A 57,671-nucleotide genomic window follows, 5' to 3' on the forward strand; every position below is an offset into this window, starting at 1 on the left:
TGGCCGAAAACTGCTCGAACACGCGGGCAGGTCTTAGTTCTACGTTGCTCATTTTTATATCTTTTTATTTTGTTTTTATTTTGTTCTTTTGCCGATTTATATTACCTTTGCCCATATTTTAGTGGCCAATGGCGCACTGCAAAAGTAATAAAAATGATGAAGACATTCGTATTGAGCGTGTTAATAATTGCTATATCGATGGCATTATTAGGCATAAAGATGCTCTTCCGCAAGAACGGAAGGTTCTCTTCGCAGCACATTCACGACAATGCGGCACTGAGAAAGCAGGGCATCCACTGTGTGATCGACCAAGACAAAGCGGCACGCAAGGCCGGGAAAGCCTATTAAACGACGATTAAAATCAAAAAGACAATAAAGAAAATGAACAGGAAAAACATTCTCAAAACAATGGCCGTGGCTGCAATCGCCACCGTTTCCATGACCGGTTGTAACCAATCTGCCCCGAAAGTTGACGCAAAATCAGATGCCGCACAGACCAATCCTACGGGCTTAAAGATAGCATATGTCGAGGTAGATAGCATCATGAGCCGGTATCAGTTCTGCAAGGATTACTCCCTGATACTGCAAAAGAAGGGACAGAACATACAGAACACGCTCGCTGCCAAGCAGCAACAGTTGCAGGCTGCGGCTGCAAACTTCCAGCAAAAGGTGCAACAAAACGCCTATACACGCGAGCAGGCAGAGGCCATCAACGCCAATCTTCAAAAGCAAAACACCGACCTTCAGGCCCTCAACCAGCGGCTGACGAATGAGTTCCAGACTGAAACAGAGAAATACAATAATGCACTTCGCGACAGTATTCAGCACTATTTGAAGCTCTATAACAAGGACAAGAACTACAGTCTTATCCTCAGTAAGGCCGGTGACAACCTGCTTTATGCCGACAAGGCCTACGACATCACGAACGAAGTCATTGCCGGTTTGAACAAAGCCTACAAGCCTTCGGCAAAAATGGCAGCCGCAGTGCCGGCAAAGAAGTAGGCTCTTCCCTCCCTACCCCTCCCAAAAAGAGAGAGGAAGCAATCAAGATAGAAATGTAGGGACGCACGGTTCGTGCGTCCGTTCTGCGCGGAACAATCAACTTGTTCACTCATTTACCCGTCAACTGTCAACTGAAACAGGGGCGGACGCACGGGCCGTGCGTCCCTACATGCATTCGAGCAGCCCACCCTATCAACCATTTTATATATCAATATATCCATGATGGGTATGTAGGGACGCACGGCTCGTGCGTCCGTTCTGCGCGAAACAATCAACTTATTTACCCATTTTCGCGTCAACTGTCAACTGAAATAGGAGCGGACGCACAGACCGTGCGTCCCTACATGCATTCAACTGTTTTCTCATATCAATCCTATTGGTTTTCAATATCAGCCACTTTGGGCGACAAAATGAGCCATATTGCGCGGCAATATGGGTGATATTACCGCGTAATATGGCTGATATTGGAACGCCGTTGCAAGCAGTTGGCGTTCAAAGCGTTACAAGGTTATCCGACAATCGAACGGAGAACGCTGGGAGATACCTTGGAAACTGAAAGAAAAATCGTGGAAACCAAACGGAAAACCGTGGGAACCCAGAGAGAGAGAAACTCAGAGTTGACGGGTGAATTCCTCAGGAAGCAAGGGCATAGCACCGTTCTGTGTGCAGACGTAGGCACTGACTTCTACGGCCAGTTTGTGGGCTGCTTTGATGGATTTCCCTGCAAGAATGGCTGCACAGAACGCCCCCGTGAAGCTGTCACCTGCCCCAACCGTGTCGGCAACCTCAACCTTCGGCGTCTCTTGGAACGACTTCGTTGCAGGCGCAAAAACATAACTTCCGTTGACACCACACGTGAGAACGAGCATCTTTAGATTGTATTTTCCAAGGATAAGCCAGCACTTATTCTCCATATCCAGCCCCGGATAGCCGAACAAACGACCGATGGTGACGAGCTCTTCGTCGTTGATTTTGAGAATGTCGGCAGCCGCAAGCGATTCTTGGATAATCTCTTTGGTGTAGAAAGTCTGGCGCAGATTGATGTCGAAAATCTTGAGACAGTCTTTCGGGGTGGCTACGAGGAATTGGTGAATGGTCTCCCTTGAGACGCTGTTGCGCTGCGCGAGCGAACCGAAACAAACGGCGCGGGCGTTCTTTGCCACCTCCTCAATCTCGTCGTTGAATGGAATATTGTCCCAAGCTACGTTCTCCTTGATGTCGTAAGTGGGCACTCCTTCGTCGTCGAGCGACACTTGTACCGTGCCCGTTGGATAGTCGACGATGGGCATAATGTAGCGAAGTCCTTCCTGATCAAGCTCCTTTCGTGTCTGATCGCCAAGGATATCGTTGCCCAAAGCACTGATGGCCATGGCGTCAAATCCGAACTGATGGGTGTGAAAAGCAAAGTTGGCAGGTGCCCCGCCCAGCTTTGTTCCTTCGGGTAAGCAGTCCCATAATGCTTCGCCGAGGCCTACAATAAATCTTTTTTGCATAGAGAAAATAATAAAAAACGAGGCCCCACGGCACCCACTTTTAGCCTCCCAAGGGGAGAGAACGCTTGCTTGCGTGGGCTTGTCGCGTTCGTTTCAGGGTGTCAGGGGCGTCAGGTTGTGTTGTTATTGAATGCGTTTAGTTATGTTATTGATTGGATATTGCCAAGGAATGCTCCCTCACGAAGGGAGGAACGGGGCGGGAGTTCAAGCCAGTTTTCTTATATATGTAAACAAATAAGCCACACCTACTGCCATGACAAGGATAGCTCCGGCCTGCCGATGCAGTGCGTCACTGACGTAACCCATCAGCAATGGGAAGACCGTTCCGCCGAAAAGACCCATGATCATCAGCCCGCTGACCTCGTTCTTTTTAGTGGGAACGCATTGCAAAGCCTGTGCAAACACAATGGAAAAAACATTGGAATTACCATACCCAACGAGTGCTATTGCCGTGTAAAGCACAAGCTTTGACGTGCCGAAATAGAGACCAATCATGCTCAATGCCATCATCGTGACGCTGATGATGAAGAACGTTTGTGTCTTCATCACGCGCAGGAAGAAACTTCCCGTGAGGCATCCTATTGTGCGGAACAGGAAATAAAGGCTCGTAGCAACGGCTGCTTCGTTGAGCGTCATGCCCAAACGTTCCTGACAAATCTTCGGTGCCGTGGTGTTCATTCCCACGTCAATGCCCACATGACACATGATACCAATAAAGCTCAACAGCACGATGGGAATGCCCAAAAGCTTGAAACAAGCGATATATTCGTCTGCGATATTGTTGGTGGGGAGTTCATTTTCAACGATAACGGCTTCCTCTTCAATCGGCGTTGTCCATAATAATAAGGTGGCAATGATGCCGATAATCATGTAAATAGGAAAGAGAACGCGCCACCCTAAGCCGAAACTTGGAATGCTGGCCGAGGCACCCCAGATGGCAAGATAGGGCACCATGAACGACGCAATGGCCTTGATGAACTGGCCAAAGGTAAGCGTGCTGGCAAGATTTCCGCCTTTGATGACGGTAGAAACCAGTGGGTTGAGCGAGGTTTGCATCAGTGCATTGCCGATGCCCAACAGGGAAAAGGCGAGCAACATCAGCAAGTAACTTTCGCCAAAGAGGGGCAGCAACAGGGAAAGGACCGTGATGATGATAGACAGCAACACGGTTTTCTTGCGCCCGATTTTATTCATCAGCATGCCCGTGGGCACGGAAAAGATGAGAAACCAAAAGAATACTAAAGACGGAAACAGATTGGATTGCGTATCGTTCAGATGCAAATCGGCCTTTACATAATTGGATGCCGTGCCCACAAGGTCAACAAAACCCATTGTGAAAAAGCAGAGCATCACGGGGATAATGGCAAGTTTGTTGGTTTTATTCATGTCGTTGATAGGAGTTTGTCGTTCGGTTTATGTTGCAAATATAGGCATTTCATTCAGAAAAGCCATAAAAAAATCGTTCAATTTGCGCCAAAGATGTTACATCGTAACCATTTTATGCGAAGCCGAACGATTGAAGCTGTTGGTTATTTCAATTCATATAGCGTTGTTTTGGCAGCCCCGTTGACCGTTAACCTACCGTAAGGTTCGGTTGGGAAAACAAGGTTGGTCATGGCCATTTTGCCTGCGGCATCGAAGGCTTCTATGCTGCATTTGTCAATGAAAATACGGAATTGGCGAATCGTTCCGTGCGTCGGAGCGATGGTCTTTGCCTTGAACATGTCGCTGAACCCGGTGTTTCCGCTTTGCGTTCTGTCCATGGAGAAGGTGCAATCCTTGGGATTATAGGTCATCACCACCTGCTCGTCACGGGCGTTGCTAAGCGTAATCACCGTTGGTTTCGACTGTGATTTGATGTCAACCACAAGTTCGCAAGCGGCCAAAAGCCTGTTTGTTTTATCACCACGCAGGGCAAGCAACTCCTTTGAAGGCACCACACTGACGTAGGTTTCGCCTGCATCGGTGAAGAGCCCCAAGTCACGTGGCACGGAATTGGCACTGCGATACTGCATCGTCGGCACCTGATTGGCATATTGCCAGTTGCTCATCCACGCAATAGCCACACGACGGTTGTCGGGTGCATTGTCGAAGGTGACGGTGGCATAGTGGTCTTTTCCATAGTCCATCCACTTGGTAACGTCGGGCTTACTCTCGCAAGTGAACTTGTGACCATCGAAAGATCCCACGAAATATTGGGTGGCACTGCCCCCAAAAGGTCCTCCGGGATTGATGTTACATATCAGCAACCACTTCGCTTCCCCGGTTCCGTTGACAGGCAATTTCATGAGGTCGGGGCACTCCCAAACGCCGTCGTGGTTACCATATCCCAGCCCGAATGTACTCTCAAATGTCCAGTTTTTGAGGTCTTTCGAGCTGTAAATGTTCATCTCCTGCCCTGCGGCAAGGATGAGATTCCACGCATGTATGTCTTCATTCCAGAAGATGTGAGGGTCGCGAAAGTCGGGGACTTCGGCCGTAATTACAGGGTTATTGGCATACTTAGTGAACGTTTTTCCGTCGTCGGTACTATAGGCAAGGCTCTGTGTCTGGCTCTTTCCGGCCGACGTGTACATGGCAACAACGGTGCCTTTCCCAAGGCCCGAAGTGTTGTTTTTGTCCACGATTGCGGAGCCACTGAATATAGTTCCCAACGCATCGGGGCTGATAGCGTTACCTTGATGCACCCAATGTACAAGGTCTTTTGACGTGGAATGGCCCCAAGTCATATTCTCCCATTGCGAGCCATATGGGTTATATTGGAAGTAAAGATGCCACACTCCGTCTTTATAAAACAGCCCATTGGGGTCGTTCATCCACCCCCATTGGGGGGTATGATGATAGACGGGGCGATACTTCTCGCGGTTGGTGGTGTCGAAACTGTCGCTGGTCTTGAGTTCTTTCCAGACCACAAAGTCCTTGATAGAACCGGTGGAACGGCGGTTATTGGGAAAGGTAATGTCGAGCAACACTTGCTTTCCTTGATAACTGTCGAGGGCTACCGGCACGAAATAGTCGATGTGGTCAACGGCTATTTTGGCGTTGAAAGTCTTTACAATCTGATTATCAACGATGACCTTCAGAGCGGCATAGTCTTCCTTTTCCTCTATCGGAATGAGCAGATAGCGCTGATGTGGTGTGATACGGGCCAGCGAATGGTTGTCACTCAACTGGTTTATTTCAGTGACTTTTGACTGTGCATGAGTTTGTAGCAGCATGAAAGAACAGGCTAAAATCAAAAAACTCTTCTTATAGTTCATCATATTTTTTCTTTTATTCATATTGACTGACCTTCACGTCACTCACTGAAATATTGCCTCCATAGCTGTTGATGCTCCAGCAATTCTTCTGTATTCCATAGATACGGTTGGTGTAATTGCAAATATCATTGACGTAGACCACGCATATACTGTTATCAGTATAGACAGTCACATGGTAGGTGTTGTCGGTTGGGCGGTTGAATACATAGCCATCAATTCCTGCGATAAAGCCCTGTCCCGACTTGCCTTCCTCTTCGAAATTTAGCTTGCGTTGGCTGTCGTTTTCGGGGTTCACGATGACCGAATAGTATTTATCAGAGTCGCTGCCACGTACAACAGAGAAACCAAACTTATCTGTGTTGCTGCTGGTTTTGACGGTGAATGAAATCTTGTTATGGTTGCCTAAGCGGTTGAAAAGCAGGTGGGCATCACCGTTCAGCGTGTAGGTTCCATTGCTTTCGGTCACCCCCTGCTGGCTTTTCTCCATGAGTTTCACCTGCTGTTCCTTGCTATATTTGTCGCTGATAGCTTTTACTTCACCCAAAGTCAGCGTTCCGTCAGCATGCTGGATGAGGCGATGTGCCACAAGGTTTCCAGCCCATTCAGGTTCGTTTGGCGCTGCACCAACGTTCGTGTTGTTCTGTCCAGGGCGCGTAGGACACCAGCCCCAGATATATCGATTGGTGCCATCTGTGGCGGTTTTTCCTGCATAGAAGCCGCGACTGTCAAGGAAACCTTCATGGCTGTCGGGCCATTTGCCGGCATCATTTGCTGTGCAGGCTTTCAGCTCATTGAGTGTCTTTCCTTTGAAATACTGTACACGACGCAGTGCAGAATGCTTCTCGCTGTAAACAAGATACCACCACTCGCCCATCTTGAACACGTCAGGACACTCGTAGAAACGGTCCCACATGTCGGTCATGAAAACGCCTGCATGTGTCCAGTTTTCAAGGTCAGAAGAGGTAAATTCGGCCAGAACGCCCTTGCTTCCTTTGAGGGTTGAAACGAGCATATGATAGCGGTTATCATCGCCTTTGAATACAAAGGGATCACGGAAGTCGTTCTTACTGTAGCCATAGTCTTCGCCTTTGAGTCGGAAAGTTCTATTCTTTGTCCAGCTTTTGAAGTCAGCTGATGTGGCAACCATTACCTCTTCACCGTTTTCCTTGGATGTAGGTTGGTATTTATGTCCTGTGTAGAACGTGTAATAGCGCTTGTCTTTTTCAGAATAAATGGTAGAACCTGTGCCCAAGGCAGCATCTTGTTCGGCCAATCCTCCACATGGAATTAATTCGCCTAATGAGCGATAATTTGCTGCATCGGCAGTACTTACCGCCCATATTGGGTGGTAAGTACCGGCAGGATTTGGGCGATAGTCTTGTAAATAGAGTATCTTGAAATCCTTTGATACGGGGTCAAAAAACGGCATTGGGTCGCCCACATAGCCACTGTAAGGCTTATAGTAAGTGTCCTGTTTCTGTTCGTCTGTCGACTTGAAATAGATGGTATTGTCCCAATCTTTCTCGGTAACGGGGTTGTCTTCGCTGCTGCAACCTGCCAATGGTAGCACCATGAGCGCTGCCAATATGATATATTGTATTTTCTTATTCATAAGATTATATTTACTTGTTCATCAGATAATCAAATGCATTGCGAGTCATTTTGGCAATGTTTTTGTGATAGTTCTCAGCCACTTCAGCGATGCTGTACCAGTCGTAACAGCCTGAACCGATACATAGTATCTTGCCCTTTGTGCCGCTTGTAGGGAATTCCCATGCCACGATAGCACCGTCGCCACCATACGCAAGGTCTTTTCCTCCGGTCTTACTACGCCATGCTGTGTAGTCATCATAACCGCCCCAATCGTTTCCAATGTGCCATTGTGCGGTAGAGTTAGTAATGCGATAGCCTACATCACAGGTGTAGACATTTGCCGGTTCACCGCTCTTCATGATGAGATTTTGGAACAAAGGATGATCCGTGTGGCCTGTAATCATGAAACTCCATGGCCCATTTACGGTCTCAGCATCAGCCTCGTTCTGTCCCCAACAGTTGTTAGGACAGGCATTGTTGGCAACGGCTCCAATCTCTGCAGGCATATTGGTTGCATAGCGTGTAAAGAGGAATGAGCCACCATTATTATAATAGTCTTTCAGCTTCAAGGCTGCATTGAGGGCTTCGGGAGCTGAAGCTTCAAATGCATTTTTGCCGTCAACGCCACCGTCTTTGTGGTAATGCCACCATATAACTTTACATTCGCTGAGGTCTACAGTGCCGTTCTTGATATCGGCAAAAGAGGCATAAAGCGAGTTGGAAACGTTCTCCAGCATCCACTTGCAGGCCGTTTGTTCCTCCATATTCAACTGATCCATCGAGGCAGCCAAGCCTACAAAGACAGCCGAAGGTTTGCCGATTGCAGTCACGGTAACGGTGTATTGACTCTCTGCTGTATTGTTCTTGACTTTGAAGACAACAGGATTAATGAAGTTTGTCGGCACGCCACTCATTGGTTCGAGGGTTGCATCATCGCTGTATTCAATAGTAGGCGTGAGGGCTGTAAGGTCAAGTTCCTTTGGAACATATACCGAAATGGTTTTGTATTCCTCATCAATGATCCCCGTATAAATGTCGTTTATTTTGAAACTCTTTATCTTGGCTTCATCACGTTTCACGCTAATCGTCCAGTCAAGCAGTACATCTCCGTTGGTCACACGAATGACTTGCGGTGTAGACATATTGAGTTTATCGCCCACTTTGATGTTGCTTTCGGCACCGTCGCTGATAGTAAGTGTGGTCACAGCCATATTTTCAACGGTATAAGTCTCTGGAACGCGTACTGTAACCGTACGGTTTGCCGAGTCAATAGTGCCCTCGTATTGGTCGAGTTTCAGGCTCTTCAGTGCACAATTCCCATTGAGTTGCAAGTCAGAAACGTTGCTGTCGCTGCATGATGTGAATGTAATCACGCCCAACAATACTATAAATAATGTTGAAATCAGTCTTTTCATAATTACCATGCTCCTATGTTTTGTGTATAATGACCGTTCGATGCAGCAATCTGTGCGTATGGAATCGGCAGGTATTCATTCTTGTCCTTAGTGAACTTAGCACCTTTATATATAGCGCAGTCGTTGGCTTCTTCTGCATAATATTTATTGATAACGCTCTCTGCTTCGCCCCAACGAACAAGGTCAAAGAAGCGCTCACTCTCCATACCAAGCTCTACCCTACGTTCCATTTTAACGATTTTCAAAGCTTGATTTTGGTCATAGCTGCCAGTATAAGTCCCGACATTCATCTTTACACCGTATTTACTTTCATAATCACCGATAACACTCATGCTCTGTTTTGCACGTGCACGAAGTCGGTTAACGAGTGAAATGGCTTCATTGATTCGGCCGTCATTCAACTGAACTAAAGCTTCGGCACGTTCCAATAGCACATCGGCATAGCGGAAAACGATGCGATTCATTGGTGTGCCCCACCATGAACCTTTGATGAGATAGCCACAGTCTGGGTCTACATTCTGCTTCAATGTGACATAATAGCCATAGAGACCATTCGATCTACTCCATGTAGCGCTCTCGTCCATGATATACTTTTTGTTGAATTCATAAGGCAAACCAGGAATTCCAACGGTGAGAAACAGGCGCGGATCAGCATAATCCTTGGTCTTGTCATAATTGTCTTTGTTGAAGTTGTCAAGTTCAGGAAGACCGTTGTTGTCGGTCTTAAAGGCATTGACAAGGTTCTGACTGGGTTTGTAGAAGTCGCAACCTCCATCGGTAACTCCAGGAATATTCGGCACAATCAGACCGTAGCTCCAGTTCAGATTACCGTATTTTGTACCGTCGTTCATGGAATACTGCATGGCCCAGATACTCTCTTTGCCATTCTCATACTGTGGTTCTGGACGGAAGTTGTCGTGGAAATCAGCTGCGAGTCCATAACCTCCGGCCGTATAAATACTTTCATCTGTGTATTCGATAACCTTCTTCAAGTCGTCTTTCGAGATGCTCGTTACCTGGTTACTTTCAGCATTATCCTGATGATAAGCCTTGTAAAGATAGACCTTTGCAAGGAAAGCTGCAGCGGCAGCCTTGCTGGGTCGGCCCACTTCTGTTTGCTTCACAGGCAGCGTTTTGTAAGCAACCTCAAGGTCGTTGATAATCTGTTGCCAGCCTTCATCATTGTTAAACTCACGGTTGGAAAGGTTGTTATACTCCTCGGTTGTGAGGCTTTCGTTCATAATGAAGGGGATATTCTTATAGAGTCTCTTCAAAAGGAAGTGACCATAAGCACGGAGATATTTCATCTCGGCTATTCTTTCGGCTTTCAGCGGATAGCTTGTTGCGTCTGTTTTATCAAGCAGAGCAATGGCAGTATTCACGCGGGAGATGCAATTGTAAAGGCGTTGCCACATGTCACTGATGTTCCAATTGGTGGTAAGAATGCCCTGAGAAACTTCCAACTGGTGGAAAACATCACCGTCACTCGTACCATTGCCGCCCTTATAAGCATCGTCGCTGCGCACATCAAAGTTCCACATTGAGAACGAAGAGTTGATGTCTTCGGCCGAAATCCATACGGCATAAGCCGATATAACAAGGTTATCCACATATTTGGATTCCTTTACTTGCTTGTCGCTCAGCGTTCCCTGCGGTGTCTGTTTGTCGAGGAAATCAGAGCAACTACCTAATACAAGCGTCATCAACGCCGTACAAATATATATTAATTTCTTCATTGTTTTAGATTTAGAATGTAACATTCAGTCCGAAAGTGATGTTGAGTGGGATTGGATATCCAAAGTTAGGATTCTCCGGATCAACGCCCGTGAAGCTCTTGCTATGGACAGTAAGTAGGTTCTGTGCACTCAAATAAACACGGAAACGCTCCATAAAGAGTTTCTTGGCAATGCTTTGTGGGAAGTTGTATCCCAACTGAATGGTGCGCAGTTTCAAGTAAGAACCGTTTTCGACCCAATAGGTTGACACACGCTTTTCATTGTTGTTGTCCGACAAAGTCAATGCCGGTATGTTGCTTCCCGTGTTGGTTGGGCTCCAGGCATCAAGCAAACGACGTCCCTTGTTAAGGAAACCAATGTTTAAACCCGCCCAAAGATCGGTTTCTTTCTTTAGGTCTGAAATGATATCCACACCTTGAACACCTTGCCAGAACATGGTGAAATCGAAGTTCTTATATTCTAAATAGAGATTGAAACCATAGGTGAGGTCGGGCACGGGATTATAAATCCAGTCCTGATCTGCCTCAGTAATCTTATTGTCTCCATTGAGATCTTTCCAGCGGATGCGTCCTAATGCAGCACCATCCTGCACGGCACTATTGTCGATTTCGTCTTGACTTTTGAAGATACCATCGGCAATATAGCCCACCTGTGCACCCATAGGATGACCGATAACGCTCTTCACCCCGTTACCACCAAAGGTTCCATTGGCAGCAACTGTAGCTGGAAGTTTCGTGATCTTGTTGCGATATGTACCGATATTTCCTGTGAGATCATATTTCAATCCAAAGTTGGTCTGACCGCGATAGCCAAGGTTTAGTTCTATACCTCGGTTCTCCATTTCGCCTGCATTAATCCATTGTGTACTGCCTTCTCCCATGGTTGCGATGCCTGCCATCTGCACAAGAATGTCCTTGGTCTTCTTGTAATACCAGTCAAAACCGCCATAAAGACTTCCGTTGAAGAATGAGAAGTCAAGACCAAGGTTGGTCTGTGTGGTTGTTTCCCACTTGATATTGTCGTTTCCAATCTGGTCACGTTTGAAGCCAGACGGCAGGGTTTTGCCACCATTGGTACCACCGATATCATAAGAAGTGCCATAACTCTGACCGCCATTCTCACCGACTCCGTAGTTACTTACATAGATAGTGTAGTGTGCAATGTTCGAAATTTCCTGGTTACCTGTCTGTCCCCATGAAGCACGAAGCTTCAAATCGTCAATCCATGTAGCTTTCTTGAGGAAGTTTTCACGGTTGATTCGCCAGCCCACAGAGACAGAAGGGAAGGTGGCATAACGGTTATTACGACCGAAACGGGAGCTTCCATCATGACGCATTGTCAATGAAGCCATGTACTTATCATCGTAGTTGTAGTTAAGTTTACCGAAATAAGAGATGAGCGAGAAGCCCGAACCGCCACCGTAACTCTGTGCTGTTCCCACGCCGGCATCAGGCCACATGTAGTCGGGATTAAGGATAATGAAGTTCTCTTTGTACCCAGAGAAATTGGTATCATCCTCACGGTTAAGCTCCATACCGAACATAGCGTCTACTCTGTTGAGTCCCATAACGGCGTTATAAGTGGCAACTGCATTCCACATCCATTTCGTCCAATGTTCCTGTTTGGCTTCAACACCATTCTTGTTATTGGCAACATTGCCCTCGGTTACAGGGTAAGTGAAGATGCGTTGTTGCTTCTGGCTGTAGTCAAGGCCGAAAGTTGAGCGGATATTAAAGCCTTTGAAAGGGTTCAAATTTAAGTAAGCATCACCGAAAAGGCGCCAATATGTGTAGCGGTTATCGCTGTTTCGTTGCAAACGTGCTACTGGATTCTCGCGGTCAGGATAGCCTCCTACAGGGCCGGCATACTCTCCTTTAGCTGTATATACAGGCAAAGAGGGATTGAATTGCAATACGTTGCTGAGGAAACCACCAGGAGCTTGCACCTCAGAAGTACGGTTCAAGGTGAAGTTTTCACCTACAGTCAGTACGTTACCGATGAGCTTATAGTCGGAATTCATACGTGCAGAGAAACGCTCAAAGTCAGAAGTTTTGATGATACCAAGGTTCTTATAGTAGCCAAGAGAGAAGTAAGAGCTTCCTTTCTCCGTGCCGTTGCTCACGGCAACATTATATTGTTGGATTACTCCTGTACGCGTTGTTTGGTCAAACCAATCGGTATCTGCGGCAGGAGTTGTGCTTGCTGCATCGAGATATTTATTCATCTTGATGCCATTCAGCACGGGATATCCGTTGGCATCATAGCCCCACTGGTAGCGATAGCCCAAGCCATTGGTGTTGGGATCCATACCGTCATTGACATAAGCCTGCCACATTACCTGCCCATATTCCTTAGCATTCATCACATCCATCTTATGCGCATAGGATGAAACGGCTACTGAAGCGTCAAGGTCAACCTTTACTTTTCCTTTCTTTCCCTGCTTGGTTGTGATGATAATTACGCCGTTGGCAGCACGTGAACCATAGATAGAAGCCGAGGCTGCATCCTTCAACACCTGGATACTTTCAATGTCGTTACCGTTGAGTTCGTGCATACCTGCTTTCGTTGGCACACCATCTATAATATAAAGTGGATCGTTGTTGTTGAGCGTTCCGATACCGCGAATGCGCACAGTTGCACTTCCCGACGGTGCACCGTCAGCCGAAATATTCATTCCCGGCACACGACCTTGCAGTGCTTTGATAGGGTTGTTTTCATTCTGTTTGGCTATTTCGTTGACGCTGACCACTGAGATTGCTCCCGTCAAATCGGCCTTTCTTTGCTTCGTATAGCCCGTAACAACAACCTCGTTCAACAGTTTTGATTCTTCTTTCAGTGTGATTTTCAGATTTGGAGCTGCTTTTACTTCTTGCCCGACGTAGCCGATGTAGGTGATAAGAAGGGTGGAACCCGGCTTCGCCTTCAGTTTGAAGTTGCCGTCGATGTCGGAAATCGTACCGTTAGATGTACCTTTTTCCATGACCGAGGCACCGATAATCGGGTCGCCATTGGCATCGACAACAATTCCGGAAAACTCTGTTTGCGCATAAATCAATGTGCAACAGAACATGAGCGTGGCGCTCATCATGAGTCGTTTCAGATTGTTCATTCGTTAATTTATTTAGGTTTATAATGTTATCAGACAGGAACCACATGACTTTTCAATGATCCTATCAAGGTTTCTGTCGCAAAGATAAACCGCAATCTTGTAAAACGAACGAACTTATCGTTCAAAACAAAGCAAAAATGTTACATGAAACAAAAGTGATAGCTTTTGTTCAAAATGTTGCATTCTCTGCAAGGTTGGCCCCACTTTCTGCCATCCATCGTACTTCTTTGGCCTATTCCGCAACCTTACGGATAAGCGAAAGGCCGTCACGAAGAGGCAGAATAACTTTCTCTACCCGCTTATCGGCCATCACATGGTCGTTGAATGCACGGATACCGAGGGTTTGTTGGTCGTGGTCATAGGCTGAATCCACGACGTGACCGTCCCACAATGTATTGTCGGCCACAATGTAACCGCCCCGCCGAAGCACTGACATTGCCATCTCATAAGTCTCGATATACGTGCGTTTATCGCCGTCGATGAAAGCCATATCGAACGTAATTCCAAGCTTAGGGGCCAACAGATTAGCATCTCCGATGGCGAAAACAATGCGCTCACTTACGTGAGATTGCTCGATCCAAGGGCGTGTAAAGTCTTCCATTTCGTCGTTGATTTCAAACGTATATACCTTGCCGTCGCCCGTCAATCCCTCGGCCATGCAAATGGCACTGTAGCCACTGAACGTGCCCACTTCAAGGATATTCCTCGGTCGAATCATCGTGACAAGCATCTTGAGCAGCCTGCCTTGAATATGCCCGCTGGCCATTCGGCCGTGTATGGTGTGGATATTCGTGGCCCGATAGAGGCGATACAGATAGTCGTCTTCGGGGTCGATGTGTTGCACGATATATGCATTGATAGGGTCTTCTATGCTTTGCAGTGCCGCAACCTGCCGCTCTCCGTGTCTGTTCATCGCTCAAACGGCATTGGAAAGATGGGCAAGTATGCCGTCAATGGCCATGACATAGCCATGCAATCCGAAGCCGCAGACGACGCCAAGGCAGACAGAACTGAGATAAGACTGATGGCGGAAAGCCTCCCGACGGTGCACATTACTGATGTGAACCTCCACCACCGGGCACTTCAATGCGCGAATACAGTCTTGCAAAGCAATGCTCGTATGGGTGTAGGCACCGGCATTCAGCACCACACCGTCATGCGTAAAGCCCACTTTCTGCAGCTTGTCAATCAGCTCACCCTCGCTGTTACTCTGGAAATATTCAATCTCGATGTCGGGGAATTTAGCCTTCAATGCGGGCAGAAAGTCCTCGAACGACCGGCCGCCATAGATACCCGGCTCGCGAACTCCCAAGAGATTGAGGTTCGGTCCGTTGATGATTTGAATCTTCATTGTCTCGTTTTTTTTGTTTATCTTTGCAGCAATGGCATGCGGAAAGGCTTACAACACTTGCCAAATACGCCATCCTGCAGCAGCAAAAATAATAAAATAAATGGAAACCGACAAGAAAAGCGATGCGAATATACTGAAGACTTATCTGCGATATCTGAAGTTGGAGCGCAATTATTCGCAGAACACAATCGATGCCTACGCCCATGACATCGCGTGGCTCATGGACTATTGCGACCGAGAATCGCGCAAACCGACGGCCTTGCAGCCCGAAGACCTGCAGCATTTTGCGGCTTCACTGCATGAATATCAAGTCGGTCCGCGCTCGCAGGCCCGCATCTTGAGTGGCGTCCGCTCCTTTTATCGCTATCTGTTGCTCGACGGTTACATCGAAACCGACCCCACCGAACTGCTCGAATCGCCCGTCTTGGGACAACATCTACCCGAGGTTCTGTCCACCGAAGAGGTGGATTTGCTGGAGCAAAGCATTGACCTTTCGAAGCCCGAAGGCCAACGTAACCGCGCCATTATCGAGATATTGTTCTCTTGTGGTCTGCGCGTTTCGGAATTAGTCAACTTGAAACTCTCGCAACTCCATCTTGAAGAAGGCTTCATTCGCGTGCTGGGTAAGGGGTCGAAAGAGCGGCTCGTACCGATTTCTCCGCGTGCCATTAAAGAACTAAAACTGTGGTTCACCGACCGTGTCCACCTGAAAATCAAGCGCGGAGAAGAGGATTTCGTATTTCTGAGTAAGCGTGGTGGGCATCTCACGCGCACCATGATTCTCATCATGATCAAGCGACAAGCTGAAGAAGCCGGCCTCAAAAAGACGATTTCCCCCCACACCTTGCGCCACAGTTTTGCCACGGCTTTGTTGAAAGGTGGCGCCGATTTGCGGGCCATTCAGGCCATGTTGGGCCACGAAAGCATCGGTACCACCGAGATTTATACGCACATCGACACGACAACCTTACGCGAAGAAATCCTGAATCATCACCCCCGAAACATGAAAAAACCATGAGGTAACGCATGTAGGGACACATGGTTCGTGCGTCCGCTCAAGGTGAAAGGGAAACGCACGTGCGCATTCTGCATGCTCGCTTCATACGAAATGTGCCGACAATAACTCCATTCACATGCCTCCAAAAACCCAATTCACAGCCTTTTCGCAATAAAACGGGAGGCGAGAACATGATAGATATATATATAATAAGGTGGAAGTACATTCCATGGAAGCAGGTTGGGTTTGCAAACCACGCTGTCTTCTGCCCTAAGACAAGAGCTATCGGCCCCGAAAACCAATCTTTTGCGCATCTAATATTGATAATTATACAAATCTATCTTGCTTTTATGCAAAAACAAAAGAATGTTTGTATATTTATAAAATTAGTCGTATCTTTGTTCACATCAATTGAAACGACGATATGGGATACACGAGAATGTCGGCTGCCGAGGCTGCGGCCATGATCAAAAACGACGAGACTATTGCGCTTTCGGGGTTCACTCCAAACGGTGTTCCCAAGGCCGTTTTCCGCGAACTCTCCAAACATGCCGAGCAAGAACACGAGGCCGGGCGTCCCTTTCAGATTGGAATTATCACCGGAGCCTCCACAGGTCAGAGCGTAGAAGGCGACATGGCAGCGGCCAAGGCTATCAAGTTCAGGGCGCCGTTCTCCACGAATAAGGACTTCAGAGACTGCACTAACGCGGGCGAAATCGACTTCGAGGACATGCATCTTGGCCATGTTGCCGAGCGATTGCGGCGTGGGTTCTATGGCGAAATCGACTGGGCCATCATCGAAGTGAGCGGCTTGGAGGAGGGAACCTCCACGTGCAAGGCCTTCCTGACCAGTGCCGGAGGCATCGTACCCACCATTGTCAGGCTGGCTAAACACGTCATCATCGAGCACAACAGCTTTCACCATCCGACGTCACATCTGCTGCATGACGTGTACGAGATAGCCGAATGCCCCCGCCGTCTCCCCATTCCTATCCTACAGGTTGGCGACCGCATCGGCAGAGAATACGTGGAAATCGATGCCAAGAAAATCGTTGGTGTGGTGGAATGTTGCATTCCCGAGGAAGCACGCGCATTCACTCCGCTCGACCCGGTCACTGAACAAATGGGCCATAACGTGGCCGATTTCTTGGTAAACGACCTGAAACGGGGCATCATTCCGCCCGAATTCCTGCCCTTGCAGAGCGGAGTTGGCGTGACGAGCAACGCCGTTCTCGAGGCATTGGGGCAGAATCCGGCCGTCCCGGTGTTCTCCGTTTACGCGGAGGTTGTGCAAGATTCCGTCGTAAAATACATGAGAGAGGGGCGCATCAAGGCTGCCAGTTGCTCGTCGTTGACTGTCACCAACGACACCTTAAAAGGCATTTATGCCGACATGGACTATTTCAAAGACCGCATAACCATACGTCAAAGCGAGATTAGCAACGCGCCCGAGGTCATCAGAAGACTTGGAGTCATCGCCATGAATACGGCACTTGAGTGCGATATCTACGGCAACGAGAACTCCAGTCACATCTGTGGCAGCCGGCTGATGAACGGAGTCGGCGGCTCATGCGACTATGAACGGAACGGCTTTATCAGCATTTTTACGACACAGAGTACGGCAAAAAACGGTGCCATCAGTAGCATTGTGCCCATGTGCAGCCATGTAGATTCAACCGAACACGACGTAGATGTCATTGTAACCGAGCAGGGAGTGGCCGACTTGAGAGGCAAAGGTCCGCTGCGAAGAGCGCAGGAAATCATCGAAAACTGTGCGCACCCGGACTATCGTCCCTTGCTTCGCGACTACCTGAAGATAGCAGGTAAGGGACACGAACCGCAGCACATGCGTGCAGCCCTCGCCTTCCACGATGCCTATCTGACGAAAGGCGACATGCGACTGACGGAGTTTTGATGCCGCAAAGAGATGGTATCTTCTGTCGATCATGTTAAAATAATTACACAAAAGACAGGGCTTTTCCAAGCAACCAAATAGAAATGGGAGGCGAAGGTCTCTGCGGTTTTCTGCTTGGTTTTGGCAAATGGTCTTGTCGTTTCTTGCAAGTGATGTGCTTGTTTCAGTCCTGTTTGCTCGCAATATGGCCCATTTTACATGACGATATGGGTCATATTACACGCTAATCTAGCTTATTTTACCTGCCAAACCGAGGCATATTGCAACGTTGTTGCAGCCAAACGGCCCCACTTTGGCATTTATTTCCCGTCGTTGTTTCTGCTGAATTTCATAACCATCTGCTGGCCAACGAATTACAAACATCTGAAATTCAGCGTGTATTTCCGTCCATCTTCTTTCGCTTTTCAAATACGCAAGCTACGCAAAGCCTTTTGTTAAGTATTTTCATTGCATTCCTCTTCGGAAACCAAACGACTGAGCATAGCCGAAAAACAAGACAACGCAACACCGCTTCAAAGAATCGATTGGGAATGAAACGCGCAACGCTTGCAGCATTGAACCCCAATAGCTGCGATGTATTCCCCGCCGAATAGAAATGGAACAAGGAAAACCAAGCGACCTGTCGCCAACAGCATGGGGTTGCAATAGATTGGATTTCCTGCCTTTGAAAGGGTCAGGAGAGGCCATAAATCCAATGGGGTTTACGGGGTGCATGTGGCTTATTCCACCTCTCATTCAATTCCTATGAGCCTCAAGGGCATGGACAATGGAAATGACTTCGGCCTTTATCGGCATGAAAAGGAATAGGGAAAAGGTGGTTATTAAATTTATAAAAGATGTTAATAGAATGAATGAAATTGCCATAAATAGCCTATCTTTGTTTTCGTATGAAACATATAGTCTTACCAACACAAGCAAAGTGATGCGGAATATTTCCGAAATGAAACCATCATATCATACAATGAAAACGAAGAATAAGCCTAAATGGTATTTCTTTTACGGTCTTTTTGCCTCGGTTTTTCCATGGGCAAGTGATGCCGGGCGACGGGATTCGTATTCCCAAATGCACGACCTTTGCTTGAGAACACAGGCTTTATAAGATGATAACACACTATTTACAACACTGAAAACCATTCATATCCTATGTGGAAACTACTGACTCCTCCGGCCTATAAAGCCGAACAAACCGGCCCCGAAGCCGATGCAAGATACAAGAAATTGCGTTGGCAGGTGTTCTTGGGCATCTTTATCGGATACGCCGGCTTTTATATTGTGCGCAAGAACTTCTCAATGGCGATACCGATGCTTGCCAATTTCGGTTTCGACAAAGGCGAGTTGGGCATCGTACTCTCGATGAATGCCATCGCATATGGCTTCTCGAAGTTCATCATGGCAAGCATTTCCGACCGTAGCAACGCCCGTGCTTTCCTGCCATTGGGCTTGGTGATGGCCGCCATATCCATGCTCTTCATGATTGTTCCCATTCAATGGATCGGCGCCGACCACAAATCGCTGGCCATTCTCCTGATGGCTGTGCTCAACTTCCTTGTGGGCTGGTTCAACGGCATGGGGTGGCCGCCGTGCGGACGCGTGATGACGCACTGGTTCTCCATCAAAGAGCGCGGCACATGGATGTCATTCTGGAACTGTGCCCATAATGTTGGCGGCGCTTTGGTAGGTCCTATGGCCGTATATGGCGCAATGTGGTTCGGATCATGGTTCTATGGCGCCGATGCGCAGCGATATTTCCTCATCGGAACCTATGCTTTCCCGGCCGCGGTAGCCATTTTGATTGCCTTGTTGGCCTATAGCATGATACGAGACACGCCACAATCGTGCGGACTTCCGTCCATTGAGAAGTGGAGCGGCTCGGCTTCAAAGAACTATAATGAGAAGGCCGAGCAGGTACTTTCCACGAAAGAGATATTCAGAATCGTGCTTTCCAACAAGTTCCTTTGGTATATTGCCTTTGCGAATGCCTTTGTTTACATGGTACGCTACGGCTGTTTGGACTGGGCACCGACTATTCTGACCGAGAAAGGCATCGACATCAAGAGTGCCGGCTGGGCCTACTTCGCCTACGAGATAGCTGCCATTCCGGGCACCATCATCTGCGGTTGGCTGTCAGACAAGGTATTCAACGGCCGACGTGCCCTGCCTACGATCCTATTCATGGTGCTTGTGGCCGTAGCCATCGTGGTTTACTGGCAGAACATCGACAATGTGAATGTCGTTATCGGCTGTTTAATCGCCATAGGTTTCCTGATTTACGGGCCAGTAATGCTCATTGGGGTGCAAGCTTTAGACCTTGCGCCGAAGAATGCAGCAGGAACGGCGGCCGGTTTGACGGGTTTCATGGGCTATGTACTGGGAACGGCGCTTCTGGCCAACATCGTTATCGGCTATGTGGCCGAAGTTGCCGGCTGGAACTGGACGTTTATCCTCCTCATCATCGCCTGTTTACTTTCCATTCTCTTTATGGGACTGACCTATCATGAGGAACAATATCTGGTAAAACAGCAAAAGAACGAAGCATAAACACTAAAAACACTAAATTTTATAATGGAAAAGACAGACGTATATAAACCGTTAGGCCCACAAAGAAAACCGTTTTTGAAATGGCAGATGCGCACTATTCTCATCACAATGATAGGATATGCCATCTTCTACTTCGTGAGAAAGAACTTCTCTTTGGCCATGCCAGGACTGACAGCAGAGTATGGTATCACCAATAAAAGCTTTGGTTGGATTATCTTTATCGGCTCGCTCGTCTATGGTTTCTCGAGATTCATCAACGGCTATCTGGTCGATAAAATCAAAGGTCGCATTGTCATGGCATTAGGTTTGTTCCTTTGTGCCGTTGCAAACTTTGCTTTCGGGTTCGGTGTCAACCTTAGTGCGATGATAACCGGGGCGGATCACGGGGCAGACTTCACGTCGACGTTTATCTTCATCATGGGAATCATCATCATTCTTAATCAATATTTCCAAGGAATGGGCTATCCTCCCTGCGCCAGAATACTGCCCCACTGGATCCATCCCAGCGAGTTAGCCACGAAGATGTCGATATGGAACACCTCACATTCCGTGGGTGCGACGCTGGCCGTGCTGATTTGCGGATACATCATGGGCACAATGGGCGTCAACCTGAGCAGCAATCCGGCTTGGGTGGCCCAGTTGACGACCCATCTCACAGACAATGGGGTCACGGATGCCGCAAATCAGGCCTTGGCCTACGCATCTCATACCGGAGCATGGCGTTGGTGCTTTTGGATTCCGGCCTGCATCGCGTTGGTAGGTTCGCTTTTCATTCTGATAGGACTCCGCGATGAGCCGAAAGATGTAGGGCTTCCCGACCTCCCCGACACCTCATTGGGCCACTATACTGACGCAAAAGACAAGAAAGCCCGGAAGAAATTCGAGATGATTATGGTGTGGAAAAACCGCTGGGTTTGGACATTTTGCATCGCTAATCTCTTTGTATATATCGTTCGTATGGGTATTTTAGACTGGGGACCGAAGTTCCTTACCGAGAGCAGAGGCATGAAAATAGCGGAAGCCGGCTGGACTGTTGCGGCCTTTGAGATAGCAGGTATCGTCGGAACTTTGTTCGCTGGGTGGGCCACTGACCATCTTTTTAAAGGCAAGGCTCACCGTATGTGCGTGTTCAGCATGGTGGGTGCGACGCTCTTTATGACGATATTCAGGTTCCTACCCCAGAATTCGAGCTTCCTTTTGACAACGATTATCCTCATCGGTGCAGGCTTCTGTATCTACGGACCACAGGCACTTATCGGCATAGCTTTGGGCAATCAGGCCACGAAAGAGGCCTCAGCGCGTGCCAACGGCCTGGCGGGCATCTTGGGTTACATTGGTGCCGGTCTGTCGGGCCTGCTGGTTGGCTACGTTGCCGACCTCTATGGGTGGACCCATGTCTTTGAAACCATCATCGTTGTTGCCGTCATCTGCATCTTCATTCTCGTGTCGATGTGGCAAGCTCCACGCGATGGTTATGAGAAGAGTCAGTCTATCAACTACGACGAATAACGTATGAAAGAACGCCATATGAAGACCATTGAATCTTATATCACCCCGTTTTCGGAAGAAAGATTGCTGAAATGCTGTGCCAAGATCAAGCATGTGGCCTTGGACATGGACGGAACCATCTACTTGGGAAGTACACTCTTCCCCTATACCCAAGGCTTTTTGCAGACGCTGAGGGCTCATGGTATCTCGTATTCTTTCCTGACCAACAACCCAACCAAGAGCAGTAAGGACTATTTATTGAAGCTGAAAGCATTGGGAATTGAGGCAACGGAGGAGCAGATGTACACGTCGTCGATTGCTGCGATAGACTATATCAAGCTGCATTATCCACAAGTCAAGCGCATATTCGCCTTGGGAACACCGAGCATGCAACGGGAATTCACGAACGCCGGCTTTGAACTGACGGCAGATTCTCCGCAAGACCGTCCGGACATGTTGGTGGTTGCTTTCGACACAACCCTTACTTATGAACGGCTATGTCGTGCGGCTTGGTGGGCCTCGAAGGCCGAAATCCCCTTCATTGCCACCAATCCCGATTGGGTATGCCCCACGGATCAGGAGGTAATTCTTGTTGATTGCGGCTCTATTTGCAGCGCCATTGAGGCCTCGACAAAGCGTAAGCCCGACGTTGTCATCGGCAAACCCAACCCCAATATGCTCTATTGTATCAGCGAACGGTTTGGTTTGAAGCCCGATGAAGTCGCCATGTGCGGAGACAGAATCTATACCGACGTGGCCGCCGCACAGAATGCAGGGGCCTTGGGTGTGCTGGTTCTCTCTGGAGAAACAACGTTGGAACAATCCCTTACCTATGAACGGCAACCAGATATTACGGCGCTTAACGTCGAAGAGTTTGGGAAACTGTTGGTAAAAGCAAGAAAACTGACATTGTCTTAACTCAATAAAGACTTGTATTTTTTATAATCAATCATTCATTAATAACTAACACTACATTCTATGAAACGAGTATTTATGTCTTTCGTGAGCGCATTGTTGATTTCAGCTCCTGCGCTTGCAGCCGACGAAAACGCGAACATGGGACCGGCAGAAACGAACACTGCAACGGAAACAGCCACAACCTCGACCGAGAAAACCACGGATGAGGAAAACACTTCAGCCTTGGAAAAACTCATCTCCAAGCTCCCGAAGCTCTCAGGTTACCTGCAAACGGGTTGGAACTACACCACCCAAGGCAAAGGGACGTCGTCGTTCCAAGCCAAACGCCTGCGTTTAATCATGGACGGACAGGTGATGGAGAACGTTACCTTCCGTTTACAGATTGAGGCTTTCAATGGTATCGGCGGTTCAAGGAACGGAAACGGACAGAAGAACCTCCAAGTGATGGACGCTTTCGCCACAGCGAAGCTCTCTGATGCGCTCAATATCAGGGCCGGACAATACTATCTTCCGCTCGGATTTGAGAACTATAACATATCTCCCGCAACGCTCGAGACTGTCGATTTCTCTAATATCTGCTACAGAATGGTGTGCCGTAACCCTGTTTCCTACAATGTTGTGGACTATGGTCGCGACCTTGGCGTGATGGTGTTCGGTAATCTGCTGCCGAATGCAGAGAAAGACTTCAACTATTTGAGCTACTACCTCTCGCTGACTAACGGAAACATGCCGATGAAAGACGACAACAACAAGTCGAAGGACATCATTACTGTACTCGAATTCCGCCCCATCAAGAACCTTATGTTCAAGGGTGCGTACAACTGGGGCGAGTATGCTTCGGAGAATATCGCTGGTGGAAACAGTCTTGTTCCGGCCGGTGTGAAGCATCAAGAGATGAACCGTTACATCGTCGGAGCATGGTATAACGACCCCAACGGCTTGAACCTGCGTACAGAATACGGCCACATACAGGCCGGAAGCTATGTGAAGGAAGACGGTTTCTATGCCCTTGCGGCCTATACCATCGGAAATTGGGTGCCAGTTGTGCGCTATGACATGTATCGCGACAAGGTAAACAAGGCAACCTTGAACAACTACGACCGCATTTTGGGTGGCTTCACCTACATGTTCTCCAAGAAACTCAAGATACAGGCTAACTATGGCTACTCCATGTACACCAAAGAGGCAAAAGATTTCTCCAATGGTGGCAAGAAAGGTTCAAGCCAGATACAGATCATGGCCATGTATAAGTTCTAAGAAAACCATCGTTTAATCTTTCAAAATTCACGATTATGAAAAAGTTATCTATGATTCTTGCTGCCGCTTGCTTAGCCGTTGCGGCACATGCACAACACTTGGGCTCCGAATATCGCCTCAAGAAGGTCATTCCCGTAGCCGGTCGGCAAGGTATTGCCATTGACAAGGACTACTACTACGTGTCCGACACGCGCGCACTCTACAAGTATGACAAGCAGGGCAACCTCATTATGAAGAACGATCAGCCGTTCAGAGACCCAGAAAAGGCCAACCACTTCGGCGATATCGACATCTTCAACGGCGAAATCTACACCGGTAACGAGAAATTTGAGTTCGGTCAGGGCCATAATATATCAATTGACGTCTATGATGCTAAGACTTTGAAGTGGAAACGAACCATTCCATGGATTGCGGAGTCGGGACAAGTGGAGTGTTCAGGCCTTGCCATCGACCGCGAGAAGAACCTTGTGTGGATGAGTGACTGGGTTGACAGTCGATACGTGTATTGTTACAGCCTCGAAACGGGCAAGTATTACACCAAGATGCAGTGCCGTCCGTGTCCATATTGGTGCCAAGGCATCTTCATTGCCGATGGAAAAATGCTCTTTGCTGCCGATGATGGCGAGTCAACCTTCGGTATTGCAGACAACATCTACGTGGCCGACGTTTCCAACGTGCCTTATACTGGTCTTAAAGACGGCACACAAGTGACCGTAGAGAACTTCAAAGCAGTGAAGAAACCGGGTAAGGTTGCAGCCGGAGCCATAGCAGGTCGCATTGAACTCTTCCGCGAAATGGGCGATTTCCGCCGTGCCGGCGAGATTGAAGGGCTCTCCATAGACCCGACGAACGACGACCTTGTGGTGCTCAACAACCGTGGTAACCAGATACTTTTGGGCATGCCGATCGGTCCTTTCACCGAGGAAGGCTACACGGGTGAGGTACACGAGCTCTATGTTTACGAGAAAATCAAATAAACAACACAGACTTTTCTCACTCATGGCCTTAGGCCTATGAGCTATAAAATGCGCCGAACGATTGAGTGATCAATTGTTCGGCGTCCTTTTTTATCTTGATAAAAAGGCCATTGAGCCGACGTACGGGCTGTGCATCCCTATTTTAGACTGCACAGAAGCTCGCTTTTCCATGTAGGGGCGTACGGCTCGTGCGTCCGTCCAAGGTGAATGAAATGCAAATGTATGGCTTTTTGAGCGGATATGCACAGGCGTTGGAGCGGACGCACGGGCCGTGCGTCCCTACATGCATTCGGGTCGCTCACTCCATCAACCATTTTACGCATCAATCCGCCCATGATTGGTATGTAGGGACGCACGGCTCGTGCGTCCGCTCCAGCTGAATGAAGACACAAAAGCATGGCTCGTTGGAGCAGATATCCATTCCGCCGATTTTTACATTTATTCAACCTGATAACCAACGACTTGCACCTTATGTTCCAATCTCACCTATTTTGCCGTGCGAAATGGCTGAGATTACACGGTAAAACAGGTGATATTACGCGGTGAAATGGCTGAGATTACAAAACAGAACGACAGAGGTCAAAGCACAATAAAATTGAAACGAAATCGCATTTGAAACATTTTAAACTATAGATTAAATGGTTTTAACCTTACATTCCGATGTATTTCAAACGTTTTCCGATAGATTTTCAACCTTCTCCGCTTCCTTTTTCCATATCTTTGTGCCGAATTTTGCCGATGAAGGACACATTGAAAAAGAAGCATACTTAAATATAATATCAACTTATGAAAAAACATCTTTATTTATTTCTGACGCTTTTCAGCCTCTTTCTCCTTTGGGGAAATGGTGTGCAGGCACAAACTCAGACGCCACATGTAAGCGGTTCTGTGTTGGACACAGAGAACAATCCGATCATTGGGGCCAGTGTTATGGTCAAAGGAACCAAAGAGGGAACGATTTCAAACACGGAAGGCAACTTCAGTATCAAGGCCGCTCCGGGATCCGTTCTCGTTGTCAGCTACATCGGATTTGCCACACAAGAGGTGAAAGTTACAGGGCGTGGGAAACCGATAATCATTACGATGAGAGAAGACACCAAGCGTTTGAACGAAGTGGTTGTCACGGCTTTGGGCATCAAGCGCGAACGTAAAGCGTTGGGATATTCGTTGAGTGAAATCGATGGAAAGGAGTTACAGAAGGCAAAAGAGACGAATGTCATCAACTCGTTGGCCGGAAAAGTGGCCGGACTCTCCATCAGTCAGACCGCAACCGGGCCTGCGGGCTCCACAAGAGTAATCCTTAGAGGAAGCACGGAGCTAACGGGAAACAACCAACCGCTGTATGTCATCGACGGCGTTCCCATGGATAACACCAACTATGACAGCTCCGATCAATGGGGAGGTTTCGACCTTGGCGACGGAATCTCAAGCATCAACCCCGACGATATCGAGAACATCTCAGTGCTGAAAGGGCCGGCCGCCTCGGCTTTATACGGAAGTAGGGCCTCTCACGGTGTGATTCTTATCACGACGAAGAAGGCAAGTACGAAGAAAGACTTCTCGATTGAACTGAACAGTACGGCTACGATTGAGACGCAACTCACGAAATGGAGCGACGTACAATATGAGTTCGGACAAGGTTCTGACGGTCGCATCACGCTCTCCGACGACCGATATTCCTCCAATCGCAACTGGGGACCGAGAGTCGATCCCGGTCTTTATCTGACCTATTTTGACGGCGTGGCTCGTCCGTTGCTCGTTGTCAAGGATAACATCGACGGCTTTTTCAGAACGGGAGTTAACACAACCAATTCGCTAATCATCGATAAAATGGTGCGTAAAACAGGCTTGCGTGTGACCTATACCGACATGCGTGACAAGGATCTTATCCCCAAAACGCACATGTCGCGCAACACTTTGAACCTCCGTGCCAATACAAATATCACGAAATATGTCGACTTGGACTTCAAAGTTACCTACACTCACGAGAACGTTCACAACCGTCCTGCGGTGGCCGATCACCGTGCCAACATCGCCAAAAACCTGATGACGCTTTCCACAACCTTTGACCAAGCATGGCTGCGCGACAACTATCAGGATGCCAACGGGGAATACTACAACTGGAACGACGGCGATAGATACAACATAAATCCCTACTGGGTGTTGAATAAAATGTCCAATGACACGAAGAAAGACACCTATAGAGGGTCGGCAGTCATTAGATATCGTCCGTTCAAACAAATGTCATTGCGGGCCACTCTCGGTACGGATATGAATTTTCTCGTCTTTGAAGACTTCGCTTATCCTACGTCTCCCGGACGCGAAATGGGTGCGCTCACTATCAAGGATTACCGCAATCGCACCTATACGGCAGAGTTCTTGGCAAGCTATAGAGACCGGTTTAAGAAGCTGAATTATGGTGCTACGGTCGGTGGGAACATCTATAAGGTAGACAATAAGACGCGAATCATCATGGCACAAAACATGGTCATGCGCGATGCCAAGGCTTTGGAGAGCTTCTCCGAGCGGAAAATAGAAGAAGAACCCTATTGCAAACAAATCAATTCCGTCTATGGAAGCCTCAATTTGGGTTATGATAACTTCGCATATATGGATATGACGCTGCGCGGCGACTATTCTTCCACGCTCCCGATACAGAACAATCTCTATTGGTATCCCTCGGTTTCGGGCAGTTTCTTATTCTCGGAGTTCTTCCATATCAACAAGGAAATATTGCCATATGGCAAGGTACGTGCTTCGTGGGCAAAGGTTGGACACGATACTTGGCCTTACTTGTTGCAACTGATGTATGAAATGGCACCCCATAATTTTGGGAAATATCCGATGGCTTCTATTACAAACGACGTGATTCCCAATAAGAAACTTAAACCAACCATGACAAACTCCGTGGAATTGGGATTTGAATTGAAGTTCTTGAACAATAGGATTGGGCTCGATGTCACCTATTATAATCAGCATAGTAGGGACCAAATCCTTCGAATGAACACAGCACACGGCTCAGGCTACAGATTTAAGATGGTCAATGCCGGAGATATTGAGAACCGAGGTATCGAGATTGTGTTGAATACACGGCCGATAGACCTGCAGGATTTCAGCTGGGATCTGAACATGAACTTTGCAAAGAACAAGAATAAAGTCAGGAAATTGGCCAATGGAGTAGATGAGTTCGAATTGTCTTCAGCCCGCTGGCTTGGTGTAAAAATCGTAGCCAAGGTGGGCGAGAACTATGGTTGTATCATGGGACAAGACTTCCTGCGCAATGCAAATGGCGATGTCATCATCGATGGAAAGACGGGATTGCCCAAAATAACCGATGACTTGAAAGTCTTAGGTAATGCAACATGGGACTGGACGGGCGGACTTACGACCAACTTCCGCTACAAAAATCTCACGCTTGGAGCTATCTTTGATGTCAAAGTAGGCGCAGATCTCTATTCCATGTCAGCTCGGTCGGCCTATTATACGGGTAAAAATAAGGAAACACTCGAGGGAAGAGACGGGTGGTATGCATCAGAAGAGCAACGTTTACAAGCCGGTGTGGCCCCCAAAGATTGGAAGCCTACGGGAGGATACATTGCCAAAGGCGTGATTGAGCAGCCCGATGGAACGTATAAACCGAATGATATTTATGTCAACCCGCAGGATTATTGGATGCATGTGGCCATGAATACGGCTCGTCCATTCATTTATGACAACTCATATGTCAAGCTGCGTGAGCTGACTTTATCGTATGCTTTCCCGAAAAGAATGCTGGGGAAGGTTATCCAGTCGCTGTCCGTTTCGTTTGTTGCACGTAACCTTTTCAACATCTACAAGAACATTCCCAACATCGACCCTGACTCCAACTATAACAATGGACCGTCTTTGGGACTCGAATACGGCTCACTTCCGTCGAGAAGAAGCATTGGAATGAACGTAAACCTCAAATTCTAATGAAAGAAAGAACTCAATTATGAAAACAACACATAAACTTTTAGCTTGTTTGCTTTGCTTGTCAGCCTTTGCATTATGGGCTTGTGACGACAGTGCCTTTGAGTCAATGAATACCAACTCAAAGAGATCATCGAATGCAGACCCTAACTATCAGCTCACACAATGCGAAGCACAGATATGGGGCTTTTGGCTTTGGCATGAAACAACCCTTAATTACGTTTCTCCTTTTTGTCAATACCTGATGGGTAACTGGGCAACGACCACTTATGGCGGCCGTTATGCGAAGCATCCGCAATATGTGGGCGCAATCTATGACTACATGTATGTGCTGACGCTCAAGAACCTCGTTGACATTGTCAACCGCACAAGCAACATAAAGCAGCGCAATCTGCATTATATAGCACGCATATTCAAGGTTTACTGCTTCGGTATCGTCACAGACCTCTATGGCGACGTACCTTATTTTGAGGCCTGTCGCGGACATTTCGACGACAATGTGCTGCCGACGTTCGATAAACAACAAGACATCTATAAGGATTTCATGAGCGAACTACAGACAGCTGTCGACTCTTTAAGTGCCAGTGAGAAAATGAAGGTGAAGGGAGATATCATCTATGATGGCGATATCTTAAAATGGAAGAAGCTGGCTAACTCACTCCATTTGCGCTATGCTATGCGCATGGTAAAGGCAGATCCCGCATTTGCCAAGCAGGAAGTAAGTAAAGCTTTGCACAATCCCGGCGGATTAATCTCATCAGCTGAAGAAGAAGCACTCGTCAAATACGTCTATGACAGCTTTGATTGGGCCACCATGGAATACAGACGTAACGGCATAGCACTGCTGATGAAGGGAACAGGAGAATATCCTGCAACCTATATCTGCTCTACGTTCTTCAATCAATTAAAAGACACCAACGACCCAAGGTTGTTCGTCTATTGCCGCACTTACGATGAAACGTCGCCCAATAATCCCTTTGGTCGCCATGACATCACAGAGGATATGCTGTCCGCACCGAAAGCAAAATTCCAACCGGTAGACCCGGGTTACTTCTCTTGGGAGCGATGGCCGAGTGGCTATTGGAGCTCAAAGATGCAGAAATACTATGCAAAGGAATGCCGACCGCAAGTCAATAACTTCTACTTGAGGCCTACTTCGCCCGGCGTTATCATGACCCTTGCCGAGACAAAGTTGCTGGAAGCCGAAGCCGTGGCACGGTGGGGAAGCGAGATGAGCAGCAAAACTGTCGAGCAACTCTACGAAGAAGGTGTGAAAGCCGCGTTCCATCACTTGGAAAGTTATGGGGCCGAAGCCTTCAAGGACGCTGACATCAACACGTATATTGCAGCCAACAACGTATCGGCCGACCAAAAAGACCAAATCGAGAAAATCAATATGCAACTATGGATCCTGCATTTTGACAACCCATGGGAAGGATATGCCAACTGGCGCAGGGTTGATTACCCCGTATTAAAGTCTTCTACAGAATACGGAGCCAAGTGCTTAAACTCGCAAACTATTCCTTTGCGCCTCTGTTATCCGCTCTTTGAGGGCACATATAACAAGGCCAAGTATGAAGAAGTGCTGCAACGACTCGGCGGAACTGACGATTGGAACAAGCCTGTTTGGTGGGATCAATAACGAAACCTCTTGATAAAAACAAATGTTTTCAAGCATGTAACTCAATTCATAACAAAATATAGCGACATAATCATGAAACATCTTTTTTTAATATTGCTAAGCCTCCTTGTTTTGGGCAATGTTTTCGTCAGCTGTAAAGATGAGAAAACAGACTTCACGGAACTCGGAAAAGATGAATATCCACAGATTTTCGGACAATGGCCTGACAAGAAAAGCAATGGAGATCTCGGAGAGTTCAATCTCACATTGGGCGATACATTAAAGCCAATCGTTCAATATACGCCTTCACAATACAGCGAAGGGACTTGGTATATCGATGGGGAAGTGGTCCATCGGGGCACAGGTCTCTGCTATATCCCCAAGGCGATTGGTACCTATAACGTTAAACTGGTTGTGAAGACGGCCAAATACGAGACTTCACGTGAGGCTGTCCTCAACGTATGGAGCCGTTAATAAAGAGTTGTAGCAAATGACATTACAATCAACAGACAGGCATGTAAAATCGGCTTATGGTCGGTCTTGCCTTTCTGTTTCAGCCATTTTACAACCCAATCTCAGCCATTTTACCATGCAATATCAGCCATATTGCGCGGTAAAATGGCTGAAATTAAGTTACAATATGACTGATATTGTGCAGTAGAGACGCCTTTCCAACCTTCTAACCTGAAAAGAATAAGTTTTCATTCTCCTTTGAATGCCTTTACAAAAATATATCCTGTATTTACAGCCGTTAATGCTTTTGCATATTAAAAACCGCTTGTGAACCTTTCAAGAAAGCAGGTATAAATTCAAATCTAATTCAATAACAACCACTGTCTCTAATGCCTCTAAATGGAAAAATCATTTAATTTTAACACCTTAATCTATTAATAAAGAAAGAAAAAAATGAGAAAATTAGGTTTAACTTTTTTGATGATGTGTTTATCTCTTACTGCCGTTCTTGCGCAGGATTATAAAAATCGCATCAATGAGAACGAGAGTAAGGTACCTCAGTTTACGTTGCCCGATGTGCTGACGTGCAATAATGGGAAGAAAGTAAAGACGATAAAGGACTGGGAAACTATCCGTCGTTTAGAGTTACTTGAGATATTCTCTTCGTTAGAGTATGGACGTACGCCAACTGAAAAAATCAAAGTGTCGTACGATTTGCTCTCCGAAGACCCGAATGCGCTGAACGGAAAAGCCACCCGCAAGCAGGTTCTGTTCACGTTTACGAATGGAAGGAAGAAAATCGAAGCCATTCTGTTACTTTACATACCGAATAAGGTGAACGGGAAAGCACCGGTTTTCATCGGATATAACTTTCTTGGCAACCAATCGACAACCACAGAGAAACCCATTTTTGCGTCTCCTTCAATGCATTTATCAGAGGATCCCAGCAGTGAAGTATGGATTCGTGCCAGTCAGAAAAGGCGTTGGCCGTTTGAAATGATCATCGATCGCGGTTATGCTGTAGCCACTATGTTCTACGGCGACATCTATCCTGACCTCAATGGGCTGCGCGATTACAGTGTCATTTCTTTGTTCTCTGATTACGACAAGAGGTCCAAGAATCACGATGAATGGAATGCTATTGGCGCTTGGGCATGGGGATCGAGCCGCATAGCGGATTATATTATCGATAACGAGAGCAGGATAGACGGCAATCGTATTGCATTGCTCGGACATTCACGGCAAGGTAAGGCCGCACTTTGGGCCGGTGCACAAGATACTCGATTCAAGGTTGTCATATCAAATTGCTCAGGTTGTGGCGGAGCTGCACTTTCCAAGAGAGTTTTCGGCGAGAACGTTGCCCGGATTACGACTACCTTCCCGCATTGGTTCTGCCCGGCATTCAATCAATATGCAGGAAACGAGGCAAGCATGCCATTCGACCAACACGAGTTATTGGCTTTAATCGCCCCGCGTCACTTGTATGTTGCCAGTGCAGAAGAGGACATGTGGGCCGACCAAAAGGGCGAGTATCTCGGAGCTTATTATACAAAAGACGTGTATAAACTGTATGGAATGCATGGCTTGGACAGCCCCATACCACCGGCAATTGAACAACCTATTCACAATGATGTAGGCTATCATATCCGCAGGGGCATTCATGATGTCACCAATTTTGATTGGACGCAATACTTGAATTATTGTGATAAATACATGAAATGAGCCCTATCATGTTGAGACCTCTGTAAAATCCTCTTCGAGACTTTTTGCAGAGGTCTCTTTTTTATACGAATACCGGCCGTCAATGAAGCCGATATCGGGCAATGTTGCACCAAGTGGCACGTACTTTTCTTTCTGTCTTTTCAGCCACAATCGTTTTTTTTACGTTTTATTTGCCTTATTGTCAAAATAAAACCGTATTTTTGCAACGACCAGTTCTCAATACAATGAAAAAATACTTCATGTTTATATTCCTGCCATGGGCACTTGCCTGCGGAGCGCACTCGGCCACACAGGGAAATTTAATCCGCAATATTCCGGTTTCTACCGCCCTCGGTTATGCCGCCGGCAGTGCATTATCGGCGCACAAGGTGGGCAGCACGGTCGGCGAGATAGCTTACATACAGTCTCCACATCAAGACTGGACGGTTTATCTTCTGCTCGTTTTGCTGACGTTCTACAGCATTCGGCGCAACTATCTGGGCCGAATAGAAAGGCGACTTTTCATGCGCAGACTGCAATTCTTCGCAAACACAGCGCACGACATGCGGACACAGCTGACCTTGATTGTCAATCCTTTAAGTGATTTGGACGACGAAAACGGCTTGTCGCTTGAAGAACGTCGGAAACTTTCGCCCGCTTTAGTCGGTGCCCGCAACCTTTATCAACTCACCACCGAACTGCTTGACTTCCAAAAGATAGACTTTCGCACATCAGGCAGTAGGAAAAAGCGTACGGGGCACTGCGACCTGAAAGCCCGTCTAAGCGAAATCGTCGCACATTGCGCCCCACTCTTCCATGAAAAAGACATACATCAGCGGCTGATCCTGCCGAAAGAAGAAGTGACGGTGGGGATGAACCGTAATGAAATAGACCACGTATTATATAATGTGATTTCAAACGCCGTGAAATATAACCGCCAAGGTGGGAAAGTCACCATCGAATTGCAACAGGACAAACATCATACAACTGTTGCCGTCAGTGACACGGGCATCGGAATTCCGCAGAAATCGCAGAAAAGAGTATTCACCTTGTTTTACAGGGCAGCCAATGCAACCGGCGACAATCCCAGCGGCAACGGACTGGGGTTGGCTTTTGCGCGCGAAATCATGCGAATGCACCAAGGCGACATCACGTTCAACAGCACCGAAGGTAAGGGAACGACGTTCTTCATCACCTTTTCCCGCAAGCAACGGCATTGGAAACTGCTGCGACTGTTATCGCCGTTGCGCGCCCATATCAGGCATCAAAGGCCACGAATGGCCGAACCCATTGCTCATCGGCTGCAGCTTCAAACAACTCAGCCGACTGTCCGGAAAAGCGAAATCGGCTTGGAAGATATGCCGCATCGGAAACGTTTGATGATTATTGAGGATAACGACGCACTTCGTTCCTACCTGCATGATGTTTTTAAAGACGATTATCAGGTTGTTGCCATGCCCGATGGCGACACGGCACTGGCCGCTTTGAAGCAGAACACGGTAGACTTCATCATCAGTGATGTGCTGATGCCGGGCATCAAAGGCGACACCTTGTGCCGCAAAATCAAGACTTCTGTCGAGACATCGCATATCCCCGTCATTCTGCTGACGGCCAGATCGGGAAGAGCAGAGGCCATGAAAGGCTTCGATTGTGGGGCCGACGACTATATTCCGAAGCCGTTCGACTCGGCAAAACTCAAGGCGAAGGTGCGCAACATGCTCAATGCACAGGCCCGATTGCGCGAGAAAGCCGTGCAACAATACGACTTCAAGCACGAAACGGAAGCCACAGACCGGACCACGGACACGGAAAACAAACCCGAACTGAATGAAACCGACCACCGTTTTCTCGACCATTGTCTTTCATACGTCATGGAAAACATGAACAAAACAGACTTCTCCATCAAATCGCTATGCAGGGAAATCGCGGTGAGCCGCACCATTTTATATGAAAAGCTGAAAGCCCTGACCGGGAAATCGCCCGGAGAATTCATCACGATCCTGCGCATGCGAAAGGCTGCCGAACTGTTGCAAAGGGGCGAACAAGTGCAGGAAGTGGCCGTGGAAATAGGGCTCTCGGATGCTAAATATTTCAGTACGGCTTTCAAAAAGTACTACGGTATCTCGCCGAGCAAATTCAAAAAAGGGGCCTGAAACGGTTTTTCATTTCCCTTTATCAACCAATCTATAATATTCAATCATCAAAATCTAACCATCATGACAGCTAAACAGCGCAACTTTATTGGTTTTTTATTTTTCAGTCTGAGCGTTCTTCCGTGCCGGGTCGAGGCACAACAGTTCGCACCCCCCATCATGGGCTGGAGTTCTTGGAACACTTTCCATGTCAACATCAGCGATTCGCTGATACGAACACAAGCCGACGCAATGGTCAGGTTGGGCTTGAAAGATGTGGGCTACACCCATATCAACATCGACGACGGCTTCTTTGGCTGGCGAGATGCATCGGGCGAGATGCATCCTCACCCGCAACGTTTTCCGAATGGGCTGAAAGTGGTGGCCGACTACATACATTCGAAAGGCTTGATGGCTGGAATCTACTCCGATGCGGGTGCAAACACGTGCGGTTCTAAGTATGATGCCGACGACCATGGCTTCGGTGCCGGCCTTTATGGGCACGAAGAGCAGGATGCCCGACTGTATTTCCGCGATTGGGGCTTTGATTTCATCAAGATAGACTACTGCGGTGCCGGCACATGGCTCGACCTTGAGGAGCAGAAACGATACACAGCTGTCTGCGAAGCCATCAAGAAAGAGGCCGGACATCCGGTTTCTATCAACATTTGTAGATGGGCTTTCCCCGGCGTTTGGGCAAAAAACATCGCCACTTCTTGGCGCATCAGCCGCGATATTCTGCCCAATTGGAGCTCCATCAAGTATATCATAGAGAAAAACATGTATCTTTCGGCCTTTGCAGGTGACGGCCATTACAACGACATGGACATGCTTGAGATTGGTCGCGGCCTGAAACCAAGCGAGGAAGAAGTGCATGTCGGCATGTGGTGCATGATGAGTTCGCCGATGCTTATCGGCTGCGATCTCAACAAACTCAATGAAAGTTCGCTGGCATTATTGAAGAACCGGGAGCTGTTGGCCATCAACCAAGACCGATTGGGACTGCAAGCCTATGTTGCTTTACGCCAAGGTCCCGGCTATGTTTTCGTGAAAGACATCAAAGAACGGCGCGGATTGACAAGAGCCGTGGCGCTCTACAACCCTGCCGACACGGCATTGAGCTTCGAAGTCCCGCTGTCTGAGTTGGAATTGGCAGGAAAAGCGAAGGCGAAAGACGTCATTTCGCATGCGGAGGTAAAGATAGAAACCGTGAAAAGCCCTGCCATGAACGGTAATGTGCTGAAGGCTACGGTGCCGGCCCATGGAATCAAGGTAATGACCATAGAGGCCAAGCAACGTATAACGCCCACGCGTTATGAGGCAGAGTGGGCTTACCTGCCGGCTTATAACGATTTGGGCAAGCGCAAGTTGCCTGTAAGTTTCACCAAAGTGAAAGGTTCCAGCGGCGGGATATGCGTTTCGAACGTGGGTGGCGACATGGACAACACACTCGTTTGGAAGCATGTGTGGAGCGAGCAAGGCGGAACCTACAAGCTACGCATCAGATATGTCGATGCACAACGGCTCACTATGAAAGTGATGGTGAACGGAAAAGAGGCCTATACGCTCCAAACCTCCCAACAAGCCATAGCCAAAAACCAGATCGACTTCAAGGAGGCTACGTTCGAAATCAACCTGAAGCCGGGCGACAACGAAGTGAAACTCTACAGTCCCTTGACCTTGATTCCCGCCGTCGATTGCCTTTATGTGGATAAAACCGTCACGAGGAAATAGGGTTCAGTAGAGATTTAATGGGTTACGCACCATTTGTTTCTCCCTCCATTACCCCAAACCGGTCATTAAAAGGCTTGCGCTCGGAGCGCAGTTAATATCTGTTTAGCTTTGGAGCTTGCGCTCCTTGCGCAGTTAAGACATGTTTACATTTGAGACTTTCGTCCCGGGGTGATGTTAAGACACGTTTGCATTTGGAGCTTTCGCCCTAGGGCGACGTTAAGACATGTTTGCATTTGGAGCTTCCGCCCCGGGGCGAAAGTCATTTTCCTTTCCATTTGATGCTTGCGCATACGGAGCAAGGTAATGACCGATTTGGGAGGAATAAAATCTCTGTCGAGCCAAAAAGCAACCGAGAAAGGGTGCAGTTCTCGTTGACCGGCAAGCGAAAAGCGCCAAGATGCATGCTTCGATGCTTCTTGGCGCTCGCTGTTTGTTTCAGAAATGCATGACTCCGACCCTTGAACAGGCCAGAAGACGTGCGCTTACTTCTTCACCGGCTTTGCTTTCTTGTTGCACTCACCCTTCTTGGCAACGTCTTTCTTGCAGCAAGGTTTCTTATCGCACTCTTTCTTGCTGCATTTTTTGTCGTCTTTCTTGCCGTCTTTGCACTCGTGCTTGTCGGCATCGCACTTCTTGTCTTTGGCACACTGTTCGGTGTGATTACACTTCTTTTCTGCCGGTTTGGCGTTCTGTGCATTGACAAAACCAAACGAAGCAACCATCAGGGCTGCACATAACATCATTTTTTTCATATCGTTTTATTTTTAATTGAACACTGCAAATATAGCACGAAGCATCAAAATATAGAAAAAAAATTATCTGAAAATAACATTTTTCACTTATTTTCGTAAAACACTTCGCATGGCAAACCATGCATGAAAGGCTAAGGTCGTGAGCAAACCATAGTGACGTTGCATCACTCGAAAACGCTCTTTCAGCGATGCCCTGTGGTGCTTTACGCTCATTCCGCCATCGAGATAGTCAACGATAACGGCGTTGACAGGTCGCAAAGACAGACCGTGTTGCGCTGCATCTTTCATGACACGGATACACCAATCCACATCAGCCGAGAACCTGAAATGCAGATTATAGGGATTACGTTTGGCTATATCCGTGCGGCAATAAAAGGCTTGATGGCACACCACCATACCGTAACGGAACGACTTCCACGTGAGATTTTGGGGCGGACAGAGGCGGCGATGACGCACGAAATGGCCGTCATTGTCGACGATATCCGTGTCGCCATAAAGCACGCCGGGGAGCGTTTCGCCCTCTCCAACGCAGGCGGCAATGTGGTCAAGTGTATCTGAGGGTAGAACATCGCCCGCATTGATAAACACAAGATAGTCGCCTGTGGCCTTATTGATGCCTTTATTCATGGCATCATAGAGTCCCTTGTCGGGCTCGGAGCTGAAAACGACGCGGTGAAAGCAGTCGGTTCGGCTATCATTCTCCGTGATATAACGGTTCACCATGGCTATTGTTGCGTCTTGCGAAGCCCCATCGAGAATGATGTGTTCCACGTGCGGATAACTTTGGTTGAGCACGCTGTCGAGCGTTCTTTGCAGCACTTCGGCCGCTTGATAGGTGCAGGTGATGATGGAAAAGGTAATCATGTGCGATTGTTTTTGAGCGACAAAGCCCGGTTGTACACCTCTATATATTTCATGGCAACGGCATGTTGCGAGTAACTTGCGGTCACTTTGCGAACGGCTTCTCGGCTTAATGCCTCGCTGTCGGCCTCGTTGAGCACCCAATACAAGCCCTTGGCAAGGTCTGAGACATCACGATATTCGGCCACATATCCGTTTTTCAGATGGTCGATTTCTTCGGGAATACCCCCCACATTGAAGCCCACACAGGGCACACCGCAGGCCATTGCCTCCATAATAGTGTTGGGAAGATTCTCTGAAAGTGAGGGCAGAACGAACACATCGGCGGCGTTATAGATGTCTACTATCTGTCGAGTGTCATTCACATATCCTAAATTACCCGTGCAGAAATCAAAGACATCACCTATGTTTCCTCTACCTCCGCCGAGCACGGCAACAAAGGTGTTATCTATCATCTCTGGGTGTTCAGCCGCCATTTTGTGGCAGGCGTCAATAAGATAAAATATGCCTTTGTTCTCGTTTGCTATACGTTGGGCGACAAAGAGAATGACTTTCATGTCTAAAGGTAAGTTGACACGCAGTCGCGCTTGCTTTTTGTCGTGTGGTCGGAAGATGCGGGTTTCGATGGGATTAGGTATCGTTTGTATCTGTTGGTCGCCCAAAACGGCACTCTTTCGAGCCTCTTTTTCGAGCCATTTGCTACAGGTGACGAATGAGATGCTGCGATCCTTGAGCATCATTTTCTTGCGACGGAGTACCTTATAAGACAGGTCGTGGGGCGAACCGCCATGTGGAAGTAGTCGGCAATTGCCACAAGTTGACTGGTAATGCAGGCAGCCGAGCGTGATGTGACAAATGCCGGTGGCAGGCCAAATATCGTGCATCGTCCACACAACAGGCTTGCCACTGTCGAGTATTCTGCGTATTCCTTTCAGCGAAAGCATGCCTTGATTGACCCATGAAAGATGGATGATGTCGGCTTCTTTGAACTCCGGCAGTCGCGTGATGTCGCTTCCTACATTGGCCATATCCACCTCGAAGAGATGTTGTTTGCTGAAACGAAGGTGCCAAAAGATGCACCATCGTTCCCAAAGAAAATGCAATTGATTGCGCAGCTGATGGGGAAGTTCTGCCACACTGATGTCGTTTGTCAGCTTATCGCGCACCAACATCTTGGCCTTCACACCGTTGTTGTTGAGTGCCTCCATCAGTCGGTTGGCTGCAACGGCAGCCCCTCCGGTGCGTTCGCTTGTGTTTACAATCAGAATTCTCATTATTCTTTCGACTATCTCCTTGCAAAGATAGACGAAATAATTTTTCCACACAAAAAATACGTTAATTTCTTGCATCTAAATCAAAAGCGATGTATCTTTGTAGTATCAAAATCAAATGTTAATAATTAGTAGTAATAGATCTCAAAGGTTAGTCATTCATTTTAAGGTAAAGTTTAGTAACATTGTTTCATGGCTGGCAATGGCGACCGTGAGGTTACCATTTACTTTGAGAACAAAGAAAACAAACCATCGGAGCCCGTGATTGGGCTCCGATATTTTTTGTCTTAAGATGACACTTTTCCTTCCGTTTTGTAGCCAGATTAGCGAAAATATCGTAAATTTGCAATAGAAAACAATGAATTTATAAATAAAATTACCGAATTATGAGAGTAGCAATTGTTGGAGCAAGCGGTGCCGTAGGACAAGAACTCCTGCGTATTCTTGCTGAGAGAGACTTCCCTGTAGACGATTTGGTCTTGTTTGGTTCGGCACGCAGTGCAGGTCGGAAATATAACTTCAAGGGCAAGGACTACGAAGTGAGACTCCTGCAACACAACGACGACTTCAAAGGCGTTGATATCGCATTCACATCAGCCGGTGGTGACACTTCCGAGGCGTTTGCCGAGACCATTACGAAGCATGGAGCCATCATGATTGACAACTCAAGTGCCTTCCGCATGTGCGACGACGTGCCGTTGGTGGTGCCCGAAGTGAATGCCGAAGACGCCTTGAACTGCCCCCGACGCATCATAGCCAACCCCAATTGCACCACAATTATGATGGTTGTCGTGATGAAACCGATTGAACGGCTCAGCCATATTCGGAAAATCCACATCGCGAGCTATCAGAGTGCAAGCGGAGCCGGGGCCGCTGCCATGCAAGAATTGGAGCAACAATACAAGGAACTCGTCGAAGAAGGACGAGTGAAGACCATCAACAAGTTCTCTCACCAGCTGGCTTACAACGTCATTCCGCAGATTGACAAAATGACGCCCAACGACTACACCAAGGAAGAAATGAAGATGTTCAACGAAACACGCAAGATCATGCACAGCGACGTGCGAACGAGTGCCACCTGCGTGCGCATCAGTTCGCTTCGTTCCCATTCTGAAAGCGTGTGGTTCGAAACTGAGAAACCGATTTCCGTCGAAGCCATTCGCAAGGCCTTGGCAGCAGCTCCCGGTGTCACCTTGGTTGACGACCCACAGCACTATGTTTACCCGATGCCTCTCGACAGTGCAGGGAAAGACGACATCTACGTGGGCCGCGTGCGCAAGGATTTGGCCGACGACAACAGCAACACGCTTTGGCTTACAGGCGACCAAATCCGCAAAGGAGCAGCCTTGAATGCCGTGCAGATTGCTGAATATCTGAACACACACAGAAAGGGCTAACAGCCATAAGCCTCTCCCCTACCCTGCTTCCCGAAGAGGGAGGGGAGTAAACGGTTTATATCTTGCCTTTTAATCCCAGTGCATTTTATACATCAACAAGCCATGATGTCGATGCAGGAAACGCACGGTTTGTAGGGACGCACAGGCCGTGCGTCCCTATATACTGTAAAGCATGCAACTTATTCGCTCGTTTACTTGTCAACTGTCAATCGGAATGCGAGCGGACGCACGAGCCGTGCGTCCCTACATCATTCAAACTGATAATCAACGGCTTATAGCTTGTATTCCAATCTCAGCCATTTCATCGTGTAAAAAGGCTGAGATTACCGCGCAATATGGCTCATTTTACGCGGTAATATGACTGAGATTGAAACGCAAGGTAGTTGTAGTTATTCGATGGGGAACAGACCGTAGAGTTCGGCATCAATGCGGTCGGTTATCTTTTGGAAGTCATGAGGGTTGTTTTCGAAGTCCGTATGGTCGCCATCCACGATGATCAGCCGGCCTTTATAGCCGCCTATCCAATCCTCATAGCGGTTGTTCAGCCCCGTGAGATAGTCTATTCGGATGCTTTTCTCGAACTCTCGGCCTCGCTTCCCAATGTGATTCACCAGCGTAGGTATGCTCGAACGAATGTAAATCATCAGGTCGGGCAGGCTGACAAGCGATATCATCAGGTCGAAAAGGTCGGAGTAGTTGGCGAAGTCGCGGTCGCTCATCATGCCCATGGCGTGGAGATTAGGGGCAAAGATGCGTGCGTCTTCAAAGATTGTGCGGTCTTGAATGATGGTGTCTTGCTGCTTTGAAATCTCAACCACCTCTTTGAAGCGTTTGTTGAGGAAGTAGATTTGAAGATTGAACGACCACCGTTGCATGTCGGCATAGAAGTCGTCGAGATAAGGATTGTTGTCTACGGGTTCGAAACGTGGGGTCCAATGGAATCTCTTTGCCAGCATTCCGGTGAGCGTTGTCTTGCCGCTGCCGATGTTTCCTGCGATTGCGATGTGCATAATCCGAATGATAGGGGGTTAAAACAAGCCGAACAAGCAGGCGTCTATCTTGTCGATGATGCCCGCAAAGTCTTTTTTGTTGTGCTCATAGTCGAGGTTGTCTACGTCGACGACGAGCACTCTGGCTTTATATTTTCGATAAATGAAGTCTTCGTAAAGGGAGTTCAGGTTCTCAAGATACTCGAGAGGCATCTGTTGTTCGTAGTCGCGGCCGCGTCCTTGAATGTTTTTCACGAGGTGAGGCACACTCGCTTTCAGATAAATCATCAGGTCGGGGTAGCGCAGAATGTGGGTCATCGCGTCGAAGAGTCCCATGTAGACGTTGAAATCTCGCGCGGTCATGTTGCCCGTTTTGTGGTTATTGGCAGCGAACACGTACACACCTTCGTAGATGGAACGGTCTTGCACGATGGTTGTTTCGTCTTGATGGAGCTGCAACAAGTCCTTGAAGCGTTCTTTCAAGAAGAACACTTCCATGTTGAACGACCACCTTGGGATATCTTTATAGTAGTCTTCAAGATACGGATTGTGGTCCACGGCCTCGTATTTCGGCGTCCAGCCATAGTGTTTGGCCAGCATTCTGGTGAGTGTGGTCTTTCCGCTTCCGATGTTTCCGGCTATTGCAATGTGCACGTTTGCTGTTGTTTTGTCTGCAAAGGTAAGGCTTTTTATCTATATGGACAACAAAACGGCAAAAAGAAACCTTGCCGTTTGTGGGGCAATAAACGGCAAGGTTACGATGTGTAGACGGCAAGGTTGTGCCGTCAAAACGATGTGATGATGAAACAAAGAGATTGTGAAAAGCGAAGTATCCTCTTTGTCTTATTTCAAGGCTTGGCTAATACTTGACGAACGGACGAACGAAGTTACCCGGCAGATTCTTTGTATAAGCACTCAAACGAATAAAACCACCGGTGCAACCACAGTTGACGGCAGACTGCTGGTTGTATTCTTGTATGGAGACTTCTCCAAAACTCGCCTTATCCAGTGTCTCTATGAAGGCATTATATTATGGTAATTTGAGCTTAATTTCATTATTATTGGGTATTGCACGAACTGCCATATCTTTATAATTTTGCCCGCTGTAACAATTTTTAATCTTCCAACTGTGAAGTTATCTTCATCTACAAACCCGACTGATGGTATTCTTGTTCTGTTCAGAAGAGCGTATAGGAAAGCATATCGGAGGGAGGGACACAAAGCGGGAAGAGCAAACAAAAAACATAATTAAAAAACAATAGGAATGAAATTCATAAGAACAAGCACCCTGTTGCTCTTTATTGCCTGCATAACAGCAGCCTGTAGCAATGATGACAAAAGTGATGTAGAGATGACAAACGGCGTAGCCCTCTCCGTTGTTGGTAATGCTTTCATGGCTGAAGACGACACAGAGGGAATCACCCTTCATGTGTTAATGGCCTTCGCACCCAGCAAGGATGAAACCATTGAAATCGTCATGACGGGCAATGAAGGCGATATTGTGCGCTTGGACCACAACACATTACACTTCAAAGCTGGACAAAAAGAGGCTACAGTGAAGATTCTATCCAATGCAAAGCATGTGCTTTCTGTTCCAAAAACACTAAGCATCAGAGTTGGGAACACGTCGAATCCTCGTATAAAAGCGGCAGATGAAGGGGTGAAAATCACCATTACACCTGATTCTGACATACCCACATTAACTTCACAGCAGCTGCAACTCATTGAAGGATATAAGCAGAAGTATGGCTTCGACCTGACCACTCTACTTGGCAAAGTGCCCGTTGAGGCAACAGTCTCATTCAATACAGCGGACAAAGAGAGCAACTTCAAAGGCCAATCACAGGCTATCTTCAAAGGCTTCAGCATTATCACACTTAGCGAGAAAGCCACAGAAGAGACACCTGTACTGAAGATGGTAGACAATCCGATGGGACTAACCTCATTTTTCTATGACGTCCTGAAACGTAAAACAGTAGAGGACCATGAGTTCTTCCTCAAGCAGCCATACGGCAATGCCATTGTCCAAGCCATCAAATACGATGCAGCCAAGGAACAGTTCAGCGTGACACTTGATGATATCAAGCTTGTCCCGTCCTCTGGTAAGATTGATTTTATCGTTGAGCGACCTAACGTTTACGATGATAAGATTCATGCACTGCCTTTTGTCTATTATTTCTCGGCTTGGGAAAGGGTGAAAAAACTACGTGATGAAGGAGCAACCGTCTACGTAAAAGAAAAGGGAAAAACCGTAGGATATCAAGTAACCGACGAGTTTCTCTTGGCAGGCGGCTCAATAGATCCCCTACGCTGGCTTGCCGTCAGCGATGTCAGTCGCGACACTTTCGAGAACTCACCTTCTGACTGGATAGAACCCAAGGGGAATTTCGACTTTACGAAGGGGACTATGACGTTTGTCTTCCCCTGGGACTTTGATACAGCCAATGGTTACGAACAGGTGCGTGTCACTTACACCATGCACAGAGGAAAATAAGCATCTTATTCTTATTATTCTGTCTCAATTCCCGATTTTCACAACTTATTTTGTATAAGAAGATTTCTATTATAAAATCATAAAACAACAAACAATGAAAAGAAAACTGTTCTTCCTTCTACTGTTCGGTTGGCTACTCACACCACTCGGTGTAAGAGCTGCTGGACCAGTGAAGTTCTTTTGTATAGAACTTCGTAATGGTTCAAAGGCCGAGTTTGCGCTTTCAACCCAACCCCAGATTTCTTTTTCGAATGGAAGTATGACGGCTACTACGACGGAGAAAACGATTACAGCAGCTCTGTCAGATGTAGTCAGCTACACTTTCAGTGAGAAAAGTATCAGTACGAGCATATCCATGCCAACCAAACAGCGTGCAGGAAAACCACAGGTAGACTACTCCACAGGACATATCCGCCTAAGCGGACTCACAGCAGAAACACCTGTCAGTATCGTGACTATGAACGGGCAACAGATTTTTAAAGGTCATTCATCGCCAGACGGTATGATGGATATTGACCTCTCGCTCTACCCTACAGGCATCTATATGATTTGTACACCAAACGGAAACGTCAAAGTGGCTGTAGGGAAATAACAATTTAATGAAAACCAATCAACAACAATAAAAAAACAGAAATGAAAAAATATCTACTCTCGTTCCTTCTCTCTTTTACATTCGGAACACTCTTTGCACAGACCTACCAGATGAAGGTGGTCAAAAAAGGTGGTGAAATCGTACAGATTCCTGCTGATGACATCGAAAGAATCTCTTTCGAAGCAAGTAATGCTCCACAGCCAGCCACACAGTACGTCACCCTCTTCGGTGTGAAATGGGCCACAGGAAACCTTCAATACGATAAAGGAACATGGAAGATTGCTGACCATCAGTGGGATTATTTCAAACCACGTTACGGACTCCACAGAAACGCTTCAGAAGCCTACAAATTTGAGATTGAACAGGCTGACGACCAGATTGACCATTTCAACTTTGGTGTTTGTGGCAGTAACGCACTCACCTATTCGAAAGATGTGTATGGTAACACAACAAAAACCGATATTGCCGGGAAGATGTATACAGACGACAAATTCCTGAATAAAACCACTGATTTTGAACAAGCTACCTTTGGTGATATCGCTTATTGGGCTACAAAGGGAAAGTATCGCCTGCCACGTTATGCAGAGATCAGCGACCTGGTGCAGAAAGGGAAATGGCAGTTCGGGTATGTCATCGTAGACGATAATAAACGAATCTATGGATATTTGGTGACTGAACCAGGAGAAGGAGAATTTGCAATGACCATCAGAGCCCCTAAAGAAATAACCCAAGACGACCTATCAAAGGGACTTTTCCTGCCTTGTGCTGGCTCACGATACGACGACACCAAAGCCGTAAAGTATGCTGGATATGGTGGCTATTACACCTCATCCATTCTGTTTGAAGACTCAAAAGACTATGCACGCAGCCTTAGCTTCGACAATGATGGCGTATACGACAACAACGGCGAGAACTGTCGCAATGGAAATTCTATCCGGCCTGTGGTAGTAGAATAAGTTTCCCTATAAGAATTACGTCAGTTCGGGATAAGAATATTCAGACGGAAACCTCGAAGAGGCGGCAGAACAAAGGCGGGGGCGCGATGTACGTAGCTCCCGCTGTCGTGACGGGAGCGGCAGGAACCTTGAAGAGGTGACGGAACGAGGCAAAAGTTATTTCCGTTGATCCGTCACCTCTTCGGAGTTTCCGCCGATACATCTTTTAACTTTTGACTCTTAGCGGAACTTCCGCTGATACATATCTTAACATTTAACTCTTAGCGGAATTTCCGCAGATACATTTCTTAACGTTTAGCTCTTAGCGGAACTTCCGCTGATACATTTCTTAACGTTTAACCTTGGGCGGAACTTCCGCCGACACGCATTTTGGCTTTTGACTTCCGGCGGGACTCCCGCTGATGTGTATCTTTCCCCTTGGCTTCCGGCGGAGGTCCCGCTACGTATTTTTTGTTTCTCGAAGTCTCGGCGGAGGCCCCGAGGCTCTTTTTGATTTTTCCCCCATTGGGATTTATCCCGAACTCGCGTAAGAATTAAAGGCTGAAATCCTATTTGGATTCCAGCCTTTTATTTTTATACTGACAATAGGTCACAATGGCTTCAATTCCAAAACTTCTCCACTTACATACGAACACATCAGTAGGATGTCGTCATATCCTCGGGCACACAGATATAAAAATCAGCAATGCCTTTATAATCATCCTCCAGATGTGAGATATCCTCTTGTCTGACCGCCCTCACTACCGTGTAAGTCGTTCCTGGTTTGTATTGTAACAGATAAGGAATAATTCCATCATGGTTGTCTGTATGGAAGTTACCATTGAAATGGATGAATTTTCCTTGCAGGTTCTGTGCTATTCGCCATGCCATTGTGGCATCTTTGATAGCCTGCGCCTCAGCAATCTGGCGTGGGTTTGCATTCTTATTCTTCCCCATTAACCCCATAAGGGCAAATCCCTGTTCCACACTCTCATTCGTCTGAAAGCGTATAGGGAGTGGTGCCATATAGGCTTTAGCCTCTGTTGAGAGCGAATCAAGATAGCTTAAGCCGTGTTCCTTCACAGCCGTAGCATAGCGACGAGGTATATTCGTAGCCACAACGGGGATATGATGCTCACGCGCATAGGAAATCAAGGCTGCATAATCCGTGCTATAATTAGGCCAAAGGCGTACTTCTTCCTCGAAGCGATCACCTGTTATCTGTCCCTGGAGATACTCATCTAAGATGAGCTGGTTGTCACTTTCAAACATCTCCATACCCATTTTCAGCTCCTTCCTATGAATCTTGTAGAGGCTATTGAGCAGTTTCTGTTCCAGCCAATGCGTTATTACACAGTTATGGATTTCGCCCACAAAGACTACATCAACCTTAGTAATCTCCTTTACCAATTGGTCGTAAGTAATAACCTTCCCCTTACTATCATACAAACGATAGGCTTCAGGCTGTGTCTGTGCCGTCCCTTGCATTGCCGTAAAGATGCTGACGAAACAAAAAAGTAATCGTAATTTCTTTATCATCTTCATTTCATTTGTGTTTTATAGACTACATATCTTTGGCTCCAAACAATCATCTCGTTTATCATCTCTTGTAATTTCTCAGATGTAATATCGTTCAGACACACTGCATAACGGTCGAAATCATACAGCGATTCTCCATTCTTAACGAGTGTCATCAATGCTGTCTTCCATTCGGCTGGAGCCTTATCGTTAAGTATCTTCTCCTTTGTGACAAGGAACGAACGCTTCATCTTGCCGAGTTCGGATATACTGATGGGTGATGCCTTTAGCTGGGCTATGATGTCCTTCAATAACCTCTCTACCCGCTGCTGATTTTCATCCTTCATCGAAACGGTAATCATGAAATGATATTTCTGCTGTGGAATACCATTATAATAGAGGTCTACATAAGGCGAATAAACAAGATTTTCCCTTTCTCGTAACACTTTCAACACACGATCTTGCAGTACGTCACGGATAAGTTTCATACAGAGAGAGTTTTGAAGCGAGGGCGTATAGTTACCTGCAAAGATATAATTGACCAGTGTCTGATGATCGTTTCCGCCCTCAAAGCCTTTCTTAACCATCTCTTTGCCAATGTGGAATGGAGTATTGTTCAGTGGTAATGGCGACGACTGTACATTCATCTGAGCAAACGTAGCGACAGCTTTTGGTAACACATCTGCTATCGGGAAGTTGCCTGTCAGAATAACCGTGAGGCGTGATGGGTCGGCAAACAAGCGTTTATAATAGGTTGTCAGCGTATCAATATCGAGAGTGCTCAACACAGACTTTGTAAGGTGTCTCCTGCTATTATCCACCGAATTACCTACCAGCGAGTCTATCGTACTTGCCATCAGACGGTCGGTATCATGTGCAAGCAGCTTATCAAGGATTGTTTCTTTGCCTAAGTTTTCTATCTCTGCTGTCACAGTCTCCTCAAAGTCCTTACGATTTATTTCAGGGGAACACATCTTCTGATACACTAAATTGAAGAGTTCCGTACTTTTGCCTGCAGGGGCTGAAGCCAGGAGCTGGTGCCAAAAAGCATCTACACCCACGGTCATCGAGAGTTCATCCTGTGTCATAACAGACAATAAAGTATCATTTTGAACCTTGGACAGACCACCCATATCCACATAACCGACAGCATCATGTAGCTTCAACTGCATTGGAAGCGAGAGATCAGCAGTGCCCCCCCGACCTATTACGACTAACGAGATTGTGGAGTCTTCGTCTATGGTTGGACGAAGAATGAGTCTTAATCCATTCTTCAACACCACCTCCTCAGTTCCTAAGTCAGCCCATTTCTGTCGGCTTTCAATACTGTCTGGGGTGAAAACTGCTGGTTGGGCTAAGCATAAAGGGACTATGATACGAGGTTCGCTCAACTGTTCCTTCATACGAAAGACGTAGGGAGTTAAAGGACGTTTCTCACCTATGCGCCATGCGTAATCAGCTCTTTCAGCTGTGAGACGAGCTGTCTCAGAACTGTTATTGACATAGGTATAAGCATACAATCGGTTACGGCTCAAATGTTTAAGCAGCCCTTTCATGACCTGTTGCAGCTGCTTCCCCGTTGTCATTGCTACTTGCTGTCGCACCCATTCCACCTCGTCGGGCTTCCAAAGCGTACGGTCACCGGCAGTGATATAATCTACTAAATCATCACAGATATTAGCGGAAAGATGTTGGGTGGTGTCAGGTATGAGATGAACTAAGCGTGTATCTATAAGCTGCTGCAGTTCGCCATGCGGCACTCCAAAGCGTAACAAACGGTGACACTCGGCAGACACAGCACTTAACTGATGTTCTAAATCAGCAGTAGATGTACCCCGAAACGACAATACGAAATGATCATTATCAGCTAAGTACCAGTCGTCTGACACGTTACATCTTATACTATCTGCTGCAAAACGCTCCGACAGACACTGTGCAAGCATACGCCTACGCTGCTCCTCAACGGCATCTTGTAATGTCCGCCTCACACAAGTGGTATGCGGAATGATAAGTTCCAACTTGTCTTCATACCGAACGCTATCCTCTATCTCCATCCAATTTGCTCCCTTGGCATAGCACATTGGGAACTTAGTCAGGGATTTACCAGTATTATCTGAAGGTATTGTACCTAATGTCCGAGACAGTTTCTCTATTACTTCCGTAACATTGACCTGTCCAACAATAAGCACAGTGGCATGCGATGGAATGTACCACCGCTTATAGAAAGCCTTCAGCCGATTGCCGTCAATGCTGTTTATGTCCTGCTCAGTACCAAGAGGAATCCGCTCAGCATAACGGTTATGCCCCATCTTGAGACTATAGAAATCATCATTCTGCTGATACCCGCGCAGTTCTTCTACGATGACACCCCGTTCCTTCTTCACCCGTTCGTTGTCAAAATCAATATCACAAAGCCAGTCGCGAAGGGCTAAGAAGGTTGTGTCAAGTACTTCCCGATGATCTGAATAATAAGGTAATGAAAGCCAATAGATCGTGCGATCGAACCCCGTAAAGGCATTAATATCACGTCCGAACTTCATGCCTTGACCTTCAAAATAATCAACAAGAGCACGTTTAGGAAAGTGTTTTGTACCGATGAAGGCACAGTGTTCCAGGAAATGTGCACTACCCCGCTGGTCGTCTTCCTCCTGTAACGAACCGACATTCATTACCATCCGCACCTCAACACTATGCCGTGGCAAAGCATTAGGCAATATGATGTAACGCAATCCGTTACTCAATCTCCCCTCAACAGAACCTTTCGGTAGAGAAATAAGACTACACCCGATTCGTGAAGATTGTGCCAAAGCATGTCCAGAAGACAGTAAACCGAACATGAAAGATAATAAAAGAGTATATTGGATGAATATGTTCTTCATCTTATCCATATTATTTAGGGACATAAAGAATAAACAACATACGCCTGTTCATAACCATCTCGAACTGTTATGGATTAATTAGAAGGCCATCCGGTGTTCTGTTCCACCTTGTTGAATCGATATTCGGACACCGGAATAGGGAATGTCCAACGATAATCATCAGGCGACACACTGGCAGCAACACCGTTTCCCCACTGAGATTGTCGCTTCAAAGCTGCCGAATGAGTACGCTTGAGGTCGAAGAAATTAACCCCCTCGCCTATAAATTCGCGTTGTTTGTCAACCAAAATAAGATCTAAAAGGGCTTGATTAGAAAGACCCGATGGGGCTTCTGCCACACCTATACAATGCCAATAATGATTGATCAAAGTGCGTGCAGCCTCTGTATCCCCCTTCCTGCAATAGGCTTCAGACACAATATAATAAGCCCCGGCATATCGCATTGTATTGATATAAGCCGTTGTCTGACTTAGTTTATTGCATCGATTGTACTTCCCAAGGAGTTCTCTGACGGAACCATTCATCATAAAAGGATAAGTGAATGAAGCCTTTCGCACATCAGACGAGCCAAGGCTCAACTGCGGATTAACCATGAAATAATCACCCTCCTGAACACTATATTGAATACCAGCATAGTAAGTTGAGATAATATTAAAAGCAAAGATACGTCCTGGATAGCTATTTACTGTCCACAAGCTATTAACTCCTTCCGCTGTAAAATAGGTATCATTACTCTTGGCCAAGACCTTATCTCCCGAATCAATAGCTCCTTGATAATCACCTGAATAGAGTGCTAAATCAGCTAAAAGATATTGTACAGCCTCTTGGGAGAGCCATCCATTACGAGAAGAAGTGTGGTTTACTTGTGCAGCATCGGTAAGCAACTCCTTGATCTTTACTACACACTCACGTATTGAAGAACGCTGCTTATCCTCTATTCCAAGTTGACTTTTCAAGATAATCCCAGGTGCGTCAGGATTCACATCGTATGCTGGGGCAAAGAGCCTAAGCAACAGGAGATAGCACAAGGCCTTTAAAGTCTTAGCCTCTGAAGCGATTGCAAGTTTCTCATTTTCTTCGTTTGCCGTCTCTGTCTTCACATCATTCATGCGTTCAAGTAATCCATCACACTGCGCAATCACATTGTAATAATTCTGCCAAAGACTTGGAGCAAGCTTACGGATTTCTTTGTCATTCCAGTTATAAAGATTCAAAGCATCAACGTCCTTTATGGAAAGAGAAGTAGGAACGAAGTCGTTTCCCAACAAAGAGAACTCATACTCCTGGTGAGGAAAGGAAGAATAAGCTGATGCCAGCAGCGATCGTGCATTGGAAACATTCGTTATTGCATCCGGATCAGAGAACTGATCTTGGGGCGGAATATTAAGACTGCAAGCGTATAATGATATCAGACACAACCCCACTGCAATGCTTTTGAATATTAATATACTTTGTTTCATATCGTATCTTTAATGCGTCTTAAGAGCAAACTTACTCTGTTTCATAACGTATTATCAGAATGTTAAATTGAGATTGAATGTGAATATCGGTTGCATTGTACCAGCAAGCGTACCACTCTCCGGGTCGGACTCCTTGTATTTGGTCCATGTAAAGAGGTTAGAACCTTGTAATCCGAAATTTGCATATTGTACGAATGGGATTGTCTTGTGGAGCCAATTAGACGGAATCCGATATCGCAGCGATACGCTTGAGAGTCTTATATAGTCACTACTGCCCACTGTCCGTGTGTTAGGATAGAGTGCGAGGTTCTCTTCTGCAATGCTTTGTGTGTAGAATGGAGTCCAGTATTCCTTATTTTCATCCCCCCGCTTAAACCACATCTTCCGTGTTTGTCCAGACACGGCATTGTAGATGGCTTTGTCACTATTGCGCACATACTGATAAGAGAAGCGTTGTTTTCCACCAAAGACATAGTAGAATGAGATGTCTACATCGAACTGTTTATAAGAGAAGCTGGCATAGAAGCTACCAGAATAAGGTGGCGTCTGATGCCCCAAGGCAACGAAATCGCTTCGCATGAGCGGCTCCGTACCCTGCTTCTCAACCCCTTCCGGAGTAAGAAAAACGGGATAACCTGTGAGTGGATTGATACCTAACGAGTGCAAACCATAGATCATATCGTATGCTTTTCCTACCTCATAATTTGGCACTATGGATTGTTCATCAAGGTAGAGCTTGTCCGTCCAATAGAGGCTTACCACCTTATTGTCATTATAGGCAATGTTCCCTCCTACAGACAGTCGGCAGTCAAACCCGTCTAAAATCTTAGCATTCAGCCCCACTTCTATGCCCCGGTTCTGTAACACACCTATATTGCGTTTAAGAGAAGAGAAACCCGAACTTGTGGCAATGGGCACATCCAAGAGTGCCTGTTCAGTGCGGCGGTTGTACCAGTTGACATCAAGCGTAATGCGTTTTAGAAATTCTATGGTCATGCCTAAGTCCGTGGACTTGTTCTGCTCGGCCCTCAAATCCTTGTTATAAAGCGATAATAACGATAATATCCGGCTGTTTTCATAAGATTGTTCACCAAACATGAAGGTCCCGACAGTATTAGACACCGTCACACCATTGAGGTTTGCCGTGACACCGTATGATGCCTTCATATTTAATTTTGATAGAATCTTATTGTCTTTCAGCCAAGAATAATTGGTTGGTGTCCAGCCTAAGCCTGCTGCCCAAGCCGAATTCCAACGCTTGTCTGACGGGAGAATTGACGAAGCATCAGCCTTATAAGTGAAGTAAGCATCATAAACGGTATTGTAAGTATAGCCTGCCACGACACCCATACCTATCTGTGCATTCTTGTCGCGAGGATTTCTCACAGATGGCTGACGTAATCCGTGCAATGAGTTGTTAATCGCAGAGGGAGCATCAACATTACCTACTCCATATCCAGTGATACCCACCGCATCATAGTCATAAAGATAATAATCGAAGTTTGCACCCAATGTAACATCGTGAACATCGGCGAACACGTGGTTGTAAGTAGTCCGGACATTGCTTGACAGATTGACCGTTGTACCCTTCGTACGGCTATAGATACCCCTTGCATTGATTGGAATACCGGTGTTTTGTTCGTTATACGATGATGCGGGAGTAAAGCTGTGGCTATCATCCTGGAGATAGTCTAAACCTGCAATGTATGCTAATGTCAAGTCCTTCCAGGGTGTTAACGTCAGGTTAACATCCACTCCGGCATTTTTATCAGAGGCATCGCTCTGATACTGCTTAGTGAGATCGCGATACGTTCTATTAGGGTAAGAGTAGAGTTCGCCTGTCTTTTGCTCGTAAGGATTGAGATTATAAACTAACGAAGTAGGGTCGAAAGATGAACCATTAGGCGACTTACTCTTAGCATACCCACCTAACACACCAATCATCAGGTAGCCTATCTTGCCCAGTTGCTGGTCCAACCCCATTCGGACACTAAAGCGTTGCTTGTTATTCCCTTCTATTCGCCCACCTTGATAAGTACAGTTTCCTGACAGATAATAGGTTGTATTTCCGTTTCCTCCCTTTATACTGACATTGTGCTTTTGGTAGAAATTATTATGAATGAGTTCTTTGAACCAATCTGTATGAATGTTCCTTAATGCAGACAAGTGCTTTTCTCCCTCTGCTATCAACTGTTCTTTATTCGGATCGGAAGCATGATAGCGTTCGTAATAATCCCTACTGAAACGATAGCCCGGTGTTGCTGGATTCTGTAACAGACGCTCTAATTCTAATTTCTCATCCGTATCCATGAGCCGGACACCACGTCTTCCACGCATCGTCAGGCCCATATCAATGCCGTATGTGAGTGTCATTTTTCCCTTATAACCGCGCTGTGAGCTTATCTCCAACACGCCGTTGGCAGCTTTTATACCATACAGAGCACCGGCAGCAGCATCCTTCAATACCTTTATACTTGCTATATCCTGCGGATTGAGATTATAGAATGATTCGGCTGAGATAATCTTTCCGTCGAGTACATAGAGTGGTTCGTTGCTCGTATTGCCACGTCGGAACGAGGAGTTTCCACGTATTCTGATTTGCGGTTTACTACCGATATCACCCGTATTTATAACGTTCAATCCCGGTATCATGCCTTGCAAAGCCAATCCCATGTCGATCATGGGTTTCTCACTAAGGCGTTTCATATCTATTGACTCAACTATTCCTGCTTTTGCACGGAGGTCAATGGCATTGATATTACTCCTCGCCTTTACTACGACCTCACTCAACCTGTTCTCTGCCGCCTGCATCTTTACGTCTATTCGCTCACGCCCGTCATAGTTCAATTTCTTTTGAGAAAACCCAATATAGGTAAAGGAAATCACCGAGCCTTTATCAAAGTCGCCATTTAATTGGTAACGACCTTTGATATCTGTAATAGTCGCAATCTGAGTTCCCTGAATCCGGACACTCACGCCTACAAGTGGATCATTATCGGTATCTGTCACATAACCATAGACCCTTCGTTCCTGAGCCTCAACTTCTTGAAAAGGAAGGAAGAGACCCAGCAATGTAAAAAGACACCACAATTGAAGGTTCTTCATGACGTAAAAGGTCTATCGTTTGCTTTCAACCCATTTGTTTGTTTGGGCTACTATCCAAGCCACGACAAGTGGCGTGCAAGCCGGAAGAATACCATCAGCACTATAGACAATCTCTACTCCTGTCTTCTTTACAAGATCACTCTGCACTTCTGTCATCTTATGACGGTCTGCCATACGCTTCACATCAGAAGTCAGATAGATACCTTGGACAATAATTCGCTTTTTCTTTTGGGACGCTTTGGTCAACAATGGCATCAGTTCATTGGCAAAATCATGTCCCATCTCGATAAGCGCATGGTCGACATAATTGATTTTCGTGTGCTCCTTTGTGTATTTATCAACATTCTTGAGAACTTCCGCCCAAAATCCATCACGCTCGGGGTCACCATGGGCAAGGAAGATTACAGCCTCGTTAGGAGCATCCTTCGAGAGGCTTTGCACACGGTTCAACATACTTTCCTCTAACAAATAACTATAATAAAACGTAGGACCGAGGATGATAGGTGCCTTGGTATGTACCAATTCCGTTTGCTCCTCTGCCAGCTCCTCCCGCACATAGGGATTATATTTATGTCCGAGAATATTCGGAAGATCTTCTTCAGTATGGCTCGATGGCGCCATGAAGACAGGAAGAGCAAAGATCGTATCTGCGCCCTCAGCTTCACAAGCTTTCACTACTGATGCCACAGAGGGTTCCGTATATTCCATGAGTGCGACCTTGACGATATCTATCCCCTTGAGCTTTTTCGTAGCCAACTGCTCTTTGACAAGTGGTTCGAGCGCTAAAACAGGTTTCCGCCAAGATTCCATAGGAGACCCATGGGCTACAATTATCAACGCAGTTTTAGCACTTAGAGTTGCAAAAGCGGTTAGCATCAAAGCTAACGCCAACATATTTTTTTTGTTCATTGTCTTACTTGAATTATTTTTTTTACCTTAAATCTTAGTTGAATATAATGAAGAAATATAAATAAAATATTTCGCAAAATTATAGTATTAAACAGAATAAGACAATACCTAAAAATAATGAAATATGTTTAAAGAGTCAACCAGCAAGTGCAACATTCCGAATAATACTTGTAAAACTCCAGCCTCGGTGTTGCGAAGTTCAATTTTTCCCTTGGTCTTCTGTTGATTTTAGCCTGAAGCCATCCAGTGCAACCTGCGTGTAATCGCTCGGCAAATTCGCTTCCGTTGTCTTGAGATGCTCTCGCATGCAGGGCATGAGCAGCCTCCATACGGTCTTGGCCGGCGGCATGGCCGCATACTTGCGCCTTTCCATGACGAGGAAGTTCGTGCTGCGCTCTACCCTATGTGAGTTCGATATGAGCCCCATGGAGAAAAAACAGGAAAAACTGCGTCTCTGAAGCATCAGATTAACGGAAAACAAAAAAGGAACACTCGTCGGACGGCTCGGTTGGAAGCTAAATAGAAAAAGAACTGTTATCCGAGGCCTCAAATGTAAAATTAATTAACAGAAAACACTGTCTGAGGTCTCGGACGTGAAATTAATTAACGGGAAATATTATCTGAGGTTTCAGATGTGAAATTAATTAACAAAAAGTGTTGTCCGAGACCTCAGATATGAAATTAATTAACAGAAAACACTATCCGAGGCCTCGGATGGAAGAAAAAGAAAGCTTAAACTGTTTTCCGAGGGCTCGGATGATAAAAAGGAACTATCGTCCGACGCCGTAGAACCATCGGGTGGGTTCTTTTACCCCGAGCTGGCATAGTCTGTTTCTCTTAATCATACTCCTCCTCTAATCGGGCTCTTTCCAGGTAGATTGTGTACCTTTGCTCACGGGTTAAGTGCTTGTACATATGACAATACAAAAGTAATTAATCCTTGGGAGACAGTGGTCTCCCTTTTTTATTTTTGTATTGCCGGCCGTTTTTTATTCCTCCGTGTAGGAGGCGGACAACCTTGTCGCTTCGCACCAAGAACGCCCGCTTCCAACACGGAGGTCTACTCTTACAATCACCCATTAAGAAATTGTGCTTCTATCTTGAATGTTTACTCTTTACTAACGAAAAAGTTTGCGAAACGTTTGCACATTCTAAAAATATATATTACCTTTGCATTCGCTTTTTGAATAAAAGTTTGTTATTAAAAACCATTGGAGAGATGGTAGAGTGGTCGATTACAACGGTCTTGAAAACCGTCGTGCTACAAGGCACCGGGGGTTCGAATCCCTCTCTCTCCGCTAATAGGCTTCAAAAGGACTTTACAAAGGTTGTCAATTTAGCCTTCAAAAATTAGCTAATCGTTGTAAAATCAAGGTTTTACAACGATTTTTCTTTGTATATACCTCTATCGCCTGACGGCATAACCCTATGTTTTGACAGTCATTATTCGGTCAAATTCTGCTACATAAACTGCTACACAAAAATTGTAGCAATAAAAAATGTAGCAGTGACGGGATTCTGAATACCATATTGACGGCATCAATTCTTTCTGTTTCAGTATGTTATATATTAACTTTGCAGCCGAGTGCTACACAAAAGAATGATGCATTATGAGAACAACTTTCAAGGTGTCCTTCTACCTACGCTCAAACTATGAGAACAAAGAAGGAAAGTCGCCTGTAATGCTCCGTGTATTCCTTAACGGAGAGATGGCAAATTTCGGATCTACGAAAATCTTCGTGGACAAGACAGTATGGAACAATGCCACAAGTCGGCTCAAAGGTCGGACGGCTGAAGCTTTATCCGCCAATGCCGCATTGGATTCTATTTCTGCTACACTGAATAACATCTATCACAAATTTGAGGAT

41 protein-coding genes and 1 tRNA gene (2 of these 42 cut by a window edge) are annotated in these 57,671 nt (G+C 46.7%); 21 read left to right on the plus strand and 21 right to left on the minus strand.

The features are described 5' to 3' along the window. Window positions 1-52 carry the 5' end (the start) of an aminoacyl-histidine dipeptidase gene (locus H164_RS0106560; protein WP_019967890.1) on the minus strand. It extends 1,406 nt beyond the left edge of the window, so the window shows 52 of its 1,458 coding nt (coding positions 1-52); it begins with the start codon at window positions 50-52; the stop codon falls past the left edge of the window. Window positions 53-153: 101 nt separating this feature from the next. On the opposite strand from H164_RS0106560, the gene H164_RS0106565 reads away from it, so the two are divergent. Together H164_RS0106565 and H164_RS0106570 are read left to right on the plus strand one after the other, a co-directional pair. Then, complete coding sequence (locus tag H164_RS0106565) at window positions 154-348, plus strand: hypothetical protein (protein ID WP_025830120.1); 195 nt, start codon at window positions 154-156, stop codon at window positions 346-348. Window positions 349-381: 33 nt separating this feature from the next. Further along, entirely contained in the window at window positions 382-1,002 is a 621-nt protein-coding gene (locus tag H164_RS0106570) for an OmpH family outer membrane protein (protein ID WP_008564693.1), read from the plus strand. A gap of 611 nt (window positions 1,003-1,613) precedes the next feature. Here H164_RS0106570 and H164_RS0106575 read toward each other — a convergent pair. The 9 genes from H164_RS0106575 to aroQ form a co-directional block, all read right to left on the minus strand. Then, on the minus strand, window positions 1,614-2,495 hold the full coding sequence (locus H164_RS0106575; protein ID WP_019967894.1) for a carbohydrate kinase family protein: 882 nt from the start codon (window positions 2,493-2,495) through the stop codon (window positions 1,614-1,616). A 204-nt stretch (window positions 2,496-2,699) separates the two neighbouring features. Continuing rightward, the gene (locus H164_RS0106580; protein WP_019967895.1) at window positions 2,700-3,881 is read right to left on the minus strand and encodes an MFS transporter; all 1,182 of its coding nucleotides are present in this window, start codon (window positions 3,879-3,881) and stop codon (window positions 2,700-2,702) included. A gap of 143 nt (window positions 3,882-4,024) precedes the next feature. After that, on the minus strand, window positions 4,025-5,758 hold the full coding sequence (locus H164_RS0106585; RefSeq protein ID WP_025830118.1) for a DUF4980 domain-containing protein: 1,734 nt from the start codon (window positions 5,756-5,758) through the stop codon (window positions 4,025-4,027). Window positions 5,759-5,768: 10 nt separating this feature from the next. Then, window positions 5,769-7,367, minus strand: a complete 1,599-nt coding sequence (locus H164_RS0106590) for a glycoside hydrolase domain-containing protein (protein ID WP_019967897.1) — start codon at window positions 7,365-7,367, stop codon at window positions 5,769-5,771. 10 nt (window positions 7,368-7,377) lie between these two features. After that, complete coding sequence (locus H164_RS0106595; RefSeq protein ID WP_025830117.1) at window positions 7,378-8,772, minus strand: DUF4960 domain-containing protein; 1,395 nt, start codon at window positions 8,770-8,772, stop codon at window positions 7,378-7,380. Continuing rightward, window positions 8,766-10,499, minus strand: a complete 1,734-nt coding sequence (locus H164_RS0106600) for a RagB/SusD family nutrient uptake outer membrane protein (protein ID WP_025830116.1) — start codon at window positions 10,497-10,499, stop codon at window positions 8,766-8,768. The genes H164_RS0106595 and H164_RS0106600 overlap by 7 nt, the downstream gene beginning before the upstream one ends. A gap of 10 nt (window positions 10,500-10,509) precedes the next feature. Next, window positions 10,510-13,608, minus strand: a complete 3,099-nt coding sequence (locus H164_RS0106605) for a SusC/RagA family TonB-linked outer membrane protein (RefSeq protein WP_019967900.1) — start codon at window positions 13,606-13,608, stop codon at window positions 10,510-10,512. 232 nt (window positions 13,609-13,840) lie between these two features. Beyond that, the gene (locus tag H164_RS0106610) at window positions 13,841-14,521 is read right to left on the minus strand and encodes an O-methyltransferase (RefSeq protein ID WP_019967901.1); all 681 of its coding nucleotides are present in this window, start codon (window positions 14,519-14,521) and stop codon (window positions 13,841-13,843) included. 3 nt (window positions 14,522-14,524) lie between these two features. Further along, window positions 14,525-14,959: a type II 3-dehydroquinate dehydratase gene (gene aroQ, locus H164_RS0106615; protein ID WP_019967902.1), complete on the minus strand. Its 435-nt coding sequence runs from the start codon at window positions 14,957-14,959 to the stop codon at window positions 14,525-14,527. Window positions 14,960-15,059: 100 nt separating this feature from the next. Here aroQ and xerA point away from each other — a divergent pair, with 100 nt between their 5' ends. The 13 genes from xerA to H164_RS0106700 all read left to right on the plus strand — a co-directional run bounded on the left by xerA (window position 15,060) and on the right by H164_RS0106700 (window position 36,641). Further along, window positions 15,060-15,977 carry a site-specific tyrosine recombinase/integron integrase gene (gene xerA, locus H164_RS0106620; protein WP_019967903.1) on the plus strand — a complete coding sequence of 306 codons (918 nt, stop codon included), beginning with the start codon at window positions 15,060-15,062 and terminating at the stop codon, window positions 15,975-15,977. 403 nt (window positions 15,978-16,380) lie between these two features. Next, window positions 16,381-17,871, plus strand: a complete 1,491-nt coding sequence (locus H164_RS0106625; RefSeq protein ID WP_019967904.1) for an acetyl-CoA hydrolase/transferase C-terminal domain-containing protein — start codon at window positions 16,381-16,383, stop codon at window positions 17,869-17,871. Window positions 17,872-19,014: 1,143 nt separating this feature from the next. After that, window positions 19,015-20,409, plus strand: a complete 1,395-nt coding sequence (pgtP, locus tag H164_RS0106645; protein WP_008564675.1) for a phosphoglycerate transporter protein PgtP — start codon at window positions 19,015-19,017, stop codon at window positions 20,407-20,409. Window positions 20,410-20,433: 24 nt separating this feature from the next. After that, complete coding sequence (locus H164_RS0106650; RefSeq protein WP_008564672.1) at window positions 20,434-21,918, plus strand: MFS transporter; 1,485 nt, start codon at window positions 20,434-20,436, stop codon at window positions 21,916-21,918. A 3-nt stretch (window positions 21,919-21,921) separates the two neighbouring features. Next, a complete protein-coding gene (locus H164_RS0106655; RefSeq protein ID WP_019967907.1) occupies window positions 21,922-22,815 on the plus strand; it encodes an HAD-IIA family hydrolase in 894 nt (297 codons plus the stop codon). Between the two features lie 60 nt (window positions 22,816-22,875). Then, complete coding sequence (locus tag H164_RS0106660; protein ID WP_008564668.1) at window positions 22,876-24,072, plus strand: porin; 1,197 nt, start codon at window positions 22,876-22,878, stop codon at window positions 24,070-24,072. Between the two features lie 35 nt (window positions 24,073-24,107). After that, entirely contained in the window at window positions 24,108-25,049 is a 942-nt protein-coding gene (locus H164_RS0106665) for an NHL repeat-containing protein (protein ID WP_026356268.1), read from the plus strand. A 786-nt stretch (window positions 25,050-25,835) separates the two neighbouring features. After that, window positions 25,836-29,003, plus strand: a complete 3,168-nt coding sequence (locus H164_RS0106670) for a SusC/RagA family TonB-linked outer membrane protein (RefSeq protein WP_019967909.1) — start codon at window positions 25,836-25,838, stop codon at window positions 29,001-29,003. 19 nt (window positions 29,004-29,022) lie between these two features. Then, complete coding sequence (locus tag H164_RS0106675) at window positions 29,023-30,642, plus strand: SusD/RagB family nutrient-binding outer membrane lipoprotein (RefSeq protein WP_025830114.1); 1,620 nt, start codon at window positions 29,023-29,025, stop codon at window positions 30,640-30,642. A gap of 72 nt (window positions 30,643-30,714) precedes the next feature. Further along, on the plus strand, window positions 30,715-31,095 hold the full coding sequence (locus H164_RS0106680) for a hypothetical protein (RefSeq protein ID WP_008564664.1): 381 nt from the start codon (window positions 30,715-30,717) through the stop codon (window positions 31,093-31,095). 432 nt (window positions 31,096-31,527) lie between these two features. Then, window positions 31,528-32,796: an alpha/beta hydrolase family protein gene (locus tag H164_RS0106685; RefSeq protein ID WP_025830113.1), complete on the plus strand. Its 1,269-nt coding sequence runs from the start codon at window positions 31,528-31,530 to the stop codon at window positions 32,794-32,796. 224 nt (window positions 32,797-33,020) lie between these two features. Further along, the gene (locus H164_RS0106695) at window positions 33,021-34,928 is read left to right on the plus strand and encodes a hybrid sensor histidine kinase/response regulator transcription factor (RefSeq protein ID WP_019967914.1); all 1,908 of its coding nucleotides are present in this window, start codon (window positions 33,021-33,023) and stop codon (window positions 34,926-34,928) included. A gap of 63 nt (window positions 34,929-34,991) precedes the next feature. Continuing rightward, window positions 34,992-36,641 carry an alpha-galactosidase gene (locus H164_RS0106700; RefSeq protein ID WP_019967915.1) on the plus strand — a complete coding sequence of 550 codons (1,650 nt, stop codon included), beginning with the start codon at window positions 34,992-34,994 and terminating at the stop codon, window positions 36,639-36,641. A 482-nt stretch (window positions 36,642-37,123) separates the two neighbouring features. Here H164_RS0106700 and H164_RS0106710 read toward each other — a convergent pair whose 3' ends face one another. The 3 genes from H164_RS0106710 to H164_RS0106720 all read right to left on the minus strand — a co-directional run bounded on the left by H164_RS0106710 (window position 37,124) and on the right by H164_RS0106720 (window position 39,528). Further along, window positions 37,124-37,393 carry a hypothetical protein gene (locus tag H164_RS0106710; RefSeq protein ID WP_019967917.1) on the minus strand — a complete coding sequence of 90 codons (270 nt, stop codon included), beginning with the start codon at window positions 37,391-37,393 and terminating at the stop codon, window positions 37,124-37,126. An 87-nt stretch (window positions 37,394-37,480) separates the two neighbouring features. Continuing rightward, entirely contained in the window at window positions 37,481-38,257 is a 777-nt protein-coding gene (locus tag H164_RS0106715; RefSeq protein WP_019967918.1) for a glycosyltransferase family 2 protein, read from the minus strand. Then, window positions 38,254-39,528: a glycosyltransferase family 4 protein gene (locus H164_RS0106720; RefSeq protein WP_026356269.1), complete on the minus strand. Its 1,275-nt coding sequence runs from the start codon at window positions 39,526-39,528 to the stop codon at window positions 38,254-38,256. The genes H164_RS0106715 and H164_RS0106720 overlap by 4 nt, the downstream gene beginning before the upstream one ends. A 383-nt stretch (window positions 39,529-39,911) precedes the next feature. Between H164_RS0106720 and H164_RS0106725 the strand changes: the two genes are divergently transcribed. Continuing rightward, entirely contained in the window at window positions 39,912-40,922 is a 1,011-nt protein-coding gene (locus tag H164_RS0106725) for an aspartate-semialdehyde dehydrogenase (protein WP_019967920.1), read from the plus strand. Window positions 40,923-41,311: 389 nt separating this feature from the next. On the opposite strand, the gene H164_RS0106730 is transcribed toward H164_RS0106725, so the two are convergent. Further along, the gene (locus H164_RS0106730; protein ID WP_008566112.1) at window positions 41,312-41,932 is read right to left on the minus strand and encodes a deoxynucleoside kinase; all 621 of its coding nucleotides are present in this window, start codon (window positions 41,930-41,932) and stop codon (window positions 41,312-41,314) included. 18 nt (window positions 41,933-41,950) lie between these two features. Beyond that, window positions 41,951-42,565, minus strand: coding sequence for a deoxynucleoside kinase (locus tag H164_RS0106735; RefSeq protein ID WP_019967921.1), 615 nt, complete (start codon window positions 42,563-42,565; stop codon window positions 41,951-41,953). Between the two features lie 610 nt (window positions 42,566-43,175). On the opposite strand from H164_RS0106735, the gene H164_RS0106745 reads away from it, so the two are divergent. The 3 genes from H164_RS0106745 to H164_RS0106755 all read left to right on the plus strand — a co-directional run bounded on the left by H164_RS0106745 (window position 43,176) and on the right by H164_RS0106755 (window position 45,953). Then, the gene (locus H164_RS0106745) at window positions 43,176-44,405 is read left to right on the plus strand and encodes a DUF4929 family protein (RefSeq protein ID WP_019967923.1); all 1,230 of its coding nucleotides are present in this window, start codon (window positions 43,176-43,178) and stop codon (window positions 44,403-44,405) included. A gap of 94 nt (window positions 44,406-44,499) precedes the next feature. Continuing rightward, entirely contained in the window at window positions 44,500-44,997 is a 498-nt protein-coding gene (locus tag H164_RS0106750; protein ID WP_019967924.1) for a hypothetical protein, read from the plus strand. Between the two features lie 41 nt (window positions 44,998-45,038). Continuing rightward, window positions 45,039-45,953, plus strand: coding sequence for a hypothetical protein (locus H164_RS0106755; protein WP_025830109.1), 915 nt, complete (start codon window positions 45,039-45,041; stop codon window positions 45,951-45,953). A 636-nt stretch (window positions 45,954-46,589) separates the two neighbouring features. On the opposite strand, the gene H164_RS0106760 is transcribed toward H164_RS0106755, so the two are convergent. The 6 genes from H164_RS0106760 to H164_RS15875 form a co-directional block, all read right to left on the minus strand. Then, a complete protein-coding gene (locus H164_RS0106760) occupies window positions 46,590-47,477 on the minus strand; it encodes a ChaN family lipoprotein (RefSeq protein WP_019967926.1) in 888 nt (295 codons plus the stop codon). Beyond that, window positions 47,474-50,329: a M16 family metallopeptidase gene (locus H164_RS0106765; RefSeq protein WP_025830107.1), complete on the minus strand. Its 2,856-nt coding sequence runs from the start codon at window positions 50,327-50,329 to the stop codon at window positions 47,474-47,476. Before H164_RS0106765 ends, H164_RS0106760 begins: the two co-directional genes overlap by 4 nt. 74 nt (window positions 50,330-50,403) lie before the next feature. Next, window positions 50,404-51,789, minus strand: a complete 1,386-nt coding sequence (locus H164_RS0106770; protein WP_019967928.1) for a RagB/SusD family nutrient uptake outer membrane protein — start codon at window positions 51,787-51,789, stop codon at window positions 50,404-50,406. 54 nt (window positions 51,790-51,843) lie between these two features. After that, window positions 51,844-54,894: a SusC/RagA family TonB-linked outer membrane protein gene (locus H164_RS0106775; protein ID WP_019967929.1), complete on the minus strand. Its 3,051-nt coding sequence runs from the start codon at window positions 54,892-54,894 to the stop codon at window positions 51,844-51,846. A 12-nt stretch (window positions 54,895-54,906) separates the two neighbouring features. Further along, window positions 54,907-55,803 carry a sirohydrochlorin chelatase gene (locus tag H164_RS0106780; RefSeq protein ID WP_019967930.1) on the minus strand — a complete coding sequence of 299 codons (897 nt, stop codon included), beginning with the start codon at window positions 55,801-55,803 and terminating at the stop codon, window positions 54,907-54,909. A 199-nt stretch (window positions 55,804-56,002) separates the two neighbouring features. Beyond that, window positions 56,003-56,176, minus strand: coding sequence for a hypothetical protein (locus tag H164_RS15875; protein ID WP_238315236.1), 174 nt, complete (start codon window positions 56,174-56,176; stop codon window positions 56,003-56,005). An 840-nt stretch (window positions 56,177-57,016) separates the two neighbouring features. Here H164_RS15875 and H164_RS0106790 point away from each other — a divergent pair. Together H164_RS0106790 and H164_RS0106795 are read left to right on the plus strand one after the other, a co-directional pair. Continuing rightward, window positions 57,017-57,101 (plus strand) — tRNA-Ser (locus H164_RS0106790). Window positions 57,102-57,413: 312 nt separating this feature from the next. Beyond that, a protein-coding gene (locus tag H164_RS0106795; RefSeq protein ID WP_019967932.1) for a site-specific integrase crosses the window boundary here: on the plus strand, window positions 57,414-57,671 show its 5' end (the start). 975 nt of this gene lie beyond the right edge of the window; only the first 258 of its 1,233 coding nucleotides appear in the window; the start codon lies at window positions 57,414-57,416; the stop codon falls past the right edge of the window.

Source organism: Segatella maculosa DSM 19339 = JCM 15638, assembly GCF_000382385.1.
GTDB lineage: Bacteria > Bacteroidota > Bacteroidia > Bacteroidales > Bacteroidaceae > Prevotella > Prevotella maculosa.

Excerpts from the sequence above, each read along its gene's own strand:
- H164_RS0106565 (WP_025830120.1), top strand. The coding sequence starts at position 154 with ATGATGAAGACATTCGTATTGAGCGTGTTAATAATTGCTATATCGATG.
- H164_RS0106570 (WP_008564693.1), top strand. The coding sequence starts at position 382 with ATGAACAGGAAAAACATTCTCAAAACAATGGCCGTGGCTGCAATCGCC.
- H164_RS0106575 (WP_019967894.1), bottom strand. The coding sequence starts at position 2,495 with ATGCAAAAAAGATTTATTGTAGGCCTCGGCGAAGCATTATGGGACTGC.
- H164_RS0106580 (WP_019967895.1), bottom strand. The coding sequence starts at position 3,881 with ATGAATAAAACCAACAAACTTGCCATTATCCCCGTGATGCTCTGCTTT.
- H164_RS0106585 (WP_025830118.1), bottom strand. The coding sequence starts at position 5,758 with ATGATGAACTATAAGAAGAGTTTTTTGATTTTAGCCTGTTCTTTCATG.
- H164_RS0106590 (WP_019967897.1), bottom strand. The coding sequence starts at position 7,367 with ATGAATAAGAAAATACAATATATCATATTGGCAGCGCTCATGGTGCTA.
- H164_RS0106595 (WP_025830117.1), bottom strand. The coding sequence starts at position 8,772 with ATGGTAATTATGAAAAGACTGATTTCAACATTATTTATAGTATTGTTG.
- H164_RS0106600 (WP_025830116.1), bottom strand. The coding sequence starts at position 10,499 with ATGAAGAAATTAATATATATTTGTACGGCGTTGATGACGCTTGTATTA.
- H164_RS0106605 (WP_019967900.1), bottom strand. The coding sequence starts at position 13,608 with ATGAACAATCTGAAACGACTCATGATGAGCGCCACGCTCATGTTCTGT.
- H164_RS0106610 (WP_019967901.1), bottom strand. The coding sequence starts at position 14,521 with ATGAACAGACACGGAGAGCGGCAGGTTGCGGCACTGCAAAGCATAGAA.
- aroQ (WP_019967902.1), bottom strand. The coding sequence starts at position 14,959 with ATGAAGATTCAAATCATCAACGGACCGAACCTCAATCTCTTGGGAGTT.
- xerA (WP_019967903.1), top strand. The coding sequence starts at position 15,060 with ATGGAAACCGACAAGAAAAGCGATGCGAATATACTGAAGACTTATCTG.
- H164_RS0106625 (WP_019967904.1), top strand. The coding sequence starts at position 16,381 with ATGGGATACACGAGAATGTCGGCTGCCGAGGCTGCGGCCATGATCAAA.
- pgtP (WP_008564675.1), top strand. The coding sequence starts at position 19,015 with ATGTGGAAACTACTGACTCCTCCGGCCTATAAAGCCGAACAAACCGGC.
- H164_RS0106650 (WP_008564672.1), top strand. The coding sequence starts at position 20,434 with ATGGAAAAGACAGACGTATATAAACCGTTAGGCCCACAAAGAAAACCG.
- H164_RS0106655 (WP_019967907.1), top strand. The coding sequence starts at position 21,922 with ATGAAAGAACGCCATATGAAGACCATTGAATCTTATATCACCCCGTTT.
- H164_RS0106660 (WP_008564668.1), top strand. The coding sequence starts at position 22,876 with ATGAAACGAGTATTTATGTCTTTCGTGAGCGCATTGTTGATTTCAGCT.
- H164_RS0106665 (WP_026356268.1), top strand. The coding sequence starts at position 24,108 with ATGAAAAAGTTATCTATGATTCTTGCTGCCGCTTGCTTAGCCGTTGCG.
- H164_RS0106670 (WP_019967909.1), top strand. The coding sequence starts at position 25,836 with ATGAAAAAACATCTTTATTTATTTCTGACGCTTTTCAGCCTCTTTCTC.
- H164_RS0106675 (WP_025830114.1), top strand. The coding sequence starts at position 29,023 with ATGAAAACAACACATAAACTTTTAGCTTGTTTGCTTTGCTTGTCAGCC.
- H164_RS0106680 (WP_008564664.1), top strand. The coding sequence starts at position 30,715 with ATGAAACATCTTTTTTTAATATTGCTAAGCCTCCTTGTTTTGGGCAAT.
- H164_RS0106685 (WP_025830113.1), top strand. The coding sequence starts at position 31,528 with ATGAGAAAATTAGGTTTAACTTTTTTGATGATGTGTTTATCTCTTACT.
- H164_RS0106695 (WP_019967914.1), top strand. The coding sequence starts at position 33,021 with ATGAAAAAATACTTCATGTTTATATTCCTGCCATGGGCACTTGCCTGC.
- H164_RS0106700 (WP_019967915.1), top strand. The coding sequence starts at position 34,992 with ATGACAGCTAAACAGCGCAACTTTATTGGTTTTTTATTTTTCAGTCTG.
- H164_RS0106710 (WP_019967917.1), bottom strand. The coding sequence starts at position 37,393 with ATGAAAAAAATGATGTTATGTGCAGCCCTGATGGTTGCTTCGTTTGGT.
- H164_RS0106715 (WP_019967918.1), bottom strand. The coding sequence starts at position 38,257 with ATGATTACCTTTTCCATCATCACCTGCACCTATCAAGCGGCCGAAGTG.
- H164_RS0106720 (WP_026356269.1), bottom strand. The coding sequence starts at position 39,528 with ATGAGAATTCTGATTGTAAACACAAGCGAACGCACCGGAGGGGCTGCC.
- H164_RS0106725 (WP_019967920.1), top strand. The coding sequence starts at position 39,912 with ATGAGAGTAGCAATTGTTGGAGCAAGCGGTGCCGTAGGACAAGAACTC.
- H164_RS0106730 (WP_008566112.1), bottom strand. The coding sequence starts at position 41,932 with ATGCACATCGCAATCGCAGGAAACATCGGCAGCGGCAAGACAACGCTC.
- H164_RS0106745 (WP_019967923.1), top strand. The coding sequence starts at position 43,176 with ATGAAATTCATAAGAACAAGCACCCTGTTGCTCTTTATTGCCTGCATA.
- H164_RS0106750 (WP_019967924.1), top strand. The coding sequence starts at position 44,500 with ATGAAAAGAAAACTGTTCTTCCTTCTACTGTTCGGTTGGCTACTCACA.
- H164_RS0106755 (WP_025830109.1), top strand. The coding sequence starts at position 45,039 with ATGAAAAAATATCTACTCTCGTTCCTTCTCTCTTTTACATTCGGAACA.
- H164_RS0106760 (WP_019967926.1), bottom strand. The coding sequence starts at position 47,477 with ATGAAGATGATAAAGAAATTACGATTACTTTTTTGTTTCGTCAGCATC.
- H164_RS0106765 (WP_025830107.1), bottom strand. The coding sequence starts at position 50,329 with ATGAAGAACATATTCATCCAATATACTCTTTTATTATCTTTCATGTTC.
- H164_RS0106770 (WP_019967928.1), bottom strand. The coding sequence starts at position 51,789 with ATGAAACAAAGTATATTAATATTCAAAAGCATTGCAGTGGGGTTGTGT.
- H164_RS0106775 (WP_019967929.1), bottom strand. The coding sequence starts at position 54,894 with ATGAAGAACCTTCAATTGTGGTGTCTTTTTACATTGCTGGGTCTCTTC.
- H164_RS0106780 (WP_019967930.1), bottom strand. The coding sequence starts at position 55,803 with ATGAACAAAAAAAATATGTTGGCGTTAGCTTTGATGCTAACCGCTTTT.
- H164_RS15875 (WP_238315236.1), bottom strand. The coding sequence starts at position 56,176 with ATGGAAAGGCGCAAGTATGCGGCCATGCCGCCGGCCAAGACCGTATGG.